General features: G+C 43.7%; 41 protein-coding genes and 2 rRNA genes (1 of these 43 only partly in view). 26 read left to right on the top strand and 17 right to left on the bottom strand.

The window, feature by feature from the left end:
- Both LZ23_RS03255 and rrf read left to right on the top strand, forming a co-directional pair.
- Window positions 1-169 (top strand): 23S ribosomal RNA (locus tag LZ23_RS03255); the annotation flags it as partial.
- A gap of 39 nt (window positions 170-208) precedes the next feature.
- Window positions 209-323 (top strand): 5S ribosomal RNA (gene rrf / locus LZ23_RS03250).
- A 251-nt stretch (window positions 324-574) separates the two neighbouring features.
- Here rrf and carA read toward each other — a convergent pair.
- The 5 genes from carA to LZ23_RS03225 form a co-directional block, all read right to left on the bottom strand.
- Complete coding sequence (gene carA, locus LZ23_RS03245) at window positions 575-1,699, bottom strand: glutamine-hydrolyzing carbamoyl-phosphate synthase small subunit (protein ID WP_045211538.1); 1,125 nt, start codon at window positions 1,697-1,699, stop codon at window positions 575-577.
- A gap of 252 nt (window positions 1,700-1,951) precedes the next feature.
- Window positions 1,952-2,689 (bottom strand): 3-deoxy-manno-octulosonate cytidylyltransferase, encoded by a 738-nt coding sequence (kdsB, locus tag LZ23_RS03240; RefSeq protein WP_045211536.1) that lies wholly within the window; start codon window positions 2,687-2,689, stop codon window positions 1,952-1,954.
- 1 nt (window position 2,690) lies between these two features.
- Window positions 2,691-3,938: a 3-deoxy-D-manno-octulosonic acid transferase gene (locus tag LZ23_RS03235; RefSeq protein ID WP_052507073.1), complete on the bottom strand. Its 1,248-nt coding sequence runs from the start codon at window positions 3,936-3,938 to the stop codon at window positions 2,691-2,693.
- On the bottom strand, window positions 3,935-4,858 hold the full coding sequence (locus tag LZ23_RS03230; RefSeq protein WP_045211535.1) for a D-alanine--D-alanine ligase family protein: 924 nt from the start codon (window positions 4,856-4,858) through the stop codon (window positions 3,935-3,937). Before LZ23_RS03230 ends, LZ23_RS03235 begins: the two co-directional genes overlap by 4 nt.
- The gene (locus LZ23_RS03225; protein WP_045211533.1) at window positions 4,824-5,414 is read right to left on the bottom strand and encodes an HD domain-containing protein; all 591 of its coding nucleotides are present in this window, start codon (window positions 5,412-5,414) and stop codon (window positions 4,824-4,826) included. The genes LZ23_RS03230 and LZ23_RS03225 overlap by 35 nt, the downstream gene beginning before the upstream one ends.
- Before the next feature lie 400 nt (window positions 5,415-5,814).
- On the opposite strand from LZ23_RS03225, the gene LZ23_RS03220 reads away from it, so the two are divergent.
- From LZ23_RS03220 to LZ23_RS03200, 4 genes are all read left to right on the top strand, one after another.
- Window positions 5,815-6,045 carry a HypC/HybG/HupF family hydrogenase formation chaperone gene (locus LZ23_RS03220; protein ID WP_045211531.1) on the top strand — a complete coding sequence of 77 codons (231 nt, stop codon included), beginning with the start codon at window positions 5,815-5,817 and terminating at the stop codon, window positions 6,043-6,045.
- The gene (gene hypD / locus LZ23_RS03215; protein WP_198145883.1) at window positions 6,029-7,111 is read left to right on the top strand and encodes a hydrogenase formation protein HypD; all 1,083 of its coding nucleotides are present in this window, start codon (window positions 6,029-6,031) and stop codon (window positions 7,109-7,111) included. Before LZ23_RS03220 ends, hypD begins: the two co-directional genes overlap by 17 nt.
- 596 nt (window positions 7,112-7,707) lie before the next feature.
- On the top strand, window positions 7,708-8,715 hold the full coding sequence (gene hypE / locus LZ23_RS03205) for a hydrogenase expression/formation protein HypE (protein WP_045211527.1): 1,008 nt from the start codon (window positions 7,708-7,710) through the stop codon (window positions 8,713-8,715).
- A gap of 6 nt (window positions 8,716-8,721) precedes the next feature.
- Window positions 8,722-8,946 carry a DUF2905 domain-containing protein gene (locus LZ23_RS03200; RefSeq protein ID WP_045211525.1) on the top strand — a complete coding sequence of 75 codons (225 nt, stop codon included), beginning with the start codon at window positions 8,722-8,724 and terminating at the stop codon, window positions 8,944-8,946.
- 395 nt (window positions 8,947-9,341) lie between these two features.
- Here LZ23_RS03200 and gltX read toward each other — a convergent pair whose 3' ends face one another.
- From gltX to LZ23_RS03170, 5 genes are all read right to left on the bottom strand, one after another.
- Window positions 9,342-10,730 carry a glutamate--tRNA ligase gene (gltX, locus tag LZ23_RS03195; protein ID WP_045211524.1) on the bottom strand — a complete coding sequence of 463 codons (1,389 nt, stop codon included), beginning with the start codon at window positions 10,728-10,730 and terminating at the stop codon, window positions 9,342-9,344.
- A 74-nt stretch (window positions 10,731-10,804) separates the two neighbouring features.
- Complete coding sequence (locus LZ23_RS03190; RefSeq protein WP_045211522.1) at window positions 10,805-11,029, bottom strand: NifU family protein; 225 nt, start codon at window positions 11,027-11,029, stop codon at window positions 10,805-10,807.
- Between the two features lie 657 nt (window positions 11,030-11,686).
- On the bottom strand, window positions 11,687-12,817 hold the full coding sequence (locus LZ23_RS03185; protein WP_045211521.1) for a hybrid sensor histidine kinase/response regulator: 1,131 nt from the start codon (window positions 12,815-12,817) through the stop codon (window positions 11,687-11,689).
- A gap of 526 nt (window positions 12,818-13,343) precedes the next feature.
- On the bottom strand, window positions 13,344-14,252 hold the full coding sequence (locus tag LZ23_RS03175) for a TIGR01777 family oxidoreductase (RefSeq protein WP_045211518.1): 909 nt from the start codon (window positions 14,250-14,252) through the stop codon (window positions 13,344-13,346).
- A gap of 11 nt (window positions 14,253-14,263) precedes the next feature.
- The gene (locus tag LZ23_RS03170) at window positions 14,264-15,610 is read right to left on the bottom strand and encodes a deoxyribodipyrimidine photo-lyase (RefSeq protein WP_045211516.1); all 1,347 of its coding nucleotides are present in this window, start codon (window positions 15,608-15,610) and stop codon (window positions 14,264-14,266) included.
- A gap of 39 nt (window positions 15,611-15,649) precedes the next feature.
- Here LZ23_RS03170 and LZ23_RS03165 point away from each other — a divergent pair, with 39 nt between their 5' ends.
- Window positions 15,650-15,883, top strand: a complete 234-nt coding sequence (locus LZ23_RS03165) for a hypothetical protein (RefSeq protein WP_045211515.1) — start codon at window positions 15,650-15,652, stop codon at window positions 15,881-15,883.
- A 369-nt stretch (window positions 15,884-16,252) separates the two neighbouring features.
- Here the strand turns inward: LZ23_RS03165 and LZ23_RS22235 are convergent, their stop codons facing one another.
- A complete protein-coding gene (locus LZ23_RS22235; RefSeq protein WP_052507072.1) occupies window positions 16,253-17,665 on the bottom strand; it encodes a PAS domain-containing sensor histidine kinase in 1,413 nt (470 codons plus the stop codon).
- Between the two features lie 515 nt (window positions 17,666-18,180).
- On the opposite strand from LZ23_RS22235, the gene LZ23_RS22230 reads away from it, so the two are divergent.
- From LZ23_RS22230 to LZ23_RS03060, 19 genes are all read left to right on the top strand, one after another.
- A complete protein-coding gene (locus tag LZ23_RS22230) occupies window positions 18,181-19,998 on the top strand; it encodes a PocR ligand-binding domain-containing protein (RefSeq protein ID WP_052507071.1) in 1,818 nt (605 codons plus the stop codon).
- Between the two features lie 534 nt (window positions 19,999-20,532).
- On the top strand, window positions 20,533-21,963 hold the full coding sequence (gatB, locus tag LZ23_RS03145; protein WP_045211512.1) for an Asp-tRNA(Asn)/Glu-tRNA(Gln) amidotransferase subunit GatB: 1,431 nt from the start codon (window positions 20,533-20,535) through the stop codon (window positions 21,961-21,963).
- A 325-nt stretch (window positions 21,964-22,288) separates the two neighbouring features.
- The gene (gene mtnA / locus LZ23_RS03140) at window positions 22,289-23,335 is read left to right on the top strand and encodes an S-methyl-5-thioribose-1-phosphate isomerase (protein ID WP_045211511.1); all 1,047 of its coding nucleotides are present in this window, start codon (window positions 22,289-22,291) and stop codon (window positions 23,333-23,335) included.
- Window positions 23,336-23,376: 41 nt separating this feature from the next.
- Complete coding sequence (gene der, locus LZ23_RS03135) at window positions 23,377-24,708, top strand: ribosome biogenesis GTPase Der (RefSeq protein ID WP_045211510.1); 1,332 nt, start codon at window positions 23,377-23,379, stop codon at window positions 24,706-24,708.
- A 95-nt stretch (window positions 24,709-24,803) separates the two neighbouring features.
- Window positions 24,804-25,727: a branched-chain amino acid transaminase gene (locus LZ23_RS03130; RefSeq protein ID WP_045211509.1), complete on the top strand. Its 924-nt coding sequence runs from the start codon at window positions 24,804-24,806 to the stop codon at window positions 25,725-25,727.
- A 354-nt stretch (window positions 25,728-26,081) separates the two neighbouring features.
- The gene (dnaX, locus tag LZ23_RS03125) at window positions 26,082-27,725 is read left to right on the top strand and encodes a DNA polymerase III subunit gamma/tau (RefSeq protein WP_045211508.1); all 1,644 of its coding nucleotides are present in this window, start codon (window positions 26,082-26,084) and stop codon (window positions 27,723-27,725) included.
- A gap of 37 nt (window positions 27,726-27,762) precedes the next feature.
- Window positions 27,763-28,065, top strand: coding sequence for a YbaB/EbfC family nucleoid-associated protein (locus LZ23_RS03120; protein ID WP_045211555.1), 303 nt, complete (start codon window positions 27,763-27,765; stop codon window positions 28,063-28,065).
- A gap of 35 nt (window positions 28,066-28,100) precedes the next feature.
- Window positions 28,101-28,706: a recombination mediator RecR gene (gene recR, locus LZ23_RS03115; RefSeq protein ID WP_045211507.1), complete on the top strand. Its 606-nt coding sequence runs from the start codon at window positions 28,101-28,103 to the stop codon at window positions 28,704-28,706.
- Window positions 28,707-29,046: 340 nt separating this feature from the next.
- The gene (locus LZ23_RS03110) at window positions 29,047-29,610 is read left to right on the top strand and encodes a helix-turn-helix domain-containing protein (RefSeq protein ID WP_045211503.1); all 564 of its coding nucleotides are present in this window, start codon (window positions 29,047-29,049) and stop codon (window positions 29,608-29,610) included.
- Window positions 29,611-29,644: 34 nt separating this feature from the next.
- Entirely contained in the window at window positions 29,645-31,291 is a 1,647-nt protein-coding gene (locus tag LZ23_RS03105; protein ID WP_045211501.1) for an AMP-binding protein, read from the top strand.
- A gap of 19 nt (window positions 31,292-31,310) precedes the next feature.
- The gene (locus LZ23_RS03100; protein WP_045211499.1) at window positions 31,311-31,742 is read left to right on the top strand and encodes an NUDIX hydrolase; all 432 of its coding nucleotides are present in this window, start codon (window positions 31,311-31,313) and stop codon (window positions 31,740-31,742) included.
- A gap of 193 nt (window positions 31,743-31,935) precedes the next feature.
- Entirely contained in the window at window positions 31,936-32,430 is a 495-nt protein-coding gene (locus tag LZ23_RS22225; RefSeq protein ID WP_157493087.1) for a chemotaxis protein CheW, read from the top strand.
- Window position 32,431: 1 nt separating this feature from the next.
- Window positions 32,432-33,997: a CheR family methyltransferase gene (locus tag LZ23_RS22220; protein WP_052507069.1), complete on the top strand. Its 1,566-nt coding sequence runs from the start codon at window positions 32,432-32,434 to the stop codon at window positions 33,995-33,997.
- 1 nt (window position 33,998) lies between these two features.
- Window positions 33,999-34,520 (top strand): chemotaxis protein CheW, encoded by a 522-nt coding sequence (locus LZ23_RS03085; protein WP_198145882.1) that lies wholly within the window; start codon window positions 33,999-34,001, stop codon window positions 34,518-34,520.
- Between the two features lie 317 nt (window positions 34,521-34,837).
- Window positions 34,838-36,868: a methyl-accepting chemotaxis protein gene (locus LZ23_RS22215; protein ID WP_052507067.1), complete on the top strand. Its 2,031-nt coding sequence runs from the start codon at window positions 34,838-34,840 to the stop codon at window positions 36,866-36,868.
- A 289-nt stretch (window positions 36,869-37,157) separates the two neighbouring features.
- Complete coding sequence (locus LZ23_RS03075; protein ID WP_045211495.1) at window positions 37,158-39,554, top strand: hybrid sensor histidine kinase/response regulator; 2,397 nt, start codon at window positions 37,158-37,160, stop codon at window positions 39,552-39,554.
- Window positions 39,555-39,663: 109 nt separating this feature from the next.
- On the top strand, window positions 39,664-40,725 hold the full coding sequence (gene cheB / locus LZ23_RS03070) for a chemotaxis-specific protein-glutamate methyltransferase CheB (RefSeq protein ID WP_045211493.1): 1,062 nt from the start codon (window positions 39,664-39,666) through the stop codon (window positions 40,723-40,725).
- Between the two features lie 168 nt (window positions 40,726-40,893).
- Window positions 40,894-41,784 carry a response regulator gene (locus LZ23_RS22210; protein WP_052507066.1) on the top strand — a complete coding sequence of 297 codons (891 nt, stop codon included), beginning with the start codon at window positions 40,894-40,896 and terminating at the stop codon, window positions 41,782-41,784.
- An 11-nt stretch (window positions 41,785-41,795) separates the two neighbouring features.
- A complete protein-coding gene (locus LZ23_RS03060; protein WP_045211491.1) occupies window positions 41,796-43,970 on the top strand; it encodes a response regulator in 2,175 nt (724 codons plus the stop codon).
- A gap of 562 nt (window positions 43,971-44,532) precedes the next feature.
- Here the strand turns inward: LZ23_RS03060 and LZ23_RS03055 are convergent.
- The 6 genes from LZ23_RS03055 to LZ23_RS03030 all read right to left on the bottom strand — a co-directional run.
- Window positions 44,533-46,062 carry a carbon-nitrogen hydrolase family protein gene (locus tag LZ23_RS03055; protein ID WP_045211489.1) on the bottom strand — a complete coding sequence of 510 codons (1,530 nt, stop codon included), beginning with the start codon at window positions 46,060-46,062 and terminating at the stop codon, window positions 44,533-44,535.
- Window positions 46,063-46,348: 286 nt separating this feature from the next.
- Window positions 46,349-48,025, bottom strand: a complete 1,677-nt coding sequence (locus tag LZ23_RS03050; protein ID WP_045211488.1) for an aspartate:alanine exchanger family transporter — start codon at window positions 48,023-48,025, stop codon at window positions 46,349-46,351.
- 1,108 nt (window positions 48,026-49,133) lie between these two features.
- Window positions 49,134-49,754: an ABC-type transport auxiliary lipoprotein family protein gene (locus LZ23_RS03045; protein WP_045211487.1), complete on the bottom strand. Its 621-nt coding sequence runs from the start codon at window positions 49,752-49,754 to the stop codon at window positions 49,134-49,136.
- The gene (locus tag LZ23_RS03040) at window positions 49,751-50,869 is read right to left on the bottom strand and encodes an MlaD family protein (protein ID WP_045211486.1); all 1,119 of its coding nucleotides are present in this window, start codon (window positions 50,867-50,869) and stop codon (window positions 49,751-49,753) included. Before LZ23_RS03040 ends, LZ23_RS03045 begins: the two co-directional genes overlap by 4 nt.
- A 144-nt stretch (window positions 50,870-51,013) precedes the next feature.
- Window positions 51,014-51,784: an ABC transporter ATP-binding protein gene (locus tag LZ23_RS03035; RefSeq protein WP_045211484.1), complete on the bottom strand. Its 771-nt coding sequence runs from the start codon at window positions 51,782-51,784 to the stop codon at window positions 51,014-51,016.
- A 55-nt stretch (window positions 51,785-51,839) separates the two neighbouring features.
- Window positions 51,840-52,076, bottom strand: the final stretch of a protein-coding gene (locus LZ23_RS03030; RefSeq protein ID WP_045211482.1) for an ABC transporter permease. Its footprint extends 918 nt past the window's final position; 237 of the gene's 1,155 nt are visible here — the last part of the coding sequence; the start codon falls outside the window, past its right edge; it ends in the stop codon at window positions 51,840-51,842.

Below are 52,076 nucleotides of genomic sequence, written 5' to 3'. Positions count from 1 at the left end.
TAACCGCTGAAAGCATCTAAGCGGGAAGCCAGCCTCAAGATAAGGTCTCCCTTCATATCTTCGGATGTGACTGAAGGACCCTGGAAGACTACCAGGTAGATAGGCCGGAAGTGTAAGCATGGCGACATGTTCAGCTAACCGGTACTAATAGTCCGTGAGTCTTAACCTAACTATTAAAAAACTTACCCTTATTAACTATACATTTTGTTTCGGTGGCCATGGCGGAGGGGTCACACCCGACTCCATTTCGAACTCGGAAGTTAAGCCCTCCAGCGCCGATGATACTTGGGGGCTACCCCTGGGAAAGTAGGTCGCTGCCGGAACATCTCTTAAATGCCTTAAGGCGCAAAAAAAGGGACTCATATGAGTCCCTTTTTTTGTGTGCTTTGTAGTGAATAAAAATGTTCGTAACAGTTTAGCCCTTTTTAGGAAAGCAGGGGACAGGCACCCCAGTCATTGTTTTTTGTTGAGGTACAAAAACAGACTTAATCAAACAAGGGCTGGGAGAGCCAGTCCCCGTGCAACATGCAAATGGCTAAACTATTACAAATGTTCTATAGTATGATTCAGCTGGTCAGAAGCTTTCGGAACTCAGAAGCTTACGGAACCTTGTAAAGAAATATCTGCTGTCATGTGGTCCAGGGCCTGCTTCAGGGTGATGCTGTACCCCGATTATTGGCTTAGATTTGTGTCTGAACCCTTCTAATGTCTGATCATTAAGATTGATATGTGTTTGCTCTAAAAAATCAAGCTGATCAACTTTAACGCAAAAGCCATGGTTTTGGGAAGATATTTCAATTTTGCCAGTAGCGAGATCTTTAACTGGATGATTCAAACCATGGTGTCCAAACTTCAGCTTGTAACTCTCTCCTCCCAAAGCTAAGCCAAGAAGTTGGTGACCAAGACAAATACCAGCCAGAGGAAACCTATCTGCCAGCCTGGCAATTACCTCAACATTTTCTTTCATGGCTCCTGGATCTCCGGGTCCGTTGGATAAAAAAATCCCGTCCGGGTTAAGAGCACATGCCTCTTCAAAAGAAAAAGATGCAGGGACAACCATCAACTCCAAACCTTCATTTTTAAGAAGTCTGAGAATATTCCACTTTACTCCAAAATCATAAACCAGCACTCTGGCTGCTCCTTCAGGCCAGTCATATGCTCCATTGTTAAGCTTTACAGGTTTTGGACCTTGATCTGTCCAAGCATATGGTTCTTTACAGCTAGCCTGGTTAGCAAGGTTCAATCCCTGCATTTCAGGCATTTCTTTTGCTTTGGACACAAGAGCTGCAGGATCTAATTCATTGGTGGAAATCAGACCTCTCATTGCTCCATGAATTCTGATATGTCTTGTCAGGGCCCTTGTGTCAATCCCTTCAATGCCCATTACATTATGTCTTGAGAGATAATCAGGGAGATTTTCAACGGATCTCCAATTGGAAGGTTGTTTGCAGCATTCTTTAGTAATAAATGCAGCCACCTGTACTTTGGATGATTCAACATCTTCTGGATTGATACCATAGTTTCCAATGAGGGGATAGGTCATGCAGACCATTTGTCCAATATATGAAGGGTCTGTCAAAACTTCCTGATATCCGGTCATACCGGTATTAAATATCACCTCTCCACCTGACTCACCGGACCCTGTAAATGACTCACCCTCGAAAAAGGTTCCGTCTTCAAGTGCTAATATTGCTTTCATAGTCTTCTTCTCCTTAACAATTATTGTAATATTATGTCATACAGCGCCAAGGTCTATGGGACACTCAGCGTTTGTTTCCAGTCTGCAGCCTTGGAAGATCGCTTTTCTGTGGCTCCTGCAACATCTTGAAGAAGCAAATGAAGCCGCAAGAACAAAATGTTTCCAGGCTTGAAGATTTAAACGAGGGGGTGAGTTACTTATCGGTTTATCTCCAGCCCCCGGTTAAGCACTCTAAAGATACAACTGTTTTTTTCAATCATCACTAAGTAATTTAAGTACCTTATCAATATCTTCCGGAGTATCAACTCCCTGGCAGATATGTTCAGTTAAGGCAATTGTAATGGGAATGTCAGCTTCAAGCAGTCGCAGTTGTTCCAGGCTTTCAGCTATTTCAAGTCTGCTTTGTTTCAGTTCGCTGAAAAGTTTAAGGTATTTCATCTTAAAAGCATAGGCTCCAATATGGACATGACAAAACTGCTCATTCTCTGAATATGGTATAATACTCCTGGAAAAGTATAAAGCTTTCATTTTCTGAGAAAAAACTACCTTGACAGTGTTTTTATGTGAAACCTTATTTTTTTGTTCTTTTCTTGCTAGAGTACAGACTTTTATCCGGTTATCTGAAATAAAAGGGTATAGCAGCTGATCAAGCATTTCAGGGGCAAGTGCCGGTTCATCGCCTTGAATGTTTACTACAATAGTATCTTGTGGCAGACTAAGAATTTCGGCTGCTTCCAGCACTCTGTCGGTTCCGCTTTTATGTGCTTTAGATGTCATTATGACTGGAACGTTATTTTCATGGGCAGAATTAAATATTCTATTGTCGTCAGTTGCAAGGTATACTGATTTAAGAAGTCTGCATTGTGTTGCCCGCTTGTAAACGTGCCAGAACATTGGCTTGCCAAGCAGCTCTACCATTGGTTTTCCTGGGAATCGGCTCGACTCATACCTTGCCGGGATGATGCCGGTAAATGTCAGGGATGTGTGCATATTATTGGTTGCTCAGTTTTTGCAATAAAATTTTAGTTCCATGCTTATGTTCTGAAAGATATTCAGCAAAAAGGTCCATAACCATTTTGTTTGAGTATGTTTGGGGTTTTATCAAGTAAGAATACAGTTCGTGAATATCCTTGACCTGATTTACAAGTCCATAATCAAATACTTTTTTTCCAACCCAGTTAAAATTATTCCAGTAAGGCCCAACGCATGGAACGACACCTTGTGAAACTGGCTCGAGAAAATTCTGACCACCGCAAGGTATCAAGCTGCCGCCAACATAAACATTTTCAGCCAGCCCATAAGCGTCAAGCATTTCCCCAAATTTATCCCAGAGGATTACCCTGCAATGACTGTCTGACGATGTAAGGCTTGTTCTTTTAGTCCAGGTGATCTTATTATGCGATAAAAATAAATCCCAATGTTCCAGTCGGGTCATATGTCTTGGGAACAGAGCGATGTCTATCTCGTTATGATTGTTGACAATTTGGTTTATCAGCCATTGAATCAAATGTTCTTCCTGCCTGCGGATGGAGCCAAGAACTATTAATTTCCGGTTTGAACTGAAAAGTGATGATAGACGGTTATGTGCAGACGTTTGAGCCTTGGTCTCTCTTAAAATATCAAATTTAATGTTTGGCATTACAGATACAGCAGAGCTCGGAAAAATCCGGGCAAATCTAAATTTATCAAGCTCTGAAACTGCTGCTATGGTATGGGGATTTAATCTTTCAAGCACACTTGAAATGGACAAATATCTGCAGAAGCTTTTCAGACTCATTCTGGCGTTGCCGATAATTACAGGTATGGATTTTATTTTGCTGAGCCAGAGCAGTCCTGGCCAGATTTCTGTTTCCATGAGCAGGATTTTTTCCGGCTTGATGACATGGAGCGCAGGAATTAAAAAAAAAATCATATCAAAAGGAAAATAGGCAAGACTGACCTGGGGATTAATGTTGTTTTGCAGAGTTTGCATGCCCTGAGCTGTATTGGTGGTAACAAGAATATGCTTTTTCTGATGCTCAGGCATTTTTGATATGAGTTTAACAGCAAGCTTGGCCTCCCCCACTGATGATGCCTGTATCCAGAGCCTGAAAGGACCGGCAGGCATGGATAAGCCAAAGCGCTGCCAGTTGACAGGGCGAAGCCTTTTTACAAAAAACAAAAAGGGTACAGCCATTAGCCAAAGCAGAGAGTAGCAGACAAGAAAAGCAGGCAGTAAAGTAATGGATTTGCTTTTCATGTTTTTTTTGTGTTTGAATTTTTGTCAGAGATAGTTAGAAAAAGAAGCCGGTCAATCAGGTCTTCAAATTCAAGACCTGCTGCAAGAGCTGCCTTGGGTACCAGGCTTGTGGCAGTCATGCCAGGAAGAGTATTGGTTTCTAATATAAAGATATTACCATTTTTATCGCACATAAAATCAGTTCTGCTGTAATGCTTCAGCTTAAGCACCTCATGTGCCTGAAGGGCCAGGGCGCAAATTTTTTTTGAAACCACGTCATCAATGGGAGCAGGGCAAATTTCATGGGCTCCGTCATGGTCATATTTACTGGCATAGTCAAAGTATGTGCTTTTTCGTGGTTTGATGAGTATCGGAGGCAAAGCTTGATTATCCAATACGGCGCAGGTCAGTTCAATGCCATTGATGAAGGCTTCACACAAAACTTCATTGAAATGCTCTGGCAGGGCTGTAAAATAATTCTCGTATTCCTGATCATTATTAATAATTGAAAGGCCTAAGCTGGAGCCTCCGTAATTTGGCTTGGCAATATAGGGATAGTCAAGGTTAATTCGAGGGAGCCTGTCGGTCCGGGTTATCATGGTCCATTTGGGAGTAGGCATGCCATGATTTTTGTAAATCTGTTTGGAAAGGTTCTTGTTTATGGCAATGCATGAGCCAACAATGTCAGAACCTTGATAAGGAAGCCCTGCATCGTTGAGCAATGCCTGAATTGTGCCATCTTCACCTGGACAACCATGCAGATTTATAAAGGCCGCATCACATTTTTTTGCAGCCTCAATCAAGTCTGTAAAGTCCGGTGTCAAGTCGAAGAAAAGCACTTCATGGCCTAAGGATTTCAGGGCATTGTTTATCTGTTTAGCACCGTTCAAAGAGACTTGGCGTTCATCAGACCATCCGCCCGCAATCAAAAGTACGCGCATTTAGATCAATTCCAAAGTTTTGGTTAAAAGAGTTTTGTATGGCAACGGCCTGCTCCCAGGATTTTGTGATGAGACCATTCATTCTTTCGTTAAGTCCATACCGGGAAAAAAGGTCCTGAAATCTTGTTTCAAGAGAAACTATAGTATCATGCTTAACCCGTTTATCGCTGTAAATGAGTACCAGAGGCAAAAAAAATTTGTCAACATCTATCTCTCCAGGCCAGAAAACATGGTGCATCACCCCCTGGGCAATGGCTGGATTGCCTGTGAGTTGCATGACAAGACTTGCGCCAAGCTGGTTATGAAAGCCGCCATGCTCTATGCAGTAAAATTTTCCAATATCATGCAAAAGAGCTGAAGCAACAACAGCCTCTACAGGCACGTGTAGAGTTTTATTCGCTGCATGATAGATATTTTCTGCAATTAAAGCCACCAGTCTGCTATGCTCTCTGATATGCTCAGGGAGTTTAAAATCATTCCAGTACTGGATGCATTTTTCCCTTGCAGGGATTTTCCACCTGGAATCATATGGGAAATATACAGGCTGTAGGAACATGTAGTGATTTGTTATAGTTTAGCTTATTTTAAGGAAAGCAGGGGACTGGTTCTGGAAACAAACAGTTCATTTAGGTTTATCATTACCACTTAAGAGGTAAAAAAGCAAATTCTATTGGATAGTTTCATATTTTTTAAGTATGTTTAAGTCGACTTACCGTTTCAATCAGGATGCAGGCTTTAGCAAAGTGAAAAAGTGTGGTGAACAGTTACTTTTTTCAGGTAAGCTCCTTACTCGGGCGGCCGGTACCGAACCTGCGAGTAACTTGAAATAGCCAGTTTTTCAGCACATCCAAGTGTCTAAACAATTGCGATTTAAAAAATCCGGTTGTTGACCTTTGAGCCAGGGCTGACTATTAATTCATTTTTGTGCACAAATCTTAAATCGCAGGGAGTAACTTATGTGTCTTGCCATACCTATGGAAGTTAAATCCATTGAAGATAATGTGGCCCAGGTCGAAGTTGGGGGAGTCAAAAATCAGGTTCGTCTTGATATCATTGATGAACCTGCCCAGGTGGGAGATTTTGTCATAGTTCATGCCGGATTTGCCCTGAGAAGAATTGATCGGGATGAAGGATTGGAGACGCTTAAGCTCTTTCAGGAGGGACTTGGTCTTGAACTTGTTAAATAAATTCAAGGATCCCAAGCTTTGTCTTAATATACTTGAGCAGGTCAAGCATGAGATTCAGGGGCAGTTCAGGTTCATGGAGGTGTGCGGAACCCACACCGTGGCCATCTTTCAGAGTGGAATCAGAACTCTTCTTCCTGAAAATATTGTACACCTTTCTGGCCCGGGCTGCCCAGTGTGCGTTACTCATGACCGGGAAATAGCAGCTTATCTGGAGCTTGCGGAAAAAAATGTTATTATTGCTACATTTGGTGACCTGATTAAAGTACCAGGTCCTGGAGGCAGGAATCTTAAAATGGCTCAGGCTGAAGGAGCAAGGATTCAGGTTGTTTATTCAGCTTTTGATGCCTTGCAGCTGGCGATGCAGAATCCTCAGGACAAGGTTGTTTTTCTGGGAGTGGGTTTTGAAACCACAGCACCTACAGTAGCTGCAACCGTCAAAATGGCTAAAGAAAAAGATCTGGATAATTTTTCAGTATTGTCTTTTCACAAGCTTGTACCTCCAGCACTCAAGGCCCTGGCTTCGGATAAGGACATTCAGGTAGACGGTTTGCTGCTTCCAGGCCATGTTTCTACAGTAATCGGGCTTGATCCATATCTTTTTCTAACTGATGAGTACAACATGCCTGCTGTGATAGGTGGGTTTGAGCCCTTAGATATCCTTCAGGCGATTTTGATAATGATCAGACAGAAAAGCCAGGGACATGCTTCTGTTATCAATAATTACAAAAGAGTTGTGAATGATGCAGGCAATCTCAGGGCGTTGCAAGTTATGCGTGAAGTTTTTGAAACTTCAGACGCTATGTGGCGAGGCCTCGGGGTGATTCCTGAGAGCGGTCTTGCACTGAGAAAAGATTTTGAGAATTTTAACGCTTTTATAGTTCACGAACAGGATTTGCCTGATGTTAAAAATGTTCCGGGGTGTAAATGCGGAGATGTACTAAAAGGATTGATTTCTCCGGATAAATGCCCTCTTTTTGGTATTAGATGTACTCCTGCTTCACCTGTCGGACCGTGCATGGTGTCCACTGAAGGCTCATGTGCAGCCTATCACAAGTATAGCATTTAAGTAAGATTTCAGGCCTTTTCATGTGGCATAATGAGACAGTTAAAACATCGATTGATGTTCCAGCTGGTCCAGGAGTGTCTGCGTCCGTTTTGCTCTTTAAATGCTCCTCACTCGGGCGGTCCGGGACCGAACCTGTGAGTAACTGTCTTTAAAGTGGAGCCTGCATCCTGCAGGCTATTAAAGCCCAGGCGGCTGGAAGCCGCCACCACATTGAAGAACAGTCCCATATTTGGAAATTGGGACAGTCCCCGCGAGGTGCTGCAAACAAGACTGATGCTGCATTGGTTCTTGGAAGAAATTTGCCTTAATGAAAACATTTACGCAGCGAGGGACAGTCCCCCTCCGGGCTGTAAGCCTCCGGGCAGGAAGCTGTGCCAGGCGTAAAGCTCTCATCTTTGACGGAATTTTTCAGGCAAATGTGCATCATTCATAAGCAAAAATCGTAAAAATGTGAAAAATGTAAAAAATGTAAAAAATTTAACCGTCAGATTTTATTAGCAAAACGATTGTAGTTACTTAGAAGGGCTAATCTATTTTGGAATTGAATGTTTTGTAGCTGTCTCTTTAAACAAAAATATTATTGAAGGAAAAATATAATGTCTGAAAAGCTGCTTCTGGACTATGGTAGTGGAGGCAAGGCCTCGCAGCGATTGATCAAGGATCTTTTTGTAAAGCATCTCGGTAACCCTATTCTAAACAGACTGGATGACGCAGTTCTTTTAATCGGCTTAAAGCAACCACTGTCCATGAGTACAGATACTTTTACCGTTGATCCTGTTTTCTTTCCTGGAGGAAACATTGGTTCTCTCGCTGTTCATGGTACAGTCAATGATGTGGCCATGTTGGGGGCAGTTCCTGAGTACTTGAGTTGCGCCTTTATTCTTGAAGAAGGTCTTTCAATGAGTGATCTGGAGGAAATCGTCCGGTCCATGGCTCAAGCTGCAACTAATGCCGGAGTAAAAATTGTAACCGGTGATACCAAGGTTGTGCCAAGAGGAGCTGTGGATAAAATATTCATCAATACTACCGGATTGGGTACCATTATAGCCGACCCCCCTCCTTCAGGCTCCAGAGCCTGTTCTGGAGATGCAATACTGGTCAGCGGGACCATTGGCGATCATGGACTGGCCATTCTCTCTCATCGCCAGGGAATTGCCTTTGAAACCGATATTCTCAGTGATTCTCAAAATTTGAATCATCTGATTGTCAGACTTGTCCAGGAGGTTGGTGATATTCATGTTTTGCGCGACCCTACAAGGGGAGGACTGGCCACAACCCTGAATGAAATTGCCCAGCAGTCAGATGTCGAGATTGTCATCGAGCAGGAGGCGATCCCTGTCAGGGAGGAGGTTGAAGGCGGATGTTCCTTTCTGGGACTTGATCCCCTTTACCTGGCAAATGAAGGCAAAATGATCTGTATTCTACCTGATGAACTTGCAGCCAAGGCACTGGAGGTTATGAAAAGCGATCCTGCAGGAAGTGATGCCGCTATAATTGGTTATGTCAAGGATGAGAGAAAAGGTAAGGTTGTGCTTAAAACTCCTCTCGGTGGACACAGGCTGTTAGATATGCTGGAAGGCGAACAATTACCCAGAATCTGTTAAAGCAAGATGAACGATTTATCAGGTATTGGCAAAGCCATCATTCTTGCTGGAATTGTTTTGATTATTCTTGGCACGGCCATTCTATTTAAAGACAAGTTGCCCTTTGGTATTGGCCGCCTTCCTGGTGATTTTTTTATTGAGAAAGACAATTTCAAGTTTTATTTTCCCCTTGGAACCTGCATTGCTATCAGTATTATTTTGACTCTTATCCTGTCTTTATGGCGAAAATGACTGTATTCACAAAGTGGTAGCAGTTTAGTGTTTTCTCTTGAAACCCTGTCATAAAAAACAAGAAAATTAGAACCGCAAAGGTGCCCCGGTTGAATGCTTTTCAGGTTTGCTCTGCGAGCAATTCAACTGAGCAGGCAAAGGACTCAAAGTTAAAGACAATAAAGAAGATATTTTTTTGAGAACCGGGCATCGGTTTTCAAAAAGGTTGCCTTTTCTTTTGCCGCCTGCCTTGTTAAACAGACGTAGTCTCCGTCGAGGACGGGTTTAACTGGGTTCCCCGGCAAATGAAAAAACTTCTTTCTTCCTTTGCGCCCTTTGCGTCTTGAGTGAGTCCTCGAACGGGCGGTTAAAATATCTTTTTTGGGTTGTGAGCACAGCCAGCATTAGATCTTTTCTTACCTCTGAAGTTGTAAAGCAATATTCAGCCTGTTAAGAACTCTTTCCCTGCCCAGCACCTCCATTGTTTCAAAAAGCCCGGGGCTGGCGGTTTTGCCGGTGATGGCAACCCTTAATGGCTGGGCTATGACCTTGAATTTGATATTTTCTTGCTGAATATAATCTGCTAATTCCTGTTCTAAGCCCTTTTGATCAAAGCTCTCAACATTTTCAAGTCGCTCAAGGATATTTTTCAAATGTGTTCTGGTTTCCTCAGTGATAAACTTATTTACTGCCTTTTGATCATACTTCAAACTGTTGTCAGGCAATAGAAAAAAGTCGGACATCTCAGCCATCTCTTTCATGGTCCCAGCCCTTGGCTGCAAAAGAGGGATTATTTTTTCTAAATAAGTCATCTCAGGTTTTTCAAAGTGAATATGGTCCTTGAGAATAATAGACAGCCTTTCAGGATCAGTCTCCTTGATATAATGAGAGTTAAGCCATGTCAGCTTGTCCATGTCAAAGACGCAAGCTGATGAGCCCAGATTTTCAAGAGTAAATTTTTGTATCAGATCTTCTCTTGAAAAGATCTCTTCGTCTTTGAAAGACCAGCCAAGCCTGACCAGATAGTTTATCATGGCTTCAGGTAAAAACCCCATTTCTTTGTAAGCCATGACTGAGAGGGCTCCGTGGCGCTTGGAAAGTTTTTTCTTGTCCGGACCCAGTATCATAGGCACATGCCCGAAAATGGGTGGGTCAATCTCCAGAGCCTGATAAATATGCAGTTGTTTCGGGGTGTTGTTCACATGATCATCACCCCTTAAGATATGAGTGATACCCATTTCGATATCATCAACCACTACAGCCAGGTTGTAGGTTGGGGTCTTGTCCTTTCTTTGTATAACAAAATCATCCAACTCCTGATTGTTAAATGAAATGGGGCCTTTTACCTGATCATTGAAAAGTGTCTGTCCTGAAATTGGAGCCTTGATACGAACAACTGTTTCATGGCTCCTGCTCAGTCCCTTTTCCCGGCATTTTCCATTGTATTTCGGCTTGAGGCCCTTTTGTCTGGCCTGCTCTCGCATAGCCTCCACTTCATCCGGGCTGCAATTGCAGAAATAGGCATTGCCTTTTTCAACCAGCCGTTCAATGTAGCTTAAGTACATATCTTTTCTTAAACTCTGAAAATAAGGTCCTTCATCACAGTCCAGACCAAGCCACTCCATGGCATCTATGATGGCTTGCGTCATTTCCGGTGTTGACCTTTGCTCATCTGTATCTTCCACCCGAAGAATAAACCGGCCATTGTTTTTTCTGGCAAAAAGCCAATTGAAAAGAGCAGTTCTGGCACCACCTATATGCAAAAAACCTGTGGGACTGGGAGCAAATCTTGTTGCAATCCTCATGGGAATACCTTTAAAATAATGGCGGATAATGACTTGTCCGCATGCTTAGTAGGTTATGGCAGGAAAAGCTGGGTTTACTCAGCAGGTTCTACGCCTTTAATTGCAGGGATTTCCTTAAGAAGTAAACGTTCTATTCCATTTTTCAGTGTCATCTGAGACATGGGACAACCTTTACATGCACCTGTCAGACGTACTTTGACAATACCCTGTTCGCTGACATCTACGAGCTCCACATCTCCACCATCAGCCTGAAGCGATGGCCTGATTTTATCAAGAACTTCCTGTACTTTTTCTTTCATTGCGGTTCCTCCTGGAATGAAGTCTGGGTTTTGAAATAGTTTACATAATTAAATGCTGATAAATTTTAACATTCAAGGCAATAAGCTTCTAAGTAACTAAAACCAAATTACCAACAAAATCAGACGTTTATAATTTTCACAATTTTAAGATTTTTACATATGATTGATTCTCAATTACCAGAAAAGTTCCGTCAAAGATGAGAGCTTTACGCCTGGCACAGGGACTGTCCCTCGCTGTGTAAATTTTATCATTTAAGCAAATTTCTTCCAGGAACCAATGCAGCATCAATCTTTTTTAAAGTACCTCGCGGGGACTGTCCCAATTTTCAGAAAAGTGACAGATTCGTAAAGTTACTCGCAGGTTCGTTCCCGGGCCGCCCGGGTGAAGAGCTTACAAGCAACTGGAATCATATTGGCAATAATATCAAATACTTACAAGTTTCAGTATATTTGCTCTTGTTCCCAGGCTCCAGCCTGGGAACACCTCTTTTTTTGTGGCTTCAGCCACATTTTGAAGAAGCGGCTGGAGCCGAAAGAGCAAGACGTCCCCAGGCTGGAGCCTGGGAACGAGGGGTGTAAGTTACTCCCAAGTTCGGCTCCGGGCGTGCCCGAGTGAAGCGCTTACAACTGTCAAGTCAAGGGACAGACTATTACATCCTAAACGGCTTGCTTGTCAAAATCTGTTTTGGGTTTATTGGGGAATTTAACTGTTATGGTGGTCTGGCCTGGAACAGAGGAGTCCAGTTTAATGGTTCCCATCAGGGCTTCAGCAATGATCTTTGCTGAATAGGTGCCAAGCCCGGTGCCATGCTTTTTGCCCTCAGTTACGTACTTGTTAAAAAATCTGGTACGGATGGATTCAGGCACTTCACCCAGGTTTTGAATGGAGATTGTTACATCATTGCCGGGAGTGATGCTGATAAGAACATCTGATTCGTGCGGGGAGGCCTCTAAGGCATTCTTATGCAGGTTCATGAGCATGGATGAACAAAGGATTTCTTCGGTCATGACTATAAGGGGGGATTCAGGTAATTGCTCAGAACCTTCAATGAGCAGTCTGGTCTTTATTTTTTTGGGTTTGGCAACTGCCTGACTTTCTGAAATAATATTTTTAACTAATTTTATCAGATCTACAGGCTGGTAATTTACTGCATAGTTTTTTATCTCAATTTTAAGCAAAATAAGTGACATTTCCACCATATTAAGCATTCGCAGTGCTGATTCCTCCATAAGCTGCAGAAAAACTCTCTGTTCCTCAGTCAGGTTGTCATCCAAAAGAATGGCTCTTGGTGAGCTGAGAATGCTGGTGATGGATGATTTGAGATCATGCCTCATAATATGTTCAACATCTTCTCTGACTCTGGCTGCTTCAATAAGCTCCTGGTTCTGAACTTCAAGCTTTTTTCTGGCATGTGCCAGTGCGATATGAGTTTTGACACGGGCTTGCAAAATGGAAGCATTAATGGGTTTGGTTATGTAGTCCACAGCCCCAAGTTTGAGTCCGGCAGTTTCATCTTCAGGACAGTCTTTTCCGGTTAGAAAAACTACAGGAATATGCATTGTTTCATCATCGCCCTTTAATTGTCGACATACCTCGAAGCCATTCATTTCAGGCATCAGTATATCAAGCAGGATAAGATCGGGTTGTGCCGAGGCAGCAATCTCCAAGGCTTTAATACCGTTGGTGGCAAACAGTATTTCGTATTCCTCTTCAAATATTCCTGCTACAAGTTCAATGATGTTGGCGTCATCGTCTACAATTAGTATTCTGGCCTGGTCTTGGGCCATGCTTAGTCTCCATAGTAAAGTTATAAAAATGCCTAATGCGGGCTGTGCCCACAACCCAAGTTTGAACAGGGACAGTTTCGTTGAGGCGTTGACTGATTCTGCAGGCTGCAGGCTGAAGAATCAGGATCTTGGGCATTATTTCTCATATCAAAGTAAAAAATTTTCGTAACAGTTTAGCCATTTGCATGTGGCACGGCTTCCTGCCCGGAGGCATACAGCCCGGAGGGGGACTGGCTCTCCCAGCCCTTGTTTTATTAAGTCTGTGTTTTACATTAACAAAAAACAAGGGCTGGGGTGCCTGTCCCCTGCTTTCCTTAGAAAAGGGCTAAACTATTACAAATTTTCTTGTTTTTTGCTACAGGATTGAGGCGGTAAGTTACTAAGACGGAATATGTCCACAATCTGAGTAATCTGCTGGCTCACTAAATACAATCTGGAAATGCCCAGTCGGTTTCTGAGCTTTCCACGCAGCAGTGAGGGCTTGTTTCCAATTATCAGCCTGATGGTTGTAATCTCCACTAAGAGTCTATTGCCAGTCAGCCATTATACCGGCTAATGCTGAATCTATATCCGGATATTTGAAATCAAATCCTGATTCCTGCAGAACCCTGGGCACACATCTTTGTCCGGTAAGCAGCATATCGGCCACTTCTCCGTATAGTAATTTTAATCCAAAACCGGGTACAGTGAAAAAAGCAGGCCTTCTAAGTGTTTTAGCCAGCGCTGCAGTAAACTCTGAATTGGTTATCGGTTCAGGTGCGCATACGTTAATAGCTCCTTTAATCCTGGCATTGGAACTGACAAAGTGCATGGCCCTTACAAGGTCAAAGATATGAACCCAGGAAAACCATTGGCTTCCAGATCCAAGCTTGCCTCCAAGGCCAAGTTTGAAAATAGTGAGCATTTGTTTTAACGCGCCTCCATTGGGGCCAAGCACAGCTGGAAATCTGGTTACCACAACCCTGTGCCCAAAATTTTCAGCCCCCATGGCTGCTTCCTGCCACTGTACAGCAACATCGGAAAGAAAATCACTGCCGGGCCCGGCATGATCATCAATTAGCTGATCCTTTCTCGGACCAAAGTACCCAACTGCGTTGGCGCAGACAAAGGTTTTGGGAGAACTGTCCTTGATGGCCGATATGGCGTTGACAGTGGAGTCAACTCTGGATGACAGGATGAGCTGCTTGGTTTTTTCTGTCCAGTTGGTCATGACCGGAGAGCCAGTGAGATTAATGACCACCTGTATATCATCAGAAATATTCTGCCATGGGCCGGGTTTAAGTGGATCTCCCAGCACCAGCGTCAAGTTGGGAGATTTGATTTTTAACTTAGATTTGTCTCTGACTAACGCTGTCACCTTGTCTCCCTGACTCACAAGATGCTTAACAAGATGGTTGCCGACAAAGCCTGTACCGCCAAGTATGAAATAGTTCATTATTGCCTCACTCAATTGGTCCATTTTTTAATGTATGAGTCTACATCAAATTTTCTTTTGCATCCATTATAATTCATATATCTTATTGTGCCAAAAACAGGCCGTTCTTTCCATGGACGATCGTGCAGGCCTCCTGTTGACCACAAAATGCCAGTATAACCATTGGGATCGCGTCCATCAAGCTCATACTTATCATTTAGGTAAATACTCCACTCTATCGCCTGTTCAGGACATTCAGTCCATTCTAAAATTTTTTTGGCCCAGTACATGCGCATATAGCCATGCATTTTTCCCTGAAGACGCATTTCCATTTGGGCTGCATTCCATAAAGGGTCATGGGTTTGTGCCTGCTCAAAATTCTCAAGACTGTAAATGTACTCCCGGGAATCGCCGCGGTGTTTATTAAGAGTTTTCTTCCCCCAGTCCGGTATGCCTTCAAAGTTATCGTAGTTATCATTATAATAGCAGAAATTGTCTGAAAGTTCTTTGCGCACAATGAGCTCTTCAAGAAAAGCGTCACGAGCATCAATATCAGTTGTTAAATTTTCTTTCACGCGCAAGGCAATAGTCTGGCTGCATATCTGTCCAAAATGCAGATATGGAGAAAGGTTGGACAGGGCATTTTCATTGGGATCATTTCTTTTCAAGTGATAGTGGTTTAGATCATGGGTTATAAATTTATCAAGAATTTTCAGCGCCTTATTCCAACCAGGAAGAATCCAGTCAACAGGCCTGATATCCCTGTCCAATTTTATTTCCTGCAAAATTCTGTCAGTGCTGATGGCTGATAATGTTGTTTTTTCAGGCCATGGTAAAATTTCTGGAAAGGGCTCAAGAAATTCATCAAGCAGGGAATGTATCTTGGGGCGTATGGTTCGAGCAGCATATTCCTGTTTTGCAGAAGTAATCCAGCAGGGAACAATATTGTGTGCGTCCACAATGTGCACATCCAGGTTGATTTGATCAACAACTTCCCTTTGCCAATCTTTTTTGATTTTCAAGGGATCGAAGTCCATGATTAGAGTTGAGGCCTTATGAGTATTGATATAATCAGGAATGACTTCACCGGGATGTCCATGAATGATATCTAAAGGTATATTTAATTCATGGGCCACATCAATGCATTCCGCCAATCCTTTGAGCATGAAATCGTATTGTCTTAAGCATGCGTTAAGAAAATTTGGGGAAATACAGAAAACTATGCGGGGCCTGGAGTTATGACGTAAAGCCAGATCCAGGGTATGGACAAGGGCCCAGTTATGAAAGATTCTCTGATCTCTGCTCATCCAATAAACAACAGGTCCTTTTTTAAGGCTGCCGGATTTTAGTACTTTAATTCTTTTGGTGTTTACGGTCATGACTTGCTGTTTTCTTGGGTTTGTGATAAATGTATAGATATGCTTACAATCAAGTGCTCAGGATGTAAACGAAAGCTTTGGAAGTATAAAAAAATTGGACCCGGCGAGGTGCTGCGCTGTCATAAGCGCAGGATGACCAGAAAATTTGAATTTGATATCAGGGACTCAAAGCTGTACTGCTTGTGTGGGCAGACAATAGGTATTGACAAGGGCAGTTTTTACAAAATGATTGCCAAATCATTTACCTATTCAGGAACCAAAGACAATAGTTGAATTGTCAAAACAGTTTAGTAACTTACCGTTTCAATCCTGTAGAAAAAAACAAGAAAGTTTTTTAACCTTGAAAGAGCAATAATGCCCAGGAACCTTATTCTTCAGCCTTTAGTCTTCAGTCTGAAAAGAACGGTTATCGCCCCAACTTAACGATCCTTGTTTAAATTGGGTTGCGGGTACAATCAGCGTTAGACCCTTTTTTTGAAAATCAAACGTTATGCACTCCGGGTACCAGTTAAGCATCCACCAGTGTTTTAAACGTTTCATTTGTGAGGCAGGTGGGTCCCGGGAGAGCCGGGTCCCCTCCGGGCTGTATGCCTCCGGGCAGGAAACCGTGCCACATGCAAAGGTGACAATTGTCAAGAAACATCAGGCTTCAGATTTTTCTTCCTGCGGGCAATTTTTGAGAAAGCTCAGTGTAAAGTCAACAACTGTTCCTTTCTGAGGTTTACTCTGGATATCTATGTCCCCACCCATCAGTTTGATGAGGTTGCTGGAAAGGGACAGTCCCATACCTATGCCGCCATACTTCCTGGTATAGCTTCCATCCACCTGAGTAAACGGTTCAAATACCTGTTTAATGAGGTCCTGGGGAATTCCGACTCCAGTATCGAAAATACTGAACTTCAAGGTTATATGCAAGTCATCTGATGCAGCAAGGTTGACTTTAAGATTGATATTGCCGTTCTCGGTAAATTTTACAGAATTACCCAGCAGATTGAAAATGACTTGTCGAAGTCTGGCCTCATCTCCGCAAATGTAAGCAGGTATATCAGGATCTATCTCAATGGTATGATGAAGGCTTTTCTGGTTGATTACAGACTGGAAAGCATCAAAAACATGGCTTACTGCCTTGCGCAACTCAAAAAACTTATTTTTGATTGTAAAGCTTTCCTGGTGAGTGCTGGAAAACTCTAAGATATCGTTTAAAATTTTCAGTATTCCCGTCCCTGAAGTTTTGGCCATCTCTACCATTTCCATAAGGTCAGAATCAATATCAGATGTTTCAAGAACCTGAATGGTGCCCATAATGCCATTAAGGGGCGTTCTCAGTTCATGACTCATATTGGCCAGAAATTCGCTTTTGGCACGGGTGGCAGACTGGGCTGCATCTCTATGCTGTATTAACTCAGTTTCAATCTCTTTGCGTTTTTTGACTTCTTGTCTTAGTTGGGTATTGATTTGCTCAAGTTCTGTATTTAGTTGTTTCTGTGCTTCCAATGACTGCTGCAGTTCTGTAATGTCTTCCATAACTGAGAAACAGCGCAAAGGTTCACCCTGGTTATGTTCAAAGGCGATACTGGTAACCTTAACCAGAATCTCCTGATTACTTCTGCTTTTGAGTTTAAGAAGGGTATTTTGTGGTTTTCGGGACTGTAATGTTTTTTTTCTGTGATCGATAAAAGTTTTCTGGTAATTGGTGTCAAGGAAAAGCATAAAAGGTTTGTTGATTAGTTTGTCCTGGGTTTGATGAAGAATTTTTGAGCCAAAATTGTTGACATCAATAATAATGCCTTTTTCGTCAAAAACAAAGTATCCTACAGGAGCAAGGTCAAACAGTCTAAAGTATTCATTTCTCGATTTTTCCAGGTCCCTTTGCTTGGCCTCCAGTTCATCTTTTTGCATGGTCAGTTCAACCTGATGCACATTAAGTTCATGAATAACTTCATGTATACTGGTGAAGTCAATATCTTCACCGGTTTTCAGATTGTTGATTCTGGATTCTGCTTTCTGGCGCAGTTCCTGAAGCAAATGATTTTTTCTGCTTGCTTTGTTTTTCATAAACTTTCCGCTGAACAACCCGGCAAAGAAACTAAAAATAATTGGTGTTTTGTAAAAAGTTGTGGTCAGGCATCCCAAACTTTGAACAGTTCAGTGTATCTGTTTAGCGCTTTTAAGGAAAGCAGGGGACAGGCACTCAGGGACCCACTTGAACATTATTTTGTGCTTAAAATATCTCATTTTTTGGGACAAGTGGGTCCCGGAAGAGCCAGTCCCCCTCCGGGCTGTATGCCTCCGGGCAGGAAGCCATGCCACATGCAAAGCGCTAAACAGATACGAACAGTTTAATTCTTTATCTGTCCGCTGCTTTTTTTCAATAGGGTTAGACTGATATAAAAAAATAAAGAAATTATCCACAGAGAAGAATTTTGCACATTTTTTTAAAATTCGCAACAAAAAAGGTGATGGTTGAGTATACTGAGTGAGTAGAATTTAAGATATCTGCATGTGCACTGTGACAGTTTATTCTGTCAGTCTTACTCTGTACTCAACTTTTACAGCTGGAGTTTATTTTTATGAATGACTCTTATGACTATCGTGACACAGGCTCATTATTGAGCCTTCAGGCACAAAAAGCCCTGCAGCGCAGTGAAGAACGGTTCAGAAGGATTACTGAAGAATTGACGGACTATCTTTATACTGTAACCGTCAGTCAGGGCCAGGCTGAAAAAACAGAGCACAGTCCTTCTTGTGTTGCGGTTACCGGCTATACTGCCCAGGAGTTTGCCTCTGATCCTTATCTTTGGATTAAAATGGTTCTGCCTGAAGATCAGGACGACGTCAGAGAACAGGCCAGACAGGCTTTAAACGGAGATCAGGCTCCATCCTTAGAGCACAGGATCGTCAGGAAAGATGGAAAAATTCGTTGGGTGATGAATACTATTGTGCAGAATTTTGATGATCAGGGGCATGTGCTTTCCTACGATGGTCTGATCAAAGACATCACGGAACGAAAGGAAATGGAAGATGCCCTGAGAAAGAGTGAAGCCCGGGTCAGGCACAAACTGTTAACCCTTGTTTCACCAGAAGGAGATATTGGCGACCTTGATCTGGAAGATATTGTAGATGTACCCGCTTTACAGCATCTGATGGATGATTTTTACAATTTGACCAATATCGGCAGTGCAATTTTAAATATAAAAGGCAAAATTCTTGTTGCTACAGGCTGGCAGGATATATGTACTCTTTTTCACCGGGTCCATCCTGAAACCTGTAAGAACTGTCTGGAAAGTGATATTTTTCTGGCCGGCCCTGGAGTGCCCGGTAAGTTCAAGCTGTATAAGTGCAAAAATAATATGTGGGATATCTCAACGCCCATTATTATTGGCCGAAAGCATCTTGGGAATCTTTACCTCGGACAGTTTCTTTTTGCAGGTGAAGAGCCTGATGTGGAAATATTTAAGGCTCAGGCCCTCAAATACGGTTTTGATCAGGAAGAGTATCTTCAGGCTTTGAACCGGGTGCCCAGGTTTTCCAGGGAAACAGTACAGCTGGCCATGACCTTTTACACCAGACTTGCCAACCTTGTTTCCGACCTGAGCTTTGGTCATGTCAAGCTTGCCCGGGCCATCAGTGAGAAAACCAAGGCGGAAAACGAGCTAAAAAAAGTCAATTGTCGCCTGGAAAGGACATTAAACGAAAAGGACAAGTTTTTCTCCATAATAGCACATGACCTGAAATCACCTTTTATCGGATTTCTAAACTTCATCAGACTGCTGGACAAGCATATTGACAGTATGTCTCATGAAGATATCCGTAATCTTGCCAGAGAAATGAAGTCCAATGCTGATAATTTATACAACCTGCTTAACAACCTGCTTGAGTGGTCCAGGGTTCAGAGAGGTTTGATAGAGTTCGAGCCCGCCCCCCTGACATTGTCTGAAATCGCGGATTTTAGTCTTGAACTTATAAAGCCCAGACTCGTGCAGAAAGAAATAGCTCTGCATGTAGCGATACCAGATGATATTTCAATTCTTGCTGATAAGTCCATGGTGAGCACTGTTGTTCGTAATATTCTTGCCAATGCTGTAAAATATACGAGACGCAAAGGTGAGATCAACTTTAAGGCAGAAAAACAGAATAAGATGATAAAAATTGTTGTTGAAGATAACGGGCTGGGCATGGATGAAAAAACCATCGCCAGACTGTTTTCTCAAGGAGGTAAGTTTTCCACAAGAGGGACTGAAGGTGAGAGAGGAACTGGATTGGGACTTATGCTATGCAAGGAGTTTGTTGAAAAGCATGGCGGCAAGTTGTGGGTGGAAAGCAAGCCCGGTCAGGGTGCGACATTTTATTTCACTCTTCCTGAAATGCATGACTCAGTTGATGAATAATAAATCAGTCTGTTTAATGAACTTGTGAGTTGAAAGCTTCTCACACCCGGGCAGCCGGGACCAAACCAGTGAGTAACTTGCAATAGCCTTAACACGAGATAGCTTCGCTTTGCTCGCAACAAGGACTGCCGCGCTCGCCCCAGTTGAATGGCTGCGCCTACACTGCGTGTATTCAGGGTAAAAAGACTCGCTCGCAATGACACCTGAGCTGTCAGGGATGTAGTTGCTCAAAACCTGTTACCCACGAGGGAGCCTAAGCGACCGAAGCAATCTGTATGGTAAAGCCATAGTGCTCTGAATTTATTGCTTATTTGGTTTTGTTGCCTGTAAGGTTGGAGAATAACTTCAATAAACAGCCTGCTGAGTGAACTGCTATAGTGCGGATACAATTTTACTATAAAACAGCAATGGAGAATTAGGCTGCTATTTTTGGCTGGATTTATCCATACTTGTTTTTGACTTCTAAGCAGACCTGAGTTAATAATTTGCAGCTTATGCCTGTCATTTTATAATAAAATACTCTCGGAGATATTGATGAACAGATATGAGACCGTAATCGGGCTGGAAGTTCATGCACAATTGAAAACCAAGTCCAAGATCTTCTGTGGTTGTTCAACCATGTTTGGTCAGGGGCCTAATGAAAATACATGTCCTGTCTGCTGTGGAATGCCAGGGGTGTTGCCGGTACTTAACCAGAAGGCTGTGGAGTTTGGATTGAAAATGGCCCTTGCTGTAGAATGCCGGGTCAATGACAGATCTGTCTTTGCCAGAAAGAATTATTTTTACCCTGATCTTCCCAAAGGTTATCAGATTTCTCAGTATGAGGAGCCTCTTGCTGAACACGGTAAGATAAGAATTGCTGTGGATAGTCTGGAAAAAGTAATAGGAATTACCAGGATTCACATGGAGGAAGATGCAGGCAAATCAATCCATTCCTCTACTGACAATATGAGTTATGTGGATCTGAACAGAACAGGAGTACCCCTTTTAGAAATTGTTTCTGAGCCGGACATCAGAAGTCCTGCTGAAGCTGTAGCTTACCTTAAGTCCTTGCGCGGCATCCTTCTTTATCTTGAAATATGCGATGGCAACATGGAAGAAGGCAGCTTTCGCTGTGATGCAAATATTTCTTTAAGACCCACAGGGCGTGAAGAATTTGGAACCAGGGCTGAAATAAAGAACCTAAACTCTTTCAGGCATGTGCAAAAGGCCCTGGAATACGAAATAATGAGACAAGCCGAACTGCTTGATGACGGCGAGGCAATTGTGCAGGAAACCAGACTTTACGATGTTGATAAAGGAATGACCAGATCCATGCGCGGTAAGGAAGAAGCACACGATTACAGGTATTTTCCTGATCCTGACCTGACTCCTCTTATTATTGATCCTGACTGGGTTGAAGAGTTGAAAAAAGCATTGCCAGAACTACCCGGGGCACGAATGCAGCGTTTTATCACGCAGTACAATCTGCCAGAGCCGGATGCTGCTGTGCTCACATCAGAGAAGGAACTGGCCAATTTCTTTGAAGCCTCGGTCAAAGCTTACAATCAACCCAGGAAGATAAGTAACTGGATAGTTGGCGACCTCATGAGCAAACTTAATGATACAGGACAACGCGTTGCAGAGATCAGCTTAAAGCCTGATCAACTGTCCTGCATAGTGCGCATGGTGGATGAAGGCACCATAAGTGGAAAAATTGCCAAAACTGTTTTTTCAGAGGTGTTTGAAACCGGTACTGAACCGGAAAAGGTTGTTAAAGATAAAGGTCTGGTGCAGATATCAGATTCTTCTGCTCTTGAAACTATGGTTGACCAGGTCCTTGAAGCTCATCCTCAGGAAGTTCAGAGATTTAAAGATGGCCAGAAAAAGCTTATGGGCTTTTTTGTGGGGCAGATTATGAAGCAGACCAAAGGTCAGGCAAATCCGGCAATGGTTAATGAGTTGCTGAACCGGAAGTTGCAGTAGTCAGGGATCAGTAGTCAGGGATCAGAAGTCAGAAGTCAGAGGTCAGAGGTCAGAGGGCAGAGGTCAGAGGTCAGGGGTCAGATGACGGGGATTCGTTGCCCCTGGCCGTCATTCCTGACTTGATCCTGGGTCCAGACCTATTTTCAAGCAATTGCAATTTTATATCAATTACTTCAGAAGTTTGATGTGGCGCAACCCAGTCGTATCTGGAGCACAACACGGAGTACTCCCCTCCTTTTCAAGGAGGGGTTGGGGGAGGTTTGATCTAAATGATCACTTCCTTATTAATATCATTTTTGCTCGATTTTTTTCAGGGAAATAATTAATGGAACATATCTATTTTAACAAGGAAAAAGGCTGCCTCATGCTTCTGGATCAGAGGCTGTTGCCGCATAAAGAAGAATGGTTTGAGTGCGTCGGCACTCAGGATATAGTTTATGCGCTTCAACAAATGGTAGTGCGGGGAGCACCAGCTATTGGAGTAACTGCAGCGTTCGGCTGTGTTCTGGCCTGTAATGAAGTTGCAGCAAGAAATGACTGGAAGGCATCCCTTGAGAAAAAACTACGTGACATTGCTCACGCCAGACCAACTGCAGCCAACCTTGCATGGGCAGTAGAAGTAATGCTTCATGAGCAGTTGAAGGGGCAACCTGAATCAACTGATGATCTTATAAAGCTTTGGTTAGATAAAGCTATGGATTTGCACAGTAAAGATATTGCCATTAATAAAAGAATGGGTGGTTATGGCGCTGAACTAATCAATGACGGCGATACTGTTATGACTCACTGTAATGCCGGTGCCCTGGCTACAGGCGGATACGGCACGGCTCTTGGAGTTGTTCGAGCGGCAGTTGACCAGGGTAAAAAAGTAAAGGTCATTGCCAATGAAACTCGTCCATTTCTGCAGGGTTCCAGATTGACTGCATATGAGCTGGAGCAGGACGGAATAGAGGTGACAGTAGCCTGCGACAATGCCTGTGCGCATCTTATGCAGCAGGGTCTGGTTGACAAGGTGGTCGTAGGTGCGGACCGCATAGCTGCCAATGGAGATGTTGCCAATAAAATCGGCACTTATGGAGTTGCCCTGGCAGCTTCAGCTCATGGAGTGCCATTTTATGTTGCAGCCCCGCTTTCCACTATTGATATCAGAACAAAGTCTGGAAAAGATATTCCCATTGAAGACAGAACTCCTGATGAAGTAAAGTTTATTAATGGCAAATTAATCCTTCCCGAGAATGTCGGCGTATACAATTTTGCCTTTGACATCACACCATCCACCTTAATATCAGCAATAATCACGGAATACGGCATACTGCACAAGCCTTACGATGAAGCCATAAACCGTGTTTGTGCCCAGGCCCCTGGAGCATAATGCACGTGAACAGCTTTACTTCCGCGTGGACAGGATAAATCATGCTTCCTTATGTAGTTATTGCCGGCCGGCCCAATGTGGGCAAATCCACTCTTTTCAATCGAATGATTCGGCAGAATAAGGCCATCACTCATGACCGTCCTGGGGTAACCAGGGACAGGCTGTATGGAACCGTGCGCATTCATGGGCAGGAAGCGTTTAATCTTGTAGATACAGGGGGGCTGATTCTAAACAACCAGGATGTCATGGAAAAAGAGATCTTTCAGCAGGCTGCTGAAGCTCTGGAGGCTGCAGACCTGATTCTCATGGTGGTGGATGCCAGAGAAGGCTTGACAAGGCTGGATGAACAGCTGGCGGTTATGTTAAGACAAAGCAACAGGCCGGTGCATGTTGCGGTTAATAAAGTGGACGGCGAAGAAAAAAGCACTGCTTTAATGACTGACTTTTACTCTCTCGGAATAGACGCCACTCCGGTTTCGGCAGCCCATGGTTATAATATCCATGAACTTATGGAGGAGGTATTATCCAGACTGCCTGAAGGGAATATTGAACATGATCAGGAAAAATCACTTGGTTTAAGACTCTCTATGCTGGGTCGTCCCAATGTAGGCAAATCTTCGCTAATTAATGCTTTGACCGGCGAAAACAGGGTTTTGGTCAGTTCAGAAGCAGGCACCACAAGAGATTGTGTTGATATCACTTTAGAAAAGAATAATCGCAGATATACATTCATTGATACAGCTGGTGTCCGGCGTAGAACAGTAATTTACGATGATCTGGAAAGATTCAGCGTTCTCAAGGCCCTTAAAAGCAGCAAAAGGGCGGATGTTGTGTTTATTGTTCTTGATGCCCTGAGCGGTGTGGTTGCACAGGACAAAAAGCTTTTATCCTTTTTAGACCGCGAAAAGTCGCCGTTTATTGCTTTGGTGAACAAGATTGATCTTGTTCCAAGGTCAAAGCAGGGTCAGCTTAGGGAGATGTTTGTTAGAGAACTGGGGTTCTGTTCTCACGCTCCGGTTGTATATACCTCGACTATTACCAGGTCCGGTCTTGGCGGGCTTATATCTCTGGCAGAAAAGCTGTGGGAGCAGTGCCAGGTCAGAATTGGAACAGGAGAGTTAAACAGACTGGTTAAGGATGCAACTGAGAGGCACCAGCCTCCTTCAATCAAGGGCAGGCGTGCAAAAATTTATTACATGACCCAGGCTGGATCCAATCCACCTGAGTTTGTTTTTTTTGTTAATAATCCTCAACTGCTCAAGGCTTCCTACAAAAAATATCTTGAAAAACAGATTCGCAAGTTGTTCAAATTGAATATGGCCCCTTTGCGCCTGGTGTTTAGAGCCAGTCGAGGAGACAAACTGAAAAAATAGTAACAGTTTATTATCAAGTAACAGTTTAGCTCTTTTCTAAAGAAAGCACGGATACTGGCTAAACTATTACATTATATTATCAAGAGGAGAAAAATATGATTCAGAAAGCTGAGAAAATCTGGTTTGATGGAAAGCTTGTGCCATGGGATGAGGCAAATGTACATGTTTTGACTCACGCTTTGCATTATGGGGTAGGGGTCTTTGAGGGTATTAGATGCTATAAGTGCAAGGATGGCTCATCAGCTGTTTTTCGTTTAGAAGAACATGTGGCCAGACTGCTGGGATCGGGCAAAACAGTTGAAATGAAAATTCCTTTCACACAGGAAGAGATCAGTGCAGCAATTCTTGAAACCCTCAAGGCAAACAAGCTGGATCAGGGCTATATCAGACCTCTGGCCTTTATTGGAGACGGCGCCATGGGGGTGCATCCCGGTGAAAATCCTGTTCGACTCATAATTGCCACATGGCCGTGGGGTGCCTATCTTGGTGAAGAAGCACTAAAGAAAGGAATCAGGGTTAAAACATCCAGTTTCACGCGACATCATGTTAATGTTATGATGACTAAGGCTAAGGTGGCTGGAAATTATGTAAATTCTGTTCTGGCCAAGCGAGAGGCTGTTGCTGATGGATATGACGAAGCTCTTATGCTGGACGTGGATGGATATGTAGCCGAGGCTACAGGTGAGAATATTTTTATCATCAAAAACAGCAAGCTCAAAACACCTCCTCTTGGACCGATCCTTGGTGGAATTACCAGAGACTCACTCATTACTCTTGCAAGGGATATGGGCTATGAAGTAACTGAACAAAGATTTACCAGAGATGAGCTTTATATGGCTGATGAGGCCTTTTTCTGCGGAACAGCTGCCGAGGTTACTCCCATAAGAGAAGTTGATCGAAGAACTATTGGAGCAGGCAAAGCCGGACCAACAAGCCTGTTGCTGCAAAGTGAATACTTCAAGGTGGTACATGGTGAAAACCTGAAGTACGCAGGCTGGTTGACCAACTATAATATATAATCTTCACAGTGCAACTGTAATTGTTGTTGCTGTTTAGCTGTTCAATTGGCATAGCTATTTAGTTACTGACTCTTGAAACCCTGTCATAAAAAAACAAGAAATTGTTATCAGCTAATTGTTGAAGCACAAAAGCCTGAATTCATTTCCTTACCCTGATAACAATCAACAAGTAACAGATAACTGGGTTGCGGGCATGGCCCGCATTAGGAGTTTAATCCCCGTTGTGACAGCTTGGCACGGGAACTGTCCCCAGTTAACTTTTCAGAAACGCATAATGTTCCCGTGCAGAATAGTTTCAGCAGTGTTATGCAATCTTTGATTTGAACTTAGAACATCCTGGTAAGTGAGAAGTTAATGGCAAGAGTAGGGCTGACAGCAAAATACAGACCGCAACGCTTCAAAGATATTGTGGGGCAGGACTTTATCAAAAAGGTTCTGTCCACAGCCTCTCAGCAGGATAAGCCTGCCAATGCTTATCTGTTTAGTGGAACAAGGGGTGTGGGTAAGACAACTGCTGCCAGAATTATGGCCAAGGCTATCAACTGCCGTAATGGTCCTGATTTTGAGCCTTGCAATTCATGCTCTAATTGTCGGCAGATATCTAAAGGAGCTTTTCCTGATGTTATGGAAATAGATGCTGCATCGCATACCGGGGTGGATAATGTTCGTAAATTGCGTGAAGACGCAGTTTATGTGCCTATGAGTGGAAAATACAAGGTTATCATTATTGATGAAGGGCACATGCTGTCAAAAGGGGCTTTCAATGCTCTGCTGAAAACTTTGGAAGAACCGCCACGTCACTGTGTTTTCATCATGGCTACCACTGCTCCGGAAAAGTTTCCAGTGACTGTAGTCAGCAGGTGCCAGCATTATGTTTTCAAAATGGTACCCCTTGATGAGTTAGTTAGACACTTGTCATCTGTTCTGGATTCTGAAAAGGTTGAATATGACCTTGATGCCGTTAAACTTATTGCCCGAAGGGGTGCCGGAAGTGTACGAGACTCAATGTCCATTTTGGGACAGGTGATTGCCCTGGGAGGTGAAAAAATTGACTCTGCCAGTGTGAGAGACCTGCTGGGACTGGCCGGGCATGAAGTGTATGCAAGGATTTTCCAGGCTGTTTCAGCAAAGGATTTACTGGTTTTACATACAGAACTGGGCAAGATGCTGGAGCAGGGCTTGGATATTAACTTTTTTCTGCTGGAATTTTCTTCATGCTGGAGGAATGTTTTTCTGATATCGCAGGCTGGTCCCAGGGCAGCTTCCATACTTGATCTTCCTGAGGCAGAACTGACTTTCTGGCAGGACATGGCCAGAGCCTTTCCTGGCACAATTATTCATGCAGCATGGCAAATGGTTATTGAAGAGCAGAAAAATATTGTCAGAAGCAATGAGCCAGCTACTGCTTTAGAACTGCTGCTTTTCAATCTTGCCTGTTTACCTGAACTTTTGCCAGTGGACAAATATACTGATCTGCCTGCTTCGTCTTTGACATCTGCCCCTGACACCTCCATTGTCCCGCAACGAAATGACAATACAGAGCTTAAAAAGCCTGAGCAGGCACAGGCAGCTGATGATTTTGAAAAGGAATCTCCGGAAGATCATGCAGGTTCTCAAGATAATGAAGAGCAAAAAGCAGATAATCAGGTTAAAAAAGACTGGGATGGATTTGTAGAATTTTGTAACACTAAAGGACCTGATGAAGCAGCTTTAGTAAGGATGCTCAAAAGTTGCCCGGGCATTATTGAGGAAGATGAGCTTAAAATTGTCTGCAAGCAGAGCTTTGTCTACGATTCTTTAAATAAGAGTGAGCGGCAAAGAGAGCTTACGTCGCTAACTCAACAGTATTTTGGCTCTCAGGTAAAGCTTAGCCTTGTACATGACGCACCAGAAAACAATTCCTCTTTCCGCACAAAGGCTCTCAACCATCCAGTAGTTAAAAAGGTTTTGGATGATTTTGATGCAAGGATAATTGAGATTCGAAAAGTAAACTATTAAGATTATTGGTTCAATAAATTAAGGAGAAATAATCATGATGAACGATTTGGTTAGACAGGCTCAGATGATGCAGAAAAAAATGGCCAAAATGCAGGAAGAGCTTAACAGCAAGGTAGTTGAAGCTTCTGCAGGCGGAGGTATGGTTACGGTAAAGGCTACAGGAGCTCAGGAGATAGCTGAAATCAGGATTGAAAAAGATGTAGTTGACCCGGAAGATGTGGAAATGTTGCAGGATTTGCTTTTAGCAGCTACCAATGATGCTTTGAAAAGGGCAAAAGATATGGTTCAGGGGGAGATGGCTCAGCTCACAGGCGGTATGAAAATTCCAGGTCTTTTTTAATTTGAATACAGGCACAGTCTGTTATTGGAGGTTTTTTGAGTAAGCTGCCTTTACCGTTGCAAAATCTTGTAGACCAATTGTCTCGACTTCCTGGAATAGGACCAAAAAGTGCTCTGCGTATTGCCATGACTATGCTTAAATGGCCTCGAGAAAAAACCAGAAATCTTGGTCAGAGCATTTTGGAATTGCGTGAAAAACTTTGCGTCTGTTCCAAGTGCGCCAGTCTTGCAGACAATGATCCGTGTGATTTGTGCTCTGATCCTGCCAGGGATGAAGATAAACTTTGTATTGTAGCCGAATGGGACAGCCTTATAGTCATGGAAGAGTCAGGCTTTTTCAGGGGAAAATACTTAGTGCTTGGGGGACTTTTATCTCCCTTAGATGGAGTTGAGACCAACAGCCTTGAATTTGATCGATTAAGAGAGCTGCTTGGAGCAGGGAAGATTAAAGAACTTATCCTTGCACTTGGCACTACCTTAGAGGCTGAAAATACAGGATCGTACATAAAAAACCTGGTGGACAGGGAGTATCCTTATCTTTCCTTGACGCGCCTGGCACAAGGTATTCCTCTCGGCTCTGATCTTAAGTATATGGACAAAGAAACATTAAGGCAGTCTATGCTGCATCGTCAGAATATCTAAAGTTTTAAGTTTTAAGATTTAAGATTTGATACATGGCTTGCCAGCTGGACTTTTCAGGCTGAGGGAGGAAGGCTGAGGGAGGAAGGCTGAAGGAAGAGGGAAGAAGGCTGAAGGCTGAAGGAAGAATGAAGACGGGAAAAGGAAGAAGGAAGAGGGAAGAAGAGGGAAGGTCGGAGAAGAGCGGCTGATGACTGCTGGATGAATATTTTGGCCATTTGGACTTGCCGCTTGAATTTTGTCGTTGAAGACCAGCGTCCTGATTTTAACTGTTACAAGGCGTTTAATTAGGAAGCGGGTTCAAGACCTTTCAATTTTTTGAAGCTAATCAAAGGAGATATGCATGCCGGAATCACAACCCGAGGCTTACGAAGAAATTGCAAAGCGCCTCAAGGGATTGCGTGAAGCAATGGACCTTTCCCATGATGAAATTGCAGAACAATTGGAAATAGATCCCCGGAAAGTAAAAGAATACGAGTCTGGCGCACTGGAGATTCCAGTGGGTTATCTGTATGGTATGGCCAAACTCTGCAAGGTAGACCTGACTGTACTTGTTTCAGGATCTGAAGCCCATTTGCAAAACTATTCAGTTGTTCGCAAGGGTAAAGGAATGAGTGTTGATCGACGCAAAGACTATAACTACAAAAGCCTTGCCTATGGATTTTCAGGTCGGAGGATGGAACCTTTTCTAATTGAGGTTCCACCTAAGGAAGAGTCGAAAATGAACTTTAATGATCATCCTGGGCAGGAGTTTATTTATGTTTTAAGTGGCAGGCTTGAGGTGCGATTTGAAGATCGCATGGAAATCCTGGAGCCTGGAGACAGTGTTTACTTTGCTTCCAGAACTCCGCATGCTCTGCGTGGACTTGATGGCGAGACTTCTGAAATGATTGTTGTTATCACATGATAGCTTTTATAGATACTGCTTTTAAGGGGAAAGAATGTTCATAAAAGAAAATTTCACTGATTACCAGGACTTTATAAAAAGATTCAGATTGTCCATACCTGAAAACTTCAATTTCGCCTTTGATGTAATTGATGCTAAAGCGGCAGCCAATCCTGAGGTGCTTGCCATGATTCATATTGATGATAGCGGCCAAAGAAAAGAATATTCCATGGGCTTTTTTGCAGATCAGTCTTCGCGTTTGGCAGCATCACTCCGGGAAAATGGTATATCAAAGGGTGATAAGGTCATGATTATCCTTTACCGCAGGGTAGAGTTCTGGGTTACCATGCTGGCGCTTCACAAAATTGGCGCTGTGGCAGTTCCCTCGCCTTCTTTACTCACTCCCGGGGATATCATCTACCGAGTCAACTTTGCGGGCATTAAGGCTGTAGTCTGTGAAGACAGCATTACGGACAAGGTTAATGAAGCCCGGCTTGAGTGTCCTGAACTGTCAGTTCTTGTGCAGGCTGGAGATAAGAAAGCTGGTACCGGCTGGCTTGATTATGAACAGATGGTTATAGAGCCTGGTTCGCCTTTTCATGAAAATGACCGGCCCGGAGGCAATGACCCGTTATTGATATTTTTTTCATCAGGAACTACAGGGCCTCCCAAAATGGTTGAGCATACACATAATTACCCTCTTGGGCACTGGGTGACTGCGGCTTACTGGCATGATCTTGAGCCGGGAGACATTCATCTCACCCTGGCGGACACAGGCTGGGGCAAGGCAGTCTGGGGTAAATTCTATGGACAGTGGATGGCTGATGCAGTGGTCTTTGTTTATGATTTCAGAGGCAAATTTACTCCGGCAGGTCTATTGGAGATTCTAACAAAACATAAGGTGCAAACCTTTTGTGCGCCTCCCACAGTTTATCGCTTTCTAATCAGAGAGGATATGACAAAATATGATCTTTCAGCCCTGAAACACTGTACAACAGCAGGCGAACTTTTGAATGAAAGTGTTTTTCATAGTTGGAAGAAGATAACCGGGTTGCCCATTTATGAAGGTTACGGCCAGACAGAAACTACTTTGCAAATTGCTACCTTCCCTTTTATGCAACCTAAGCCGGGATCCATTGGCAAGCCTGCTCCTGGGTGGAATATAGTGCTGCTGGATGAAACAGGCAACTCAGTTGCCGTCGGCGATGAGGGAGAGATATGTGTTGCATTGGATGAGTCATTACCAACAGGACTGTTTACTGGTTATCTTCAGGAACCTGAAAAAACTGCTTCAGTAATAAAAGATGGTTTTTATCATACAGGTGATAAAGCGTGGATGGATGAAGACGGATATTTGTGGTTTCTCGGTAGAGTGGATGACTTGATCAAAAGTTCAGGATACCGCATAGGTCCTTTTGAGGTGGAAAGCGCTCTTATTACACACCCGGCAGTCATTGAAGCTGCTGTCACCGGTGTCACAGATGAAGTAAGGGGGCAAATTGTTAAGGCAACAGTTGTTCTTGCTCCTGGTTTTGAGCCGGATGAATCTCTGACCAGGCAGTTGCAGGATCATGTCAAAAATGTTACAGCTCCCTATAAATATCCCAGGATCATCGAATATGTATCTGAGTTGCCTAAAACCATAAGTGGAAAAATCAAGCGTGCTGAAATTCGGGAGAAAGACAGGCAGGCACAGGAATAACAAGGACAATTTCTAAGTAATGTTAAGCTCTGATTCAAAAACTCTGGATAGTGGTCTGCCCAGGGTTGCTGTTGGTGCAATTGTCAGGCGCAATGACAGTTACTTGCTGGTCAAAAGGGCTAACAATCCCAATAGGGGCAGATGGTCGATTCCTGGAGGCAAGGTTTTGCCGGGAGAATCTCTGCAAGTGGCTGTGGAACGAGAAGTTCTGGAAGAAACTTCAATTATTGTCCAGGCTTTTGATCCCATTTTCACCTTTGATCTCATTGAGCATGACGGCAGCAATAATCTTTTGTACCATTACGTAATAGTGGATTTGGTAGCGAGGTATATAAGAGGCGAAATTATGGCTGGCACTGACGCACTGGAAGCTGTCTGGGCCCATGAACAGGAGTTGGATAAATATGACTTGAATGCTGATACTTTAAGGCTTTTCAGGGAGGTTTCTTGAGGGGTAAAAGTTGTCAGTTGATTGTTGGTAGTTACTCAAGGGTCTTTCCAGCCCATGGTATCGACTAGCGGGCTCAGGTCTGGTCAAACAAGCAGCAATGGTGAAAACAAATCAGGATGCAGGCTTTATCTGAAATTAGAATAATGTGCTGAACAGATATAATGCAGCAAACAGTCAAATACTGGCAGGTGGTATGGGGAATAATTCAGCATTTTTTTTATTCACACTGGTGGACAGGCAATACGCCTTAGAGCTGGATGTAGTGGAAAGGGTTCTTCATGCCGCTGAAATAACCCCGGTTGACAATGCTCCAGCTTATGTAGCCGGATTGATCAATATAGGTGGTGAAATATTGCCAGTGATTGACACACGCCATCTTTTTAATCTCCAGCATAAAGAACTGGACCTGTCTGACAAATTCATAATCATATCTCGTAATAAGAGGAAAGTCGTACTGCTTGTGGACACGGTGCATGACGTTACCGTTTTGCAGGATAATGCTGTCCGCTGGCCTGGTCCAGGAAATTCCCACGCTTATGATGACACCGCCCTGAAAACTGCCAGAGTGCTTCGAGTATCTGATGACATTGTAGTAATTCATGATGTTGAGCACCTTTTTGATCTTCAGAAAAATCAGGATTTAGCTGTTGCCCTTCAGGCAGGAGATGAAGCGCTGGAGGAAGGCTGAAATGAACCATCAAATCCCGTCCTGCCAACTGGATAAACTGGGAGAAATTGTAGCTGACAGTATTGGTTTCAGATATAAACCAAGCAAACGTAAAGAACTCTTCAGGGGGATTCAGGATCTTGCCTGCCAACAGAATACGGATAATGTCCAAGAGTTTTGTTCAAACTTGACCCAGAGTTCGCTAACCCAAAGGCAACTTGAAGTATTGACCCATTACCTGACTGTGGGAGAGACTTATTTTTTCAGAGAACCCAAAAGTTTAGAAGCTTTCAAAAATGCGGCTTTACCCGAGATAAGTAAACATGGTTTAAAAAATAATAAAACTCTGAAGATATGGAGCGCTGGCTGCAGTTCCGGTGAAGAACCCTATACCATAGCCATTCTCCTGGACCAGCTTCTTTCTGATGCCCGGAAATGGCATACAAGCATTCAAGGCACGGACATCAATTGGGAGGCTCTGAATAAAGCCAGAGCAGGCATTTATACTCCATGGTCCTTTAGAAATACATCAGAAGATCTGAAGAACAGGTATTTCCAAAAAATAACCACTAAAAAATATGCCATAAATAGTCGGTTTAAACAAAATGTTTCCTTCTCCTACCTTAACCTGGCCTCAAGCAGCTATCCTTCTCTTTTGAACAATATTCACTCTATGGATATTATTTTCTGTAGAAATGTTATGATCTATTTAAAGCCTGACGTTGTGCAGAGAATATTAGAAGGGTTTTACAGATCTCTGCGCCCGGGGGGCTGGCTCATTGTGGCACCAAGTGAAACCTATTCTCTTCTTGATTCTCAATTTTCTTCAATCTCACTGGGTGGGGCCACAATTTACCGTAAAACACCTAAAAAGACTCCAGTCTTTTTTCATCAAAATGTCATCCCTGAACAAAATCTTTCAGCCCTTTCAGCATCTTGGACTCCCACGATTCTAAAAACTGAATCAGTAAACACAAAATGCAGCATAGATTCCGGGGGTTTGAAAAGACAGCTGGACTCTGATGAAGTAATACCTGAGTTGGATCAATTACTGGAAAAGGTCAGAGACAAAGTGAGGGAAGGGTTGTATGAGGAAGCTGCCCGAGAACTTGAATCAGGCATTTCTGCTTATGAGGCACAAGACCTCAGTAACCCCCCTGTTCAGGCATATGCAATGATGGCTCGTATTAGCGCGGACAAAGGGCAGCTCGACAAAGCTGCTCAGTGGTGTGACAAAGCTCTTAAGGCAGATGAGTGCGATGCTGAAATATACTACCTTTATGGGATGGTCCTAATGGAGCAGGGTGACCTGATCAGAGCGGCTGAGGAAGTAAAAAAGGCGCTCTATCTAAATCCTGATTATGTTGCGGCTATTTATTCTCTCGCTAATATAGCCTATGAAATGGAAAACAATGATCAGGCCTTGAAGTATTTTCAAAGTGCAGCCCAGTTGCTTGAAAAAATTCCTCCGGAACAGGGGGTTCCTGATCTTGGAGACATGAGCGTTGCCCGTTTGTTGTCTACCATTAATGCTGTTATTGAAAGTCTCCACAGAAATAAAAGATCAGATGATTATAAACAGGCTTAAAATGGAAGAAAAACAGAAGATACTCCGTAAAAGGGCTAAAGCTCTGGCCAGATTGAGCATGGAAGATGCGCTTGAAGAGCATTTACTCGAAGTGGTCCAGTTCAGGCTGGCCCGGGAAAATTATGCTCTTGAATCTGCTTATATTCGCGAAGTTGTTAATTTTTCAGGACTGACTCCTGTTCCTTGCACGCCGTCTTTTATTGCAGGTATCATAAACCTTAGAGGGCAGATAGTATCGGTTGTGGATTTAAAGGTTCTGTTTGATCTTCCACTTAGCGCCCCTCCTGATAGCGCCAAAGTTATTATTCTTAACCATAATGAAATGGAAATGGGGCTTCTGGTTGATAAGCTGAAAGGAGCAACAGCCTTTGCTATAGACTTGATCCAGCCAAGCCCTTCTTCTTTGACTGACAAAACTCAAGCCTACCTCAAGGGAGTGTTTGGAAGAGATGTGGCAGTTTTGGATGCTAAGGCTGTTTTATCGGATGAATCTTTGATTGTTGATGAAGATGTTGGTGCATAAGGACATGTAATACCGGCTTTTCCCTCAACCCAAAAAAAAGATATTTTTACCGCCCGTTGGAAGACTCACTCAAGACGCCCAGTTAAACCCTGCTGCGCAGGAACGCTTTCAGCGTTGTTTAACCGGGCAGGCAAAGGGCGCAAAGGAAGAAAATATCTTCTATAGGGGACTATTTATTCTTGTGGAGGCGGCTACCAGTTGCCTGTTTTTAATAGCCTGCAGGATGCAGGTTCCGCTTGTCAAGGCCCTTCCTCTCGATCCAGGCTCCTCAGGAAGGGGAGCGTTTATATGTAAATTTGATCATAAAGGTGGATTCTATGAAACTTTTTTCGATTGTAGATAATGTAAAGATTGGCAAAAAACTGATCCTGGGTTTTGGGGTTATTGTTTTAATTACCTTAAGTCTCGGAGTTCTGGCATATTTTAATGCTGTTGAGGGAGAAGAAGCCTTAAGCGATGTCGGTCAGAATCGACTTCCTGCTGCGGAAAGCATGATGCAAATGGCGGTTGCAGCCAAAGAAATCATTGCTGCTGAAAGAACTCTTATGGATCTTTCTCTTGACCGGGTGTATCGGGAGCAGCAGTTTAATGATCTTGTTGCCGCGCTGGACAGGTTTGAAATGGCAAGAACCGAATATGATCTTTTGGATAAAAGCCAGCAAGCGCAACAGGTATGGGATGAACTTAATGAAGCATGGAGAGAACTTGACGCTGTCAACAAAACAAGTTTTGAGCAGCGCAGACAGCTTGATCAAATGGATCTGGGCAATCCCATGGACCTGGCCCGTAACCTGGAGCAGATAAGAGGCGCTCATTATCAGCTCGCTGCTGAAGCCACCAGTTCCATCTTAACCGGCCAGAGTTTTGAGGCCCTGGGATATGATGAGTGCACTTACGCTGAATGGCAAAAAGAATTCACTACCCAGAATCCACAAGTTATGAGTATTATTAGAGAAATGAGTATACCTCACCGGCGGTTCCATGAAGCTGTTAACGAAGTGTCTCTACTTGTTCAAAACGGGAGAAGTGATGAGGCTTATGAAGCATATATTTCCTTAATGCAGCCAGCCATGGAAGAAGTTTTTGGTCACCTTGATGACTTGCTGTATGAAGTGCAGGTTGCCCTGGATCTGGATAATGAACTTAATCATCATGCCATGGAAGTTGTACTGCCGTTGCAACTCAGATTCGAAATGCTTCTTTCCAGAATGACTGACCTAAACAACACAGAAGCTTTGTCACATGTGCAAAGCTTTAATCAGCGGGCTAACTATATGCGTTCCACAATCATGACAGCCATGCTTATTGGAGTGGGCCTGGCCTTTTTGCTGGCCTTTCTTATTACCCGAAGCCTCAAGAACCCCATTGTAACCAGCTCAGAAATTCTTGCCAGGATCAACGGCGGTGATGTTTCCTTCAGTTTTTCTGAAGGTCTGGACAAGCGCGGTGATGAAATTGGTGACCTCATCAGGACAATGAAAACGATGAGTGACAACCTGAGTATGCAGGTCAGAGATATCCTGGAAGTTTCCAGCTATCTCGGCAGTTCATCCGAGGAAATCGCGGCCTCCATCTCTCAAGTCACTTCAGGAGCCCAGGAAACAGCAACTTCTGTAATGGAAACCACTACTACAGTGGAAGAGGTTAACCAGACTTCAGAAGCCACCAGTACCAAGGCAGGAGAGGTGGCTGAAAATGCCCGTTATGGTTTGCAGACAGCAGGTACAGCACAAAAATCAATTGAGGAGCTTAATAATGGCATGCAATTGATCAATGAACAAATGACCTGGATATCCGATACCATTATGAAACTTAGCGAACAGAGTCAGACTATTGGCGAGATAACAGCCACAGTGGATGATATAGCTGAGCAGACAAATTTGCTGGCAGTCAATGCATCCATTGAAGCCACCAAAGCTGGAGAACATGGTAAAGGATTTACTGTGGTTGCACAGGAAATCAAGAGCCTTGCTGAGCAGTCCAAGCAGGCAACTAAGCAGGTCAGAGCTATTCTGGGGGATATTCAAAAGGTGACAGGCGCAGCTGTGATGGCCACAGAAAAGGGTGCCAAGGCCGTTGAGGCCGGACTTGGTAATGTGGCTGCCACCAGTGATTCCATTCATGCTCTGTATAAAAGTTTTTCAGATTCAGCCCAGTCTGCTGCTCAGATTGCTGCTGCAAGTAAAGAACAGTCTGCCGGAGTGGATCAAGTTAACCAAGCTATGGAAAGTATACGAGAAGCCAGTGAGCAGAATGTTGCAAGCATGAAGGAGCTGGAGACTGCAGCATTGCAGCTCAGGGATCTTGGCAAAAAGCTAAAACATCTGATGGAACATTACAAAACGTGAACCTGAGATATCTGTTCAGTGCTTTGCATTTGGTTCGGAGTTCCTTTCCAGAGTTTTAGTAACTTACCGTTTCAACCCTGTAGAAAAAAACAAGAAATTGATTTAACCTTGAAAGAGCAATGATGCCCAAGATCCTTATTCTTCAGCCTTCAGCCTTCAGCCTTCAGCCTTCAGCCTTCAGCCTTCAGTCTTCAGTCTGAAAAGTAAGGTTATCGTTCAAACTCAACTATTCTTGTTTAAACTGGGTTGTGGGCACAGCCCGCATTAGACAGAAACTAATGGAGTCTCAATGCTTGATTCAGATGAAGAATTTTTTGAAGAGTTGCGCAAAGCTTTTGCTGTAGAAGCACAGGATCATTTGGAAACAATCACCCAGGGGCTATTGTCCATGGAGGAAGCTCCAGAAGACTCATCCAGCAAAGATACCCTGGAACAAATTTTTCGTGCAGCACACAGTCTCAAGGGTGCTGCGAGAGCTGTTAATCTCAGTGGAGTTGGATCCATCTGTCAGTCCCTGGAGACTGTTTTCTCGGCCTTGCAAAAAGGTTCTTTAAAGTTACAAAAACATGATTACGACACTCTTCAGCAAGCATCAGGCATGCTTGAGGAGATGCTTTTTTCATCACAGGAAAAAAGTGAACATTCCATATCCATGATGACAAATTCTATAGATCAGATTGGATTATCAAAAAAGCCTTCATCAGATAGACAACCATTGTTCAAGCTTCCCAGGAAGGAGCAGAGCACAGAGGAGCAAGGCGAAACCAGGCAAGGAATATTAAAGGAAGTAAAGCAGGACAGTTCGCATCAGCTTGACCCGGTTGAAGACTCATCAAGCAAATCACCTGAGCAACCTTCCTGTGATGTTGTTCAGGCTGATCGCTCCAGACCAGTTATGCCGGATACTATCAGGGTAGCTGCTTCACGCCTTGATTTTATCCTGATGCAGTCTGAAGAGCTGATTTCCATTAAACTTTCATCAGAACAGCGTCTTGATCAATTAAGAGAGATTCTTGAAGAATTCAGACCCTGGAAAAAAGAGTTTTCCCGAATCAGTACAGAACTTCACGCTCGAACTCATGGGTCGCAAATGCACAGTGCATTCGATAAATCAGGTGTGTGGTCGAAAGATGAGGGTATTCAAAAAGCCTTGGACTGGAGTTATTCCAAGGTAGTGGGCATTGAGTCTGCTTTGCAAAAGTTGCGTAAAACCCTGGTCAGTGATATGCGCAGTACAAAAGCTATGGTGGACCATGTGCTGGATGGCACTAAGAGTGTTTTGATGCTCCCTTTTGAAACATTGACCCGAGCGTTTCCCAAGATGGTTCGTGATATCGCCAGAGGACAGGGCAAAGATGCACAATTACAAGTGCAGGGAGGACAATTAGAGTTAGATAAGCGCATCCTTGAGCGAATTAAGGATCCTCTGATCCACCTTGTTCGCAACTGCGTGGACCATGGACTTGAAGAGGCGGAAACAAGACAAAAGCTTAATAAACCTGAGGCAGGCAGGGTTTTGCTGAGTATTTCTCAAGTTCAGGGCAACATGGTTAGAATTGAAATCAGGGATGACGGCCGGGGAATAGATGTCCAGAAAGTTAAGGATGCTGCTGTGAAAAATGGACTTGTAAGTCAGGAAAAAGCACATTCCATGGATCAGCAGTCAGCCTTGGATCTTATCTTTCAGTCTGGTATCTCTACCAGTCCCATTATAACGGATATTTCCGGCAGAGGGTTGGGCATGGCCATAGTCAGAGAGGCTGTGGACAATTTAGGCGGCAGCATCTCAATAGAGACAACAAAAGATGCAGGCACAGTTTACACCATCCTCATGCCCATGACCATTGCCGCTTTTAGAGGAATCCTTGTTCGAGAGTGCGGTCATATTTTTGTTGTACCCACCTCCAATGTTGACCACGTTTTCAGGTTAGGCGCTGAAGAAGTCAGCAAGGTAGAAAATCGTGAGACCATATCCTTCAAGGGTGCACCACTATCTCTGGTACGTCTTGGTATCCTCCTTGGACTGGATTTTGATAAGTCTAAAGAAAGTGCTGATGAGTCCAGGATGCTTACTGTTGTGGTTATGCATTCAGGTCAGGTCAGGATTGCTTTTGTGGTGGATGAAATAATCAAGGAGCAGGAAGTTCTTTTCAAATCCTTTGGCAGGCAGCTAAAAAGGGTGCGTAATGTTTCAGGAGCCACTGTTCTTGGGTCAGGCTTGGTGGCCACTGTCCTTAATGTATCAGACCTGTTACGTTCTGCTGCAGGATACTCATCTTCGGTCAGTCCATCGCCGGATAAGATAAAGCATCAGGATCGTCAAAAGGATGTTCTGGTAGCAGAAGATTCCATTACATCAAGAATGCTGCTTAAAAATATACTTACATCGGCTGGATATAGAGTTAAGACAGTAGTGGACGGAGTTGCAGCTTATTCGGCATTAAGGGAGGAGACCTTTGATCTGGTGGTTTCTGATGTAGAAATGCCTGGAATGAACGGCTTCCAGCTCACTGAGAAAATCAGGTCCACCAGAAAAACTGAAGAACTGCCGGTGGTTCTGGTTACAAGTCTTGAGTCCCGGGAAGATCGCAAAAAAGGGATTGATGTGGGTGCGGATGCCTATATTGTTAAAAGCAGTTTTGATCAAAGTAACCTTATTCAGGTTGTAAAGCGTCTTTGTGGATGATTTATAGAAATATGGAGGCGGTTTGCAGCAGACCCCGTTTATTGAAACAGTTACTCGCAGGTATAATACCAGTCACACCCGGAGCTGAAGCTTACAACAGGAGTAAAAGTTGATAAATGTCCTGATCGTGGATGATTCATCTTCTGTGCGCAACTACCTTGCCTATGTATTAGGCTCTGATCCTCAATTAAGGGTTGTGGGACAAGCAAAAAACGGCAATGAAGCCTTGCAGTTCATCAACAGGCAAATGCCTGATGTAGTTACAATGGACATTAATATGCCGGTTATGGATGGGCTGGAGACCACCAGGAAAATTATGGAAACTACCCCGGTACCCATTGTAATTATTAGCGCCAATTGGGAGCCGGAAAATGTGGCTTTAACATTCAGGGCTGTTGAGGCTGGGGCAATATCTTTACTTACAAAACCCACAGGTATAGGCACCCCTCAGGCCAGACAATGGGAAGTGGAAACTGTTGCCACCATTAAACAGGCTGCCATGGCCAAGGTTCGCAGATTGCGATCCAAAAAAGGCATGTCTTTGATCAGGCATGAAAAAAAAATCAGTTTCAAGTCCGAACATAATTCAGGTGAATACGGGGTTGTGGTCATAGGTGCTTCCACTGGTGGACCTCCTGTCATAAAAAATATGCTAAGCAGCCTGCCAGCTGATTTTCCCGTACCCATAATGCTGGTTCAACATATTTCCAGGGGTTTTACCAGTGGTTTTGCCCAGTGGCTTGACAGTCAGTCCCAGCTGAAGGTGTTTGTTGCAAGTCATAGTCAGAGAATCAGACAAGGGTGTGTTTATGTTGCTCCTGAAGGCTTTCACATGTCTGTGCGGGATGGGGGATATGTAACCCTTTCAGACGATCCTCCTGAGTACTCTGTTCGTCCTGCGGTTTCGTATCTTTTTAAATCTGCAGCTCAGGTTTATAAAAACCGTAGCGTAGGTGTACTGCTTACAGGAATGGGCTCAGATGGAGCAGCTGAGCTTAAGCTTATAAGAAATGCCGGAGGTGTTACTTTTGCTCAGGATAAAGCCAGCAGCGTGGTTCATGGCATGCCTGGCAAGGCTGTGCAGCTTGACTCAGCTGATTATGTACTGCCTCCAGACCAGATCATAATTAGAATTATGGATATTGTGATCAAGGGTATTAAAAACTGGTAGTCAAATAGTATGCATGACGCGTTTTTGAAAACAATCAATCTGAGCTGTTTGTCATGTCTATTTTTGGATTAAAACCGGATTATGATGGGCTTGCAAGGGTGCTGTCCTCAGTCGACTTTCCAAAAAAGCGGCACACTTCCGTCAAAAGTTTTATGGAGTAAAGTTATAATGACTATTAATGCAGATATACTTATTGTTGAGGACAGTCTGACCCAGGCCATGCGTTTGCAGCACCTGCTTAAAAAACAGGGATACCAGGCCAGGGTGGCCGGTAATGGTGCTAAAGGTCTTACTATGGTGCAAGACTCAAAGCCTGCCTTGATAATTACTGATGTCATGATGCCGGAAATGGATGGTTTTGAGATGTGTAAAGCCATTAAAAGCAATAGTGAGTTTCATGATATTCCTGTTATGATTTTAAGTTCCCTGTCTGATCCAGGGGATATTATCAGAGGACTTGAATCCGGGGCAGATAATTTTCTGACCAAGCCTTATGAAGAAGATCATTTATTGCGCAGAATCCATCACATATTGACCAATGTAGAAATGCGCAAGGAGAGTGTGCCGCAATTTGCTCTGGAAGTATATTTTGCCGGTCAACGCCACAAATTGACTACCGACAGGTTTCAGATAATTGACCTTCTTCTTTCCACTTTTGAGGCCGCAGTTATTCAGAGTACCCAGCTTGAAAAGGCCAACATGAATTATCATCAGGCACTGGAAGATATCAAGCAGGTGCAGTCTGAGTTCAGGATTATTCTTGAAAATGTGAGTGATGGTGTAATTATTACTGACACATCAGGTGATGTCAGGTACATTAATCCTTCGGCTGAAGATATTTTTCAGGTGAAGCTTAATGATGAACAGATGGATTTACCGGCATTTCCCGAGATACCCAGGAATGAATCAATCGTCAGTACCATGACTCGCAAGGATGGAAGACAGCTGGTCCTGCAAGTGCACGATGTGATGACTAACTGGGCTGGTGAACAAATGCGGATGATTGTGTGCAAGGATATAACTCGCATCACTGAACTCGAAACAATGGTTGATCATTGAAAGGTACCGATATGACTGATCAATATGATGTGCTTGTTGTAGAAGACAGTCCGACTCAGGCCATGCAGCTCAAAAGACTTTTGCAAAGGCATGGCTACAGTGTTCGCCTTGCAGGCAATGGAGTGCACGCTTTGCGTGAAATCTCGTGTGCAAGGCCGGATATAATCATCAGCGATATAGCCATGCCGGAAATGGATGGCTGTGAATTGAGCCGCTGTATAAAGGATAATCCTGATTTAATGGATATTCCAATTATGCTGGTCACCATCCTGTCTGACCCGCATGATGTAATTAGAGCCTTGCAGTCAGGTGCTGACAACTATCTGGCCAAGCCGTATGATGAAGTTGTTTTGATTGCACGACTTAAGAATATGATTCGCAACCATAACTTAAGAGAAAATGATTCTAAAGAAACTACAAACATAAATATTTTTTTCGACGGCAAAGAACACAAGATTACTGCCAATCGCTTTCAGGTAGTTGATATGCTTATCTCAACTTTTGAATCTGCTATTCAACAGAACCATAAGCTGGTCACCCAGGAGGCTGAGCTCAGAAAGGCAAAAAATGAGGCTGAAGCTGCCAACCAGGCCAAAAGTGAGTTTCTGGCCAATATGAGTCATGAAATCAGAACGCCCATGAATGGCATCATCGGCATGACCGAGTTGTTGATTGATACCCCGCTAACCAAGGATCAGCTCAGGTTTGCCAGAACAATCCAGTCAAGCGGGGAGGCCCTGTTAAGCCTGCTTAACGATATTCTGGACGTATCCAAGATTGAATCGGGCAAGCTTGAACTGGAGAATATTGAGTTTGACCTGCAAGAACTGCTGGATGACTTTACTACCACTATAGCCTTCCGGGCTCATGAAAAAGGGCTGGACTTCATGTATATCCTGGAGCCGGAAGTTCCAATTCTGCTCAAAGGAGATCCGGCAAGACTGACTCAAATTCTGACCAATCTCTGCAGCAATGCGGTTAAGTTTACCTATGAAGGCGAGGTGCTTATCAGGATAACCATTGATGCTTATGATGCTGATGAGGTCAGTTTGCGCTTCAGTGTTCAAGACACAGGAATCGGTATTCCTGAGAACAAACATAAATTGCTGTTTGATAAATTCAGCCAGGTGGATGCCTCCATTACCAGAAAGTATGGTGGAACAGGGCTGGGTCTGGCTATATGCAAACAGCTCGCAGAGATGATGAAAGGAGTCATTGGGTTTAAGAGTGTTGAAGGTCAGGGCAGTGAGTTCTGGTTTACTGCAAAATTTACGCTCCAGGAAGACTGCTCAGAAAATGAAGATAAGCAGGGAAAAGCCTATGAGGGGCGAAGCATACTTGTAGTTGATGACAGTGCTTCCACTCGTAAAATGATTTCTTCAGTCCTTTCTTCCATGGGCATTGAAGTCAAGGAGGCTGAATGTGTGAACAGTGCTGTTGATATGCTGCGCTCCCGCCCAGGACCAAAGGTATTTGATGCAATAATAATTGATATGCAGATGCCATGTATGGACAGTTATGAAATGGTGCGCGTCATTAATGACAGCAAGGATTTTCAGGGTATTTCTCTTGTAGCAATGACAAAAATGAGCAGTAAGTGTAATACAGGCAAGTTTAAGGATATGGGTTTTGCCGGCTATTTGTCCAAACCTGTGCGACGTGACGACCTTGATGATATGCTGCTGAAGCTTTTTTCCCATCAGTCAAAATCTAAAGATGGGTCAATTAAAATGAGTGCACCAAAAGAATTATCCACCTCCTGTCCTGCAGGACTTGCGGGAAATATTCTCCTGGTGGAAGACAATATTGTAAACCAGATGGTGGCTTCAGGTATCTTGAAAAAGCTTGGTTTGACCTGTGATGTGGCCCAGAATGGAGCCCAGGCTTTGTCCATGGTGCGTGAAAAACACTATGATCTCATATTGATGGACGTACAAATGCCGGTCATGGACGGCTTGGAAGCAACGAGAAAGATTCGTGAACAGGAAAGCCTAAGCAATGAGAGTGATGCACAACCATCAAATATGTCAAATGATGATAAGCCACGCTGCATACCCATTATTGCCATGACCGCCGGAGCAATGCAGGATGACAGGGAAAAATGTTTAGAAGCGGGCATGAATGATTATCTGTCTAAACCAGTCAGTCCAGCCGAGCTTTATGGTATTTTAAAAAACTGGATTTAACCGGATTTACCGTAATAGTTCAGCCCATTTTAAGGAAATCAGCAGACATTTTCTCCGGGAACCACTTGAGCATCAATCTGTGCTTTATAAGCTTCTCAGCCAGGGGCACCCGGGACTGAACCTGTGAGTAACTTAAACGCATGAAAACCTGGGTTCCGGCTTTCTCCGGAATGACGGTAAATAGTGAAAACTTGCTTTAACCGTCACCCCGGACTTGATCCGGGGTTCAGTTTTTTTTGAAGTTACTTGCAAGCTCCTCACCCGGGCGACCCGAGACCGAACTTGCGAGTAACTAAAAAATCAGCCTTAACACGTTAGAGATTGCCGCGCTCGAAGACTCGCTCGCAATGACACCTGAACTGTCAGGGATGTAGTTGATCAAAACCTGTCACCCACGATGGAGTCTAAGCGACCGAATCAATCTGTATAATAAAACCATAATGCCCTGATTTTATTACATATACGATTATAGTTATTTGCAAGGGGCTGGCCGGAAATACGCATTAAACATGGCAGGCTGCTGGTTCATGACATGTCTCCTGATTTATGACTCCCCTGGCAACTACTCTCCAACCCATCGTAATTTATATAGATCTTTACGTCTGCTGTGCAAATTCTGAACGCTTCCCTGACGACGCAGCTCCTTAAGAAGATCCAAGTCTACATCAGTGATAAGCGTGGTTTCTGTGTTAGGCGTAGTTTCTGCAGCAATGGCGTCATGGGGGAATGCAAAGTCAGATGGAGTGAAGACTGAGGCCTGAGAATACTGAATGCCCATAGTTTCGACTTTGGGTATATTGCCTACACTTCCGGAGATAACAACATAGCATTCATTTTCTATGGCCCTGGCCTGGGCACAGCGCCGGACTCTCAGATATGCATTTTTGGTATCAGTCCAGAAAGGTACCAGGATAATGTTAACGCCTTTCTCTGCAAGCAGCCTGGCCAGTTCCGGGTACTCGATATCATAGCATATGAGAATTCCTATCCGTCCAATATCTGTATGAAAAACTTTGAGTTTTGTACCGCCGGATAACCCCCATGAACTGTTTTCATCCGGAGTGATGTGCAGCTTGTACTGTGCATCCCACGTTCCGTCCCTGCGACACAGAAAAGATACATTGTACAATCTGTTTTCCCTGTACTCTGGTACAGAGCCGGTGACTATGTTGATGTTATAAGCCAGTGCCATTTCTAATATTTTTTCGCGCATTTCATTTGTATATCCAGCGAGTTTGCGCATGGCTTCGGGCGGGCTTAAATCCTCAAACTGGGCAATGAGAGGTGCATTGAACAACTCAGGAAAAAGAACAATATCAGCTTCGTAGTCAGAAACTGTATCTACAAAAAATTCAACCTGCTGCAGAAATTCTTCAAAAGAATCAAATCTGCGCATCTGCCACTGGACAGTACCCAGCCGAACAACGGTCTTTCTGCCTCCAAAAAGCCTGGTCTTGGCCTCATAATAGATGTTGTTCCATTCTAAGAGAACTGCGTTGCCCTCGGATTGATGGTCTACAGGATAGTAGTTTTTAAGCAGTTTTTTGATGTGGAAATCATTGGAAAGCTGGAACGACAGCACACGATCATAAATTTCCTTGCGTTTGACCCTGTTAATGTATTCCTGAGGGGATATATCGTCTGAATATTGCCGATAGCCAGGAATGCGGCCGCCAACAATTATGCCTCTTAAATTCAGTTGCTCACAGAGTTCTTTGCGGGCATCATAAAGTCTTCTTCCCAGTCTCATGCCCTGATAGTCAGGGTCTACAAATATCTCAATACCGTAGAGGTAGTCGCCATCAGGATCATGGTTTTTTAAAGTGCCGTCGCCGACTACCTGCAGGTAAGTGTGCTTGTCTCCATATTCAGCATAATCAATCATAAGTGTAAGTGCTACAGCTACTGTTCTGCCTTTATCCACAATACATATCTGTCCCTCAGGGAAGCGGTTGATCATACCTTCAATCTGCTCCCTGCTCCAGGGAGCATCTACGTTTTTGTAAACTTTTTGCATGATGGTCTGCACCTGTTCATAGTCTTTAAGGCGCAGGCTGCGCAGGTAAAGTTTATGTTCTGAAATGTTGTTCATATTATTTTTTCTCTTTTTCCAGGCATTCTATTGTTTTTGGTTAGTAAGGTCTAAAGTCTAATGTCCAAAGTCTAAAGTCCAAAGTCCAGTGGCAAAAGTCTAATGTCTAATGCGGGCTGTGCCCGCAACCCAGTTATCTGTTACTTGTTAAGTGTTATCAGGGTAAGGCAGTGAATTCATGCTTTTGTTTTTCAACAATTAACAATTAACAGATAACTGATAACAATTTTTAGCCTTCAGTCTTCAGTCTTCAATCTTATTCCTCCTGCTGAAATAATGCTCCCTGTTAAAGCATCATGATTATAGTTCCGGCTAAAGCCAGAAAAACATTGGCAAATGCGTAAGTGCCGGCATAGCCAAGTGAGGGAATGGGGCTGTTGGCGGCTCTGATTACAGTATTAAGAGCAGGAGTGCTGGTCATGGCTCCAGTGATGGCACCGAGAAGAATTGCTGTATTGAATTTAAGAATATATTTTCCAAACACAAATCCTACAATAACTGGCAGGGTAGTAACCACAATGCCGCTTAGAAACAAAACCGGCCCCACTGTCATGACTGCCTCAACAATGCCCTGGCCAGCCTTAAGTCCTATTCCAGCCATAAAAAATAAAAGTCCGAGTTCCATAAAAAGCCATCTGGCAGCAGGAGGAACTCTACCAAATGTTGGATGAACAGAGCGCAGAAACCCGATAAGTATCCCAGTGATGAGCAACCCGCCTGCAGTTCCAAGGCCGATAGAAAGAGCTCCAACCTTAAATGTAATTTTTCCAATAAAAAGGCCGGCTGCAATGCCAAAGGCAAAGGTCAGAAGGTCAGTCTGAATGATATTTCTCTCCACATGGCCAAGTCTCTTTATAAGCTCTTCAAGCCTGTCCTTGACCCCGGTTAGCCTGACTACATCACCTTTTTCCAGCACTGTTGATTCATCTACAGGCAGTTCAACGTGGGATCGGCTGATTTTAACTACAAAGCTGCCGTACCTGGCAAGATAATGCAGGTCGCCAAGGCTTCTACCAGCTGCATCAGGATGGGTTACCACTACATCATAAGTTTTGATGGGAATACTGAGCAGTTCTCTGTCAAGCACTTCAGGTCCAATCATTTTTTCCATTTTTTCATGTCCCTCAAGAGGACCTAAAACTGAAACCCGGTCTCCTTTTTCCAAAACCGTATCAGCACCAGGTATAAAGCTTTCGTCTTTGCGGATAACTCTTTGAATGACACACCCGGTTTTGGTGGTAAATTTAAGCGCGCGTAAAGGTTTTTCAGCAATTTCATCGGATTGAACCCTGTAGGCTCGAAGCATCTGAGAATGCGAATGTTCAGAACCATCCTCATCTTCAGGGGAAAATCTTTTTTGTCTGGCCAGCTTTGCAGCTTCTTCAGGCAGATTGACTCCAGTCAGAGAAGGGATAAATCTTATGAATAAAAGCAGCCCTATAAGACCGAAAAGATAAGTGATGGCGTAAGCTGAACCTATATCCTGAATTATAATGTCCGCTGCCCTGGTTTCGGACATTCGGGCCAGCCCGCTGTGCACTGCATCCTGGGCAGCTGCCAGGGTAGGAGTGCTGGTCAGCGATCCGGACAGAAGGCCAGCACTGACACCCCTTGAAAAACCCATATATGTTGAAATTCCAAAAGCCAGACCAACAGCTGTAATACTCACAACCATGGCAAGCATAACGTACTTGATTCCATCTTCAAGAAAAACACTGAAAAATCTTGGACCGGCTTGTAAACCCACAGAGTAAATAAACAGGATAAAACCAATTTCCAGAGTGTTGGCCGGAAGTTCAAAGCCAAAGTGTCCAAAAAAAAGGCCTGCCAGAAGCACTCCAGTTGTGGAGCCAAGTTCAAATCCCCTGATTTTGATATTGCCAATGAGATAGCCGAATCCAAGGACTATAAAAAACAATAGTTCCGGGACATCTCTTATGAGTCCAATAATATCTATTTCCATTAAATTATCTCAGTTCATTTAGATCATTCATCTGATGTGGCGAACTTAGTTACTTAGAAGCTCCTCCCCCGGGCGGCCCGGGACCGAACGTGTGAGTAACTTATACCACTCGTTCCCAGGCTCCAGCCTGGGGACGTCTTACTCTTGCGGCTCCAGCCGCTTCTTTGAAATGTGGCTTAAGCCACAAAAAAAGAGGTAATAGCCTTAACGCGAGATTGCTTCGCTTCACTCGCAACAAGGATTGCCGCGCTCGCCCCAGTTGAATGGCTGCGCCTACACTGCGTGTATTCAACGGGATAAAAAGACTCGCTCGCAATGACACATGAGGTGTTACAGATGTAGTTGCTCAAAATTTGTCACCCACTAAGGAGTCTAAGCGACCGATGCAATATGTATGGTAAAAACGTAATGCCCTGATTTTATTGCATATACGATTGTAGTTACTTAGAAGCGCTTCACCCGGCGGACCGGGACCGAACGTGTGAGTAACTGTCTTTAAAGTGGAGCCTGCATCCTGCAGGCTATTTAATTCCAGGCGGCTGGAAGCTGCCTCCACCTTGAAGAACAGTCCCATATTTGGAAATTGGGACAGTCCCCGCGAGGTACTATAAAACAGATTGATACTCCATTGGTTCCTGGAAGAAATTTGCTTCAATGAAAAAATTTACACAGCGAGGGACAGTCCCTGTGCCAGGCGCAAAGCTCCCATCTTTGACGGAACTTTTCTGGCAAATGTGCATCAATCATAAGCAAAAATCGTGAAAATGTGAAAAATATAACCGTCTGATTTTATTAGCAAAACGATTCCAGTTACTTGTAAGCTCTTCACCCGGGCGGCCTGGGACCGAAGCTGTGAGTAACTTGAAATATTCTTAGCGCGAGATTGCTTTGCTTCGATCGCAACAAGCATTGCCGCGCTCGCCCCAGTTGAATGGCTGCGCCTACACTGCGTGTATTCAACGGGATAAAAAGACTCGCTCGCAATGACACCTGAGCTGTCAGGGATGTAGTTGCTGAAAACCTGTCACCCACGAGGGAGCCTAAGCGACCGAAGCTAACTGCAAAGTAAGGCCGTAATGCTTTGAATCAGCAGCCAGGATTAAGCAAGTTACTTGTAATGTCTAAGCTGGAGCGAGAGATCGTTTTCAAGGGAGGTAAAAATAAACCCAAGAGCCTGGTTCAGTCCATTGACAAGACTTTGGACGCTTTTGTTTTCTATAGGTTTTCTGAGAGTGTATGTTTTATTGAAGACTATTTCATAATCCATGTCAAGATCCTTTAAAAGCAAAAATTCTATCTGTATGAAAGCATGGTAATTTTGACTGTCCTGGAAGTCTCCATAAATGGATACTATGTTTCCTTCAAGGATAAAGTCAGCAGGCATGTGGCTGGCTGGGCTGATTATATTGTTGAACAGCTGTTTCTTGCTGAGCCATGTACGTAAACTCTGAGTGATCATGGGGCCGGGAGGGATGAAGTACTGATTGTAAAAATCGCTTTGTATTTTATTCCCATCAGTTCGGTAAACAATTTCCTTGCCCATATAACCTGGAGACACTGACAATTCTCTTACACTTAAAGTGGCCGGAATCTTTATAGTGCTTAGAGTCTCATGTTTGGGCACCTCGAGAACGAAGTGGTTTCTTTCTATGGGAGGCTTCTTAGGTGCGCATGACAAGATGGTCAAGGCCGAAATAATTAAAATAAGAACATAATTCATTTGTTTCATTTGAGATCACTTTCCAATGGTTTATCGCCAAATAGCAGGAATGAGGGGTATCTTTTGGCATCAGAACTCAGTTCCATGAGGTTGCTGCTTGTTATCTGCATATCCCTCATAATGGATTCAATTCTTTCGTTCTGGCTGCGCATCAGAGAGTACGTGTTTCTTGTCAGGGCATTAAATCCGGCTGTACTCTCACGGACTGAGTCCGCAGCCTTATGCATGTTCTGAATGGTGGCCGGAAGTGCTTCAGAAGCTTTTTGGACATTTGCGATAATCTCAGCAAAATTGTCAGGAGAAAAAGTTTCATGTTTTGCAAAACTATCAAAACTTTTCCTGACATCTTTAATTAATCCTTCTGTCTCAGCCAGCATGGAATATATGCTGATGTCCTGCAGGGAAGTTTTTTCCGGACCCAGCAGGGCGGAAACCCTTCTGTTGCTTTCTCGCAATTCCTGCAGAAAAAGTGCAGTTTGTTCTGTAAGATCATGGATGTTTAAAGAAGAAACTGTATCATTCAGATTGACAATCAGGTTGTCCAAATGTCCAAGAGTCTTCTGGAACTCCAACTTTTCTAATTTGGCCATGGTATTACTTAAAGATTCAAACGTTTCCTCCAGTCTGGTAAATGTGCCGGGCGCTGAGGGCACATAAGGGTATTCAGGTGTCCAGTCTATAGGCAGGGGGGGATGTCTGGCAGGATCCATATAATCCATTTCAATATAGGCTGATCCTGTAATCCCCATGGGTAGCATACGTATCCTCAAACCTTCCAGAACTTCTTGCGCCAGGAATTGTTGGAACTCTTCAGGTGTAATGTCACCAAAAGATTTAAGGGAAAGGCTGATTTCCAGGAGTACATACCTTTGTTGAGCGTCATGGGCCTCTGGATACTTTATGTTTACAAAGCTTACCTGCTGAACATTCCCGATTTGAACACCGCGCATCTTTACCTGTGAGCCTATATCGATGCCCTGTATTGATTCATCAACATAAGTTTCAATAACAACATGTACCCGCCACAAAGCTCCTGCGCCAAGTATTATCAAAGCAGCAAAGATCAGGATAATTCCGATGCTGACAAAAATGCCTATGGTATAGTAGTTGGGTCCTGTCCGCATGATAATTTTCTCAAAAGGTGTTTAGAGTTGGTAAGGTCCAAGGTCCAAGGTCCAAGGTCGAAAGTCCAAAGTCTAAGATTCACGGTCTAAAGTCCATTACTCAGCTTCCTGAACCTTCAGCCTTCAGCCTTCAGCCTTCAGACCTTAGCCATCATCGTTGGGCATGGTTCTATTCAAAAAAGAGCGCACCCAGGGATCAGCTGAGTTCAGCCTGAGATCTTCAGGAGATCCCTGGTCGGCGATAGTTTTCCTTTTTTTGTCGAGAATGATCATTCTGTCGGCCACTTTGAAAATACTGCTCAGCTCATGCGTGACAATGACAAACGTTACATTCAGGCTGTGAGCAAGTTGCAGAATCAACTCATCAAGCTCAAGCGAGGTGATGGGATCAAGCCCGGCAGAAGGTTCATCCAGAAAAAGCATTGAAGGATCAAGGGCCATGGCTCTTGCAATTGCTGCTCTTTTCTGCATTCCACCGCTTAGTTCAGAAGGCATGTGGTTTTCATATCCATGAAGTCCCACGAGGAACAGTTTAATCCTGCTCACAAGGTTCATGGCAGTTAAAGAAAGATCCGTAAACTCTTCTAAGGGAAGCCGGACATTTTCCAGCAATGTCATGGAACCGAACAAAGCCCCGCTTTGGTAGCTGATGCCGATATCCTGCATAATGTTCATTTTCTCTGATTCATCAGCTCTGGTCAAGTCCTTCTGGTTAATGAGTATCTGACCATGTACTGGCTTGTATAATCCCATCATATGCTTAAGCAGAGTACTTTTACCACTGCCTGATCCCCCAAGAATTACAAATATTTCACCAGAATAAATATCAAAGTTGAGGTTATCCATGATGATCTCGCCGGCAAAGCCCATACCGAGATTTTTTACTTGTATAACAGCATGTTTATGTTCAGACATAGGGGGTCTTGGAGTTACAAGGGTTAGCTTGAGAGTTAAGTGTTATCAATTATTTTTATATACCGAGCAGAAAAAATACAACAGCAAAGATTCCGTCTGCTACAGCAATGAGTACAATCCCACTGACAACAGCACTTGTGGTTGACAATCCTACAGCCTTGGCGCCGGTTGTTGTCTGCAGCCCGCGTACGCACCCTATCCAGGCCACAAGCAGACTGAACACAACTGCCTTGAACATGCCTCCTGCAAAGTCAGCCATGGTCAGGGACATGGTAATCTGATTAATATAGGT

The sequence above is a fragment of the Desulfonatronovibrio magnus genome, assembly GCF_000934755.1.
Lineage (GTDB): Bacteria > Desulfobacterota > Desulfovibrionia > Desulfovibrionales > Desulfonatronovibrionaceae > Desulfonatronovibrio > Desulfonatronovibrio magnus.
The sequence above is the reverse complement of the archived record's forward strand: the minus strand, read 5'-3'. Positions and strand labels throughout refer to the sequence as shown.

What these genes read in the sequence shown, in the direction of transcription:
- carA (WP_045211538.1), bottom strand. Translation starts at nt 1,699, where the DNA reads ATGAAAGCAATATTAGCACTTGAAGACGGAACCTTTTTCGAGGGTGAG.
- kdsB (WP_045211536.1), bottom strand. Translation starts at nt 2,689, where the DNA reads ATGCACACATCCCTGACATTTACCGGCATCATCCCGGCAAGGTATGAG.
- LZ23_RS03235 (WP_052507073.1), bottom strand. Translation starts at nt 3,938, where the DNA reads ATGAAAAGCAAATCCATTACTTTACTGCCTGCTTTTCTTGTCTGCTAC.
- LZ23_RS03230 (WP_045211535.1), bottom strand. Translation starts at nt 4,858, where the DNA reads ATGCGCGTACTTTTGATTGCGGGCGGATGGTCTGATGAACGCCAAGTC.
- LZ23_RS03225 (WP_045211533.1), bottom strand. Translation starts at nt 5,414, where the DNA reads ATGTTCCTACAGCCTGTATATTTCCCATATGATTCCAGGTGGAAAATC.
- LZ23_RS03220 (WP_045211531.1), top strand. Translation starts at nt 5,815, where the DNA reads ATGTGTCTTGCCATACCTATGGAAGTTAAATCCATTGAAGATAATGTG.
- hypE (WP_045211527.1), top strand. Translation starts at nt 7,708, where the DNA reads ATGTCTGAAAAGCTGCTTCTGGACTATGGTAGTGGAGGCAAGGCCTCG.
- LZ23_RS03200 (WP_045211525.1), top strand. Translation starts at nt 8,722, where the DNA reads ATGAACGATTTATCAGGTATTGGCAAAGCCATCATTCTTGCTGGAATT.
- gltX (WP_045211524.1), bottom strand. Translation starts at nt 10,730, where the DNA reads ATGAGGATTGCAACAAGATTTGCTCCCAGTCCCACAGGTTTTTTGCAT.
- LZ23_RS03190 (WP_045211522.1), bottom strand. Translation starts at nt 11,029, where the DNA reads ATGAAAGAAAAAGTACAGGAAGTTCTTGATAAAATCAGGCCATCGCTT.
- LZ23_RS03185 (WP_045211521.1), bottom strand. Translation starts at nt 12,817, where the DNA reads ATGGCCCAAGACCAGGCCAGAATACTAATTGTAGACGATGACGCCAAC.
- LZ23_RS03175 (WP_045211518.1), bottom strand. Translation starts at nt 14,252, where the DNA reads ATGAACTATTTCATACTTGGCGGTACAGGCTTTGTCGGCAACCATCTT.
- LZ23_RS03170 (WP_045211516.1), bottom strand. Translation starts at nt 15,610, where the DNA reads ATGACCGTAAACACCAAAAGAATTAAAGTACTAAAATCCGGCAGCCTT.
- LZ23_RS03165 (WP_045211515.1), top strand. Translation starts at nt 15,650, where the DNA reads ATGCTTACAATCAAGTGCTCAGGATGTAAACGAAAGCTTTGGAAGTAT.
- LZ23_RS22235 (WP_052507072.1), bottom strand. Translation starts at nt 17,665, where the DNA reads ATGAAAAACAAAGCAAGCAGAAAAAATCATTTGCTTCAGGAACTGCGC.
- LZ23_RS22230 (WP_052507071.1), top strand. Translation starts at nt 18,181, where the DNA reads ATGAATGACTCTTATGACTATCGTGACACAGGCTCATTATTGAGCCTT.
- gatB (WP_045211512.1), top strand. Translation starts at nt 20,533, where the DNA reads ATGAACAGATATGAGACCGTAATCGGGCTGGAAGTTCATGCACAATTG.
- mtnA (WP_045211511.1), top strand. Translation starts at nt 22,289, where the DNA reads ATGGAACATATCTATTTTAACAAGGAAAAAGGCTGCCTCATGCTTCTG.
- der (WP_045211510.1), top strand. Translation starts at nt 23,377, where the DNA reads ATGCTTCCTTATGTAGTTATTGCCGGCCGGCCCAATGTGGGCAAATCC.
- LZ23_RS03130 (WP_045211509.1), top strand. Translation starts at nt 24,804, where the DNA reads ATGATTCAGAAAGCTGAGAAAATCTGGTTTGATGGAAAGCTTGTGCCA.
- dnaX (WP_045211508.1), top strand. Translation starts at nt 26,082, where the DNA reads ATGGCAAGAGTAGGGCTGACAGCAAAATACAGACCGCAACGCTTCAAA.
- LZ23_RS03120 (WP_045211555.1), top strand. Translation starts at nt 27,763, where the DNA reads ATGAACGATTTGGTTAGACAGGCTCAGATGATGCAGAAAAAAATGGCC.
- LZ23_RS03110 (WP_045211503.1), top strand. Translation starts at nt 29,047, where the DNA reads ATGCCGGAATCACAACCCGAGGCTTACGAAGAAATTGCAAAGCGCCTC.
- LZ23_RS03105 (WP_045211501.1), top strand. Translation starts at nt 29,645, where the DNA reads ATGTTCATAAAAGAAAATTTCACTGATTACCAGGACTTTATAAAAAGA.
- LZ23_RS03100 (WP_045211499.1), top strand. Translation starts at nt 31,311, where the DNA reads ATGTTAAGCTCTGATTCAAAAACTCTGGATAGTGGTCTGCCCAGGGTT.
- LZ23_RS22225 (WP_157493087.1), top strand. Translation starts at nt 31,936, where the DNA reads ATGGGGAATAATTCAGCATTTTTTTTATTCACACTGGTGGACAGGCAA.
- LZ23_RS22220 (WP_052507069.1), top strand. Translation starts at nt 32,432, where the DNA reads ATGAACCATCAAATCCCGTCCTGCCAACTGGATAAACTGGGAGAAATT.
- LZ23_RS03085 (WP_198145882.1), top strand. Translation starts at nt 33,999, where the DNA reads ATGGAAGAAAAACAGAAGATACTCCGTAAAAGGGCTAAAGCTCTGGCC.
- LZ23_RS22215 (WP_052507067.1), top strand. Translation starts at nt 34,838, where the DNA reads ATGAAACTTTTTTCGATTGTAGATAATGTAAAGATTGGCAAAAAACTG.
- LZ23_RS03075 (WP_045211495.1), top strand. Translation starts at nt 37,158, where the DNA reads ATGCTTGATTCAGATGAAGAATTTTTTGAAGAGTTGCGCAAAGCTTTT.
- LZ23_RS22210 (WP_052507066.1), top strand. Translation starts at nt 40,894, where the DNA reads ATGACTATTAATGCAGATATACTTATTGTTGAGGACAGTCTGACCCAG.
- LZ23_RS03060 (WP_045211491.1), top strand. Translation starts at nt 41,796, where the DNA reads ATGACTGATCAATATGATGTGCTTGTTGTAGAAGACAGTCCGACTCAG.
- LZ23_RS03055 (WP_045211489.1), bottom strand. Translation starts at nt 46,062, where the DNA reads ATGAACAACATTTCAGAACATAAACTTTACCTGCGCAGCCTGCGCCTT.
- LZ23_RS03050 (WP_045211488.1), bottom strand. Translation starts at nt 48,025, where the DNA reads ATGGAAATAGATATTATTGGACTCATAAGAGATGTCCCGGAACTATTG.
- LZ23_RS03045 (WP_045211487.1), bottom strand. Translation starts at nt 49,754, where the DNA reads ATGAAACAAATGAATTATGTTCTTATTTTAATTATTTCGGCCTTGACC.
- LZ23_RS03040 (WP_045211486.1), bottom strand. Translation starts at nt 50,869, where the DNA reads ATGCGGACAGGACCCAACTACTATACCATAGGCATTTTTGTCAGCATC.
- LZ23_RS03035 (WP_045211484.1), bottom strand. Translation starts at nt 51,784, where the DNA reads ATGTCTGAACATAAACATGCTGTTATACAAGTAAAAAATCTCGGTATG.